The sequence below is a fragment of the Psychromonas aquimarina ATCC BAA-1526 genome (assembly GCF_000428725.1).
GTDB lineage: Bacteria > Pseudomonadota > Gammaproteobacteria > Enterobacterales > Psychromonadaceae > Psychromonas > Psychromonas aquimarina.
In genome coordinates, this window is record NZ_AUAM01000032.1 from 1 (window position 1) to 52438 (window position 52438).

General features: G+C 43.7%; 40 protein-coding genes. 11 read left to right on the top strand and 29 right to left on the bottom strand.

From position 1 onward, the window contains the following. On the bottom strand, window positions 1-255 hold a 255-nt coding region (locus tag G337_RS28895), incomplete at its 3' end, for a transposase-like zinc-binding domain-containing protein (RefSeq protein ID WP_425414433.1). 406 nt (window positions 256-661) lie between these two features. On the opposite strand from G337_RS28895, the gene degS reads away from it, so the two are divergent. After that, entirely contained in the window at window positions 662-1777 is a 1116-nt protein-coding gene (degS, locus tag G337_RS26200; protein WP_051303232.1) for an outer membrane-stress sensor serine endopeptidase DegS, read from the top strand. Between the two features lie 50 nt (window positions 1778-1827). Here degS and murA read toward each other — a convergent pair whose 3' ends face one another. The 7 genes from murA to G337_RS0112830 are packed head-to-tail and all read right to left on the bottom strand — an operon-like array spanning window position 1828 to window position 6318. Continuing rightward, window positions 1828-3087, bottom strand: coding sequence for a UDP-N-acetylglucosamine 1-carboxyvinyltransferase (gene murA / locus G337_RS0112800; RefSeq protein WP_028864242.1), 1260 nt, complete (start codon window positions 3085-3087; stop codon window positions 1828-1830). A gap of 20 nt (window positions 3088-3107) precedes the next feature. Next, window positions 3108-3356, bottom strand: coding sequence for a BolA family protein (locus G337_RS0112805; protein WP_028864243.1), 249 nt, complete (start codon window positions 3354-3356; stop codon window positions 3108-3110). A gap of 11 nt (window positions 3357-3367) precedes the next feature. Continuing rightward, window positions 3368-3598, bottom strand: coding sequence for an STAS domain-containing protein (locus tag G337_RS28900; RefSeq protein WP_028864244.1), 231 nt, complete (start codon window positions 3596-3598; stop codon window positions 3368-3370). Between the two features lie 23 nt (window positions 3599-3621). Next, window positions 3622-4236, bottom strand: a complete 615-nt coding sequence (locus G337_RS0112815; protein WP_028864245.1) for an MlaC/ttg2D family ABC transporter substrate-binding protein — start codon at window positions 4234-4236, stop codon at window positions 3622-3624. Further along, window positions 4236-4706 carry an outer membrane lipid asymmetry maintenance protein MlaD gene (gene mlaD, locus G337_RS0112820; protein WP_028864246.1) on the bottom strand — a complete coding sequence of 157 codons (471 nt, stop codon included), beginning with the start codon at window positions 4704-4706 and terminating at the stop codon, window positions 4236-4238. Before mlaD ends, G337_RS0112815 begins: the two co-directional genes overlap by 1 nt. Before the next feature lie 26 nt (window positions 4707-4732). After that, on the bottom strand, window positions 4733-5512 hold the full coding sequence (mlaE, locus tag G337_RS0112825) for a lipid asymmetry maintenance ABC transporter permease subunit MlaE (RefSeq protein WP_028864247.1): 780 nt from the start codon (window positions 5510-5512) through the stop codon (window positions 4733-4735). Beyond that, a complete protein-coding gene (locus tag G337_RS0112830; protein WP_028864248.1) occupies window positions 5509-6318 on the bottom strand; it encodes an ATP-binding cassette domain-containing protein in 810 nt (269 codons plus the stop codon). Before G337_RS0112830 ends, mlaE begins: the two co-directional genes overlap by 4 nt. A 402-nt stretch (window positions 6319-6720) precedes the next feature. Between G337_RS0112830 and kdsC the strand changes: the two genes are divergently transcribed. The 9 genes from kdsC to mgtE all read left to right on the top strand — a co-directional run bounded on the left by kdsC (window position 6721) and on the right by mgtE (window position 13836). Beyond that, entirely contained in the window at window positions 6721-7269 is a 549-nt protein-coding gene (gene kdsC, locus G337_RS0112835) for a 3-deoxy-manno-octulosonate-8-phosphatase KdsC (protein ID WP_028864249.1), read from the top strand. Further along, on the top strand, window positions 7270-7833 hold the full coding sequence (lptC, locus tag G337_RS0112840) for an LPS export ABC transporter periplasmic protein LptC (RefSeq protein WP_028864250.1): 564 nt from the start codon (window positions 7270-7272) through the stop codon (window positions 7831-7833). Beyond that, window positions 7820-8485 carry a lipopolysaccharide transport periplasmic protein LptA gene (gene lptA / locus G337_RS0112845; protein WP_028864251.1) on the top strand — a complete coding sequence of 222 codons (666 nt, stop codon included), beginning with the start codon at window positions 7820-7822 and terminating at the stop codon, window positions 8483-8485. Before lptC ends, lptA begins: the two co-directional genes overlap by 14 nt. Before the next feature lie 5 nt (window positions 8486-8490). Continuing rightward, entirely contained in the window at window positions 8491-9216 is a 726-nt protein-coding gene (gene lptB, locus G337_RS0112850; RefSeq protein WP_028864252.1) for an LPS export ABC transporter ATP-binding protein, read from the top strand. A gap of 49 nt (window positions 9217-9265) precedes the next feature. After that, complete coding sequence (locus G337_RS0112855) at window positions 9266-10711, top strand: RNA polymerase factor sigma-54 (RefSeq protein WP_028864253.1); 1446 nt, start codon at window positions 9266-9268, stop codon at window positions 10709-10711. Window positions 10712-10861: 150 nt separating this feature from the next. After that, window positions 10862-11308 carry a PTS IIA-like nitrogen regulatory protein PtsN gene (gene ptsN, locus G337_RS0112860; RefSeq protein ID WP_028864254.1) on the top strand — a complete coding sequence of 149 codons (447 nt, stop codon included), beginning with the start codon at window positions 10862-10864 and terminating at the stop codon, window positions 11306-11308. 21 nt (window positions 11309-11329) lie between these two features. Continuing rightward, a complete protein-coding gene (gene rapZ, locus G337_RS0112865; protein WP_028864255.1) occupies window positions 11330-12175 on the top strand; it encodes an RNase adapter RapZ in 846 nt (281 codons plus the stop codon). 5 nt (window positions 12176-12180) lie between these two features. Further along, window positions 12181-12456: an HPr family phosphocarrier protein gene (locus G337_RS0112870; protein WP_028864256.1), complete on the top strand. Its 276-nt coding sequence runs from the start codon at window positions 12181-12183 to the stop codon at window positions 12454-12456. An 18-nt stretch (window positions 12457-12474) separates the two neighbouring features. Then, window positions 12475-13836, top strand: coding sequence for a magnesium transporter (gene mgtE, locus G337_RS0112875; protein ID WP_028864257.1), 1362 nt, complete (start codon window positions 12475-12477; stop codon window positions 13834-13836). A gap of 44 nt (window positions 13837-13880) precedes the next feature. Here mgtE and G337_RS0112880 read toward each other — a convergent pair whose 3' ends face one another. From G337_RS0112880 to G337_RS0112975, 20 genes are all read right to left on the bottom strand, one after another. Continuing rightward, the gene (locus G337_RS0112880) at window positions 13881-14249 is read right to left on the bottom strand and encodes a YacL family protein (RefSeq protein WP_028864258.1); all 369 of its coding nucleotides are present in this window, start codon (window positions 14247-14249) and stop codon (window positions 13881-13883) included. A 156-nt stretch (window positions 14250-14405) separates the two neighbouring features. Next, window positions 14406-15239 carry a winged helix-turn-helix domain-containing protein gene (locus tag G337_RS0112885; RefSeq protein ID WP_037027445.1) on the bottom strand — a complete coding sequence of 278 codons (834 nt, stop codon included), beginning with the start codon at window positions 15237-15239 and terminating at the stop codon, window positions 14406-14408. Between the two features lie 262 nt (window positions 15240-15501). Further along, on the bottom strand, window positions 15502-18099 hold the full coding sequence (gene acnB / locus G337_RS0112890) for a bifunctional aconitate hydratase 2/2-methylisocitrate dehydratase (RefSeq protein ID WP_028864260.1): 2598 nt from the start codon (window positions 18097-18099) through the stop codon (window positions 15502-15504). A gap of 245 nt (window positions 18100-18344) precedes the next feature. Then, on the bottom strand, window positions 18345-19772 hold the full coding sequence (gene lpdA, locus G337_RS0112895; protein ID WP_028864261.1) for a dihydrolipoyl dehydrogenase: 1428 nt from the start codon (window positions 19770-19772) through the stop codon (window positions 18345-18347). Window positions 19773-19887: 115 nt separating this feature from the next. Then, a complete protein-coding gene (gene aceF / locus G337_RS26205) occupies window positions 19888-21501 on the bottom strand; it encodes a pyruvate dehydrogenase complex dihydrolipoyllysine-residue acetyltransferase (RefSeq protein ID WP_051303234.1) in 1614 nt (537 codons plus the stop codon). A gap of 68 nt (window positions 21502-21569) precedes the next feature. Then, entirely contained in the window at window positions 21570-24233 is a 2664-nt protein-coding gene (gene aceE, locus G337_RS0112905; RefSeq protein ID WP_028864262.1) for a pyruvate dehydrogenase (acetyl-transferring), homodimeric type, read from the bottom strand. Between the two features lie 151 nt (window positions 24234-24384). Continuing rightward, entirely contained in the window at window positions 24385-25134 is a 750-nt protein-coding gene (gene pdhR / locus G337_RS0112910; RefSeq protein WP_028864263.1) for a pyruvate dehydrogenase complex transcriptional repressor PdhR, read from the bottom strand. A 375-nt stretch (window positions 25135-25509) separates the two neighbouring features. Beyond that, window positions 25510-27729, bottom strand: coding sequence for a two-component system response regulator (locus tag G337_RS26210; protein ID WP_084605371.1), 2220 nt, complete (start codon window positions 27727-27729; stop codon window positions 25510-25512). 17 nt (window positions 27730-27746) lie between these two features. Then, the gene (locus G337_RS26215; protein WP_051303241.1) at window positions 27747-30146 is read right to left on the bottom strand and encodes an ATP-binding protein; all 2400 of its coding nucleotides are present in this window, start codon (window positions 30144-30146) and stop codon (window positions 27747-27749) included. Between the two features lie 5 nt (window positions 30147-30151). Continuing rightward, the gene (locus G337_RS0112925) at window positions 30152-30703 is read right to left on the bottom strand and encodes a YfiR family protein (protein WP_028864264.1); all 552 of its coding nucleotides are present in this window, start codon (window positions 30701-30703) and stop codon (window positions 30152-30154) included. Between the two features lie 19 nt (window positions 30704-30722). After that, window positions 30723-32747: a TonB-dependent receptor plug domain-containing protein gene (locus G337_RS26220; RefSeq protein WP_051303243.1), complete on the bottom strand. Its 2025-nt coding sequence runs from the start codon at window positions 32745-32747 to the stop codon at window positions 30723-30725. Between the two features lie 398 nt (window positions 32748-33145). Then, the gene (locus G337_RS0112935; RefSeq protein WP_028864265.1) at window positions 33146-34558 is read right to left on the bottom strand and encodes a phosphoglucomutase/phosphomannomutase family protein; all 1413 of its coding nucleotides are present in this window, start codon (window positions 34556-34558) and stop codon (window positions 33146-33148) included. Between the two features lie 69 nt (window positions 34559-34627). Continuing rightward, a complete protein-coding gene (locus tag G337_RS0112940) occupies window positions 34628-37033 on the bottom strand; it encodes a glycoside hydrolase family 94 protein (RefSeq protein WP_028864266.1) in 2406 nt (801 codons plus the stop codon). Between the two features lie 58 nt (window positions 37034-37091). After that, window positions 37092-39005 (bottom strand): beta-N-acetylhexosaminidase, encoded by a 1914-nt coding sequence (locus G337_RS0112945; RefSeq protein ID WP_028864267.1) that lies wholly within the window; start codon window positions 39003-39005, stop codon window positions 37092-37094. A gap of 36 nt (window positions 39006-39041) precedes the next feature. Next, window positions 39042-40751 (bottom strand): glycoside hydrolase family 9 protein, encoded by a 1710-nt coding sequence (locus G337_RS0112950; RefSeq protein ID WP_028864268.1) that lies wholly within the window; start codon window positions 40749-40751, stop codon window positions 39042-39044. 161 nt (window positions 40752-40912) lie between these two features. Further along, window positions 40913-41905, bottom strand: a complete 993-nt coding sequence (locus G337_RS0112955; RefSeq protein WP_028864269.1) for an ABC transporter ATP-binding protein — start codon at window positions 41903-41905, stop codon at window positions 40913-40915. 33 nt (window positions 41906-41938) lie between these two features. After that, a complete protein-coding gene (locus tag G337_RS0112960; protein ID WP_028864270.1) occupies window positions 41939-42955 on the bottom strand; it encodes an ABC transporter ATP-binding protein in 1017 nt (338 codons plus the stop codon). Then, a complete protein-coding gene (locus G337_RS0112965; protein ID WP_028864271.1) occupies window positions 42955-43995 on the bottom strand; it encodes an ABC transporter permease in 1041 nt (346 codons plus the stop codon). The genes G337_RS0112960 and G337_RS0112965 overlap by 1 nt, the downstream gene beginning before the upstream one ends. 5 nt (window positions 43996-44000) lie before the next feature. Then, window positions 44001-44984, bottom strand: a complete 984-nt coding sequence (locus G337_RS0112970) for an ABC transporter permease (RefSeq protein ID WP_028864272.1) — start codon at window positions 44982-44984, stop codon at window positions 44001-44003. 188 nt (window positions 44985-45172) lie between these two features. Beyond that, a complete protein-coding gene (locus G337_RS0112975) occupies window positions 45173-46855 on the bottom strand; it encodes an ABC transporter substrate-binding protein (RefSeq protein WP_028864273.1) in 1683 nt (560 codons plus the stop codon). Between the two features lie 742 nt (window positions 46856-47597). Between G337_RS0112975 and G337_RS0112980 the strand changes: the two genes are divergently transcribed. After that, on the top strand, window positions 47598-50963 hold the full coding sequence (locus G337_RS0112980) for an ATP-binding protein (RefSeq protein WP_028864274.1): 3366 nt from the start codon (window positions 47598-47600) through the stop codon (window positions 50961-50963). Here G337_RS0112980 and ampD read toward each other — a convergent pair. Then, complete coding sequence (ampD, locus tag G337_RS0112985) at window positions 50952-51497, bottom strand: 1,6-anhydro-N-acetylmuramyl-L-alanine amidase AmpD (RefSeq protein WP_028864275.1); 546 nt, start codon at window positions 51495-51497, stop codon at window positions 50952-50954. The genes G337_RS0112980 and ampD overlap by 12 nt on opposite strands. Window positions 51498-52438: the final 941 nt, after the last annotated feature.

Consider the following 52438-nt stretch of genomic DNA (forward strand, 5'->3'; position numbering starts at 1 on the left):
GAGAGGGGATTTAGTGAGAGGATTGCATGTCTTTAGGCAGCAAGCACATCGATATCTTGGTAGGCCATGACTTGATCCCCAAGGTCTTAAACTAGTTGACTCACAATGTGGGCACTTGCGTAAAGTCGCCTTAATAGTTAACACTTCTTCAGTGGAGGTCTCACAATCATCAAGGGTATGATGAAGACGCTGTCGCTGACTGGGGGATAACTGTTTAAGCTGTTGTAAGAAAGGGATAAATTGTTGTTCATTCATGAGTGTAACCCGGTATCGTTATTCACACATGTATTAAGTATGGTAGATCTACAACAGCTAACTAAGACATAGCCTTTTTTTTGCCTGGATTCCGGGTATTAACCTGCTGCTTCAGGCAGTACAAACACTTCTTCTGTACACGTTACTGCTTAATAACTAAATACAGAAAAATAGAAGCACTGCATTATGCGGTGCTTTTTTTGCCTTATTTTCGGGTATTAACTGCTTGTTTCAGATACAAGGCTCTCTTATTTGGCTAGCTTACAGTTTAAAAACAAGATAATAAATCACTGGTGACGTTTATTTTTTAACCTCATGCTGCAGAATATACAATAAAATCCCACCCTGCTTTCATTTTGTATATAATCTCCATCCTCTTTTCCCATTTATACTTGGCCTTAAACAGATGAATTTGAAAGCGCGTTTGCTGTATTTTGTAAAACCTATTTTCTGGGGCATTATTATTGCCTTGTTAGTTACTAACGGCGCACAATTCATAACAGTAGTCTCCTCTTTTTTAGATAATAATAAAGTTTCCGGCTATAGTGATGCAGTTAAAAAAGCGGCACCAGCAGTAGTAAATATTTATTCACAGCAGTACCTGGACTCAAGCCTTGATAATCAGCAGCACCTGCAGCCTTCTGAATTAGGCTCCGGTATTATTGTTGATAAAAAGGGTTATATCCTGACTAACTTTCATGTGGTATCACAAGCCGATCAGATTCTTATTGCTCTGCAGGACGGCCGTTTATTTACCGCATCTATTGTCGGCAGTGATCTGATCACAGACCTTGCCGTCCTGCAGATAAAAGGTAATAACCTGCCGGTCATTCCCCAGAATATGCAGTACAAACCTCAGGTGGGAGATATTGTGCTTGCTATCGGCAACCCCTATAACTTAGGGCAGACCACCACCCAGGGAATCATCAGTGCAACCGGTCGAAACGGCATGAGCTCTTCGGGACGTCAGGATTTTCTGCAGACCGATGCGGCAATTAATGAAGGCAACTCCGGAGGCGCCCTGATCAACAGCAGAGGAGAGCTGGTAGGCATTAACACTTCTGAGTTCTCCAGTAATAATACAGGCTTCAGCAGCGGTATCAGTTTTGCAGTTCCCTATAAGCTGTCACGCCGTATTATGCAGAGTCTGATTTCACAGGGGCGTGTTATTCGCGGTTCATTAGGTATAACTGCAGAGAACCTGGATCCGCTTCTAGCTAGACTGTGGGGATTAAAAGCACAGAACAGTATTATTATCAAAAATATACACCCGGGCGGGCCGGCTTCAACAGCTGGTGTACAGGTTAATGATATTCTCCTGAAAATCGACGGTGTCGAGGTTGAAAATTTAATTATTGCGATGGATAAGGTAGCCGAAATAAAACCCGGTACTAAAGCTGTATTGACCCTGCTGCGCAAAGGTAATGAAATTGAGCTTGAGGTAGAAATTGGCGAGCTGAATAATATTCAGGCGCTGTCCAGAAAAGAGCAGGCTCAAACGCAGGAGCAGAATATAGAATAAAAAAAGGGGAGCTCAATGCTCCCCTCTATATTTAACAGCCAAAATAAAAACTAATCTTCGATACGTCTAATTTCCGCGCCAAGCGGAATCAGTTTATTTTCGATAGCTTCATAACCGCGATCAATATGGTAAATCTCATCAACAATAGTTTCGCCGTGAGCAATTAAACCAGCTATTACCAGGCTTGCTGACGCACGTAAATCAGTTGCCATCACCTTCGCACCGCTTAACTGATCATGATCACCGCAAATAGCCAGGTTGCCGTCTAATTCAATATTAGCGCCCATACGCTGCAGCTCAGGAACATGCATAAAGCGGTTTTCAAAAATATTTTCTTTAATAAGTCCGGTACCCGGTGCAACAGTATTTAATACTGTGAACTGCGCCTGCATATCGGTTGGGAAGGCAGGATGAGGTGCAGTGGTAATATTTACCGATTTTAATTCACGGTCCCTCATATCCACTTCAATCCAGTCATCACCAGTTGTCACTAAAGCTCCAGCTTCTTCAAGCTTCGACAGTACAGCAGTTAACAGGTGAGGATCTGTTTTTATACATTTTACCTTGCCGCCGCTGACTACGCCGGCAACCAGAAATGTGCCCGTCTCAATACGGTCCGGCTGGATCTGATAAGCGCAGTCACCTAACGATTCAACACCTTCAATCGTTAATGTATCAGTACCAGCACCCGATATTTTACCGCCCATGCCGTTAATAAAATTAGCCAGATCCACAATTTCCGGTTCTTTAGCTGCATTCTCAATAGTCGTAACACCTTCAGCAAGCGCGGCAGCCATCATTAGATTTCCGGTACCAGTAACACTGACCAGATCCATATATAGATGTGCACCTTTCAGACGGCCGTCAACACGCGCTTTAATAAAGCCGTCTTCAACTTTAATAGTTGCGCCCATCTGCTCTAAACCATGAATATGCAGATTCACCGGACGAGCACCAATTGCACAGCCGCCGGGAAGTGAAATATCCGCTTCTCCAAACCGTGCAACCAAAGGTCCTAACGCCAGGATAGAAGCCCGCATGCTGCGTACTAGTTCATAGGATGCGGTGTAGTTTTTTACACCTGATGCATTGATATGCACTTTATGACCATCTTGTGATGCATCTGCACCTAACTCTTTTAAAAGCTCAAGTGTTGTCGAAATATCCTTGAGTAAAGGAACATTGCTTAAGTTGACATCACCTTTTGATAATAAGCTGGCAAAAAGAATTGGTAATGCTGCATTTTTGGCACCGGAGATTGTAACTTCACCATTTAACCGGCAGCCGCCTTGAATTAAAAACTGACCCATCTAACTATCCTTTCCGCTTACTAAATAAAATGTTTTTGTTTTTGCCACTCATCTGGCGTTAATGCTTTAATCGTTAAAGCATGAATTGCGTTACTTGCTATCTCTTCAGTTAAAGGCCCGTAAACAATCTGCTGCTTTTTAACCCGGCTTAAATCACAAAAGATCTCACCAACAGCTATCACTTGAAATGTACCATTTTCACCTTTAACGATGCATTCATCGAGTACTAATGCCTGCTCTAATTTTTCTTTAATTGCTTCAATATTCATTGAATGCTCCACTATTTGAAGAGGAAACTTACCCCATATAAATCGGCTAAGATGGTTATTTTTTCAGGTACCCCGATAAAGGATAAGCCGGGATTATTCGTTTTTATCTGTACTAAATATGCAAGACCTGCGGAGTCTATGTTTATTAACTGTTGTAAATCAATTGTTTTTACATCTTGATAAACCGCAGATAACTTGCCGGCAGCTAATTCACTGAGTATCAGGCTCCCAGTTAATCGCATTGTCCCGTTATTTATTGTGTTAGTCACGAGGAAAACTCACTGTTTTTTTTCTCTAACAGCTGAATAACGTGGTTAATACCTTTTTTCTTAATTAAGTCATTAATTTCAGACTGTTTAGTATTAAGCATACTGATCCCTTCTGCTATCACGTCAAAAACTTTCCACTCACCGGTTTTCTTGTTTTTGCGTAATTTAAACGCCAGCTGAGTCAGCTGTTCATTCTTATCTCGGATTCTAACAGGAATGCTCACTATTTTCTTATCAGTAAAATGAGTATTGTCTAATATTTCAATCTGCTGCTGATCATATTTAAACAAGATATTCCCGTAAGCATTCACCAGATAAGTACGAAATGCATTAACAAAATCATTTCTCTGTACCTTAGAGGTCTCTTTTAAATGACTGCCCATCACTTTATAAGCGGCATATTTATAATCAAAATAGGGGAGTAATTCTTCTTCAATAACAACCTGTATATAATCCGGCTCTTCCTGCAGATGCTCCTTTTCAGCATTAATTCGAGCAAAGGTATTAATCGAAACAGAATGGATAACCTGATTAGGGTTACTCATATCAACTTCATTTGCAGCTGCAAAAGTACTGCACAGTATTAATAAAACAATAGATAAAATTCGCATTAATTATCCTTATTCATTGAATAAATAAACTGACCGATTAAGTCCTCAAGCACCAAAGCTGATTTTGTATCTTCAATACTGTCGCCGTCTGCTAACATTTCAATATCGTCATCAATAAATCCAGGCTGAATACCGATATACTGCTCACCTAATAAACCAGAGGTCAAAATAGCCAGAGAGGATGTTTCCGGATAAAAGCCCGTATTTTCAAACATAGCTAAACGCACCACAGGTGTATAAGTTTTTTGATCCAGGTGAATCTCTTCCACCCTCCCGACAACAACACCGCCGAGTTTAACCGGCGCACGTACCTTTAATCCGCCGACATTTGAAAAATTTGCATAAAGAGTATAGCTGCGGCCCTCTCCTTTTAATGAAACACCAGCAACGCTAAAAGCTAATAACGCTAACGCAACCACAGATGCGATAACAAAAGCACCAACCCATAACTCTAATCTTTTCTGTAACATATTAATTCCAATTCTTCCGTAGCCGGTTACATGCCGAACATAAATACAGTTAAAACAAAATCCATTGCTAATACTAGTAATGATGAAACAACAACAGTCTGCGTTGTTGCTTTACTGATCCCCTGCGCTGTAGGTATAACGTGATAACCGTTATAAAGTGCAACCCAGGTGATCATAACCGCAAAAATAACACTTTTAATAATACCGTTGCCTACATCAGGCAGATACTCCACACTGCCCTGCATAACAGACCAGTAAGCACCGCCGTCAATGCCCATCCAGCTAACGCCGATTAAATAACCTCCCCAGATGGCAATGACATTAAACAGCAGTGTCAGCATGGGCAGGGTTACAATACCGGCATAAAAACGCGGCGCAATTACCCGTTTCAACGGAGAAACAGCCATCATTTCCATACTGGCAAGCTGCTCGGTGCTCTGCATTAAACCTATTTCAGCCGTTAAAGCCGATCCGGCCCGGCCGGCAAAAAGTAATGCTGCAACAACTGGACCTAATTCACGCAGCAGCGATAAAGCCACCATGCTGCCTAAACTCTGTTCAGCGGCATAATCGACTAAAACATAATAGCCCTGCAGGCCTAAAACCATACCGATAAACAGGCCGGATGTTAAAATAATCGGCAAAGATAAAATACCAAGCTGAAATATCTGCCCTGTAAACAGCGAAAACAGTTTAGGGTGAGGTGCTCCCCAGACGGTGCGCAGCAGCAGCAGAGCTGATTTTCCAGCCGTACGCGTCAGCTCTAAACTAATACGCCCGACGGATCTTACATAAGTGCTTATCATTTATTCACCCTGTGCAGCTCGGAACGAAAATCATCACTTTTAAAGTGAAAAGGTACCGGGCCGTCACTTCTGCCGTGCAGAAACTGCTGTAATAACGGGTTATCCGTCTGCTGTAATATTGAATCAGCCGGCCCCTGAGCTATAATTTTCTGCTCCGCTAACACATAAACATTATCAGCAATCGCCAGTACTTCATTAACATCATGAGAAACAATAATGGAGGTCAGGCCCAGTATATCATTAAGCTGCTTAACCAGTTTTAATAATACATTCATAGAAATCGGATCCTGCCCGGTAAAAGGTTCATCATATAATATCAGCTCAGGATCCAGTGCTATTGCACGGGCAAGCGCAACACGTCTTGCCATGCCTCCGGAAAGCTCAGAAGGCTTTAAATCTTTTGCACCGCGCAGTCCAACCGCTTCTAACTTCATTAAGACCAAAGTAGATATTAATGACTCTTCAAGTTGAAAATGTTCGCGCAGCGGAAAAGCGACATTCTCAAATACACTCAGCTCATTAAATAAAGCACCGCTTTGAAATAACATGCCCATTTTCTTACGGGCTTCATACAACAGCTGGTCAGAGCAGTTATGAATAGGGATATCATTAAAAATGATCTCACCACTATCCACAGGCAGCTGTCCGCCGATAAGCTTAAGCAGAGTCGTTTTTCCGATACCGCTGGGCCCGAGAATAGCCGTTATTTTGCCGCGCTCAAATTCGAAACATAAATTATCAAATAATAATCGTTCATTTCGTGAGAAGCAGAGATTGTTTATAAAAAGATGGCGTGCCTGTTTCATTGCTAGCTGTTATCTATATATCTAAAATTAATCAATATTGTAAGGTTATGCTCATACATATACAAATAATTAAATTCTAAAGCGCTAAACAGCTGTACAGCCCCTTTACTTAAGATAACAACCCGCTTTTACGTTGTAAGTTTATTTTTCATTTAATAAAATGCACCAGTAAACTTTTGTAAAGCTTTAACAAAAGAACATTTATTATAAAAACCATGGAAGGATATATGCACATTTCTGATCTGAAGGAAGCAGATATTCACTGCCATTATACCTTTTATCACGATTTTACTTATACCTCTGTTGCTAAACGGTAAATCATTACTCGCGTTGCCGACGGCATTTTGTTATTTTATTCAATTGCCCTCACTTGCGGCATAATAAGAATTAATCGAGAATAAAATGATCACAACGCCTTACGGACAAGTCAGCACTGAAAATTATCAAAGGGCTGAAAAAATTAAACTGCTTATATGCGATGTTGACGGGGTATTCTCTGATGGACGCATCTATTTAGGCAACCAGGGGGAAGAGTTAAAAGCTTTTCATACTAAGGACGGCTTCGGGATTAAAGCCATATTAAATATCGGCATCAGTGTCGCCATTATAACAGGCCGCCAGTCAAATATTGTTGAAAACAGAATGAAAGCGCTGGGTGTACCTTATATATTCCAAGGTCAGGAAGACAAATTAACAGTTTACCAGTCTTTATTAACTACACTTAATTTAACACCGCAGCAGGTAGGTTATATTGGAGACGACATGGTTGATCTTCCGGTTATCCGGGACTGCGGCTTAGGTATCGCAGTACGGGACGCTCACCCGCAGGTATTACAAGGTGCAGACTTAATTACCCATATTAACGGCGGCTTCGGCGCGGTACGAGAAGTGTGTGATCTATTTTTACAGTGCGCAGATAAACTTGATATCACACAGGGCAAAAGTGAATAGATGAACAAACGCCAGAGTATCCCATTTGTTTTATTATTAGCAGCCTTTTTATTATGGTTATATTTCAAACCAGAAACCGTGCTGCCGGAATTACCCGAACATCACCCTAGCTATATAGCCAATAATGTTAACAGCACGCATTTTGATGAGACAGGTCTGATCAGTCACAAAATTTTTGCAGATAAAGCGACCAGTTTCACTGAAAAAAATATTACAGTCTTTGAGAAGCCGAAAGTCATTGTTTATATTCATAATGAAGAAACAGATAATACAACTGTCTGGCAGGTAACCAGTGAGGACGCAGTACTTCACGAGCAGAACCGCTTAGAACTAACAAATAATGTATGGTTAAAAAATCTCAGTTTAGATCAGCTGGTACAGTCTATGGCAACTGAAAAGTTAACAGTTCTACTCGATGAAAACGAGGTCAGCAGTGACCTGTTTGTAACCTGGTTAGGACCGCAGATGAAGCAGCAGGGGGTTGGGATGTGGGCCTCTTTAGTGACAGAAGAATTAATTGTTAAAGACCAAATCAAAACGGTATACCTAAATGAAAAAAAATAACCTAAGTATCATGTTCAGCATATTATTCTTTTCATGCTCCAGCTTTGCGCTGCAGTCTGACTTTGATCAGCCGATTAATGTCAGTTCAGTCAGTCAGCATGCGAAAATGAAAAGCAATACAGTTGTCTTTCAAAAAGATGTACTGCTGACCCAGGGCACGATCAAAATAACCGGTGATAAGCTGACCGTTATCCGCGGTAAAAAGCCGAACCATGAAGTGATGACCGCTGAAGGAAAAGTTGCTACTTTTTACCAGACGCAGGATGACGGCAAACCTTTTGATGCGGAAGCAGACAGCATTCGTTATGAGGTTGCCAAGGGTAAAATAACCCTCACTGGTAATGCACAGGTGAAGCAGCTTGACAGCCAGATTAACGGCGCAAAAATAATTTACTTTCTGGAAACTGAAGAGTTGATAGTTAATACCGCTGAAGGTAAAGGTGAACGTGTTAAAACTGTATTTTTACCGGCTCAGTTTGAAAAAAATAAAACTGCACAGCCGTCCGAAAAGAGCAGTGACAATGCCCCTTCTGAGCAAGTAGAAGGCAAGACTGAAAAAACAAGCTCTGATAAATCAGAAATTAATACTGAAAATTCAGTCTCAGATAAATCAGCAGTCGACACAGAAACCACTACAGAAAAAGAAGAATAAGCATAATGGCTGAATTAATAGCGAAAGGTTTAGTAAAAAGCTACAAAGGCCGCACGGTCGTAAACGGTGTCGCTTTAACGGTAAAAACAGGTGAAATTGTCGGTTTACTTGGCCCAAACGGTGCGGGAAAAACAACATCATTTTATATGGTAGTCGGTTTAGTTAAACAAGATGAAGGCTCTATCATCATTGATAATGAAGATATTTCTCATCAGCCGATGCATATTCGTGCACAAAAGGGTATCGGTTACCTGCCCCAGGAAGCTTCAATATTTCGACGCTTAACAGTAACTGAAAATATTATGGGTATTCTGCAGACACGTAAAGAACTAACCAACCAGCAGCGCGAAGATAAACTAAACACCCTGCTGGAAGAGTTCCATATTACTCATATTCGCGACAATAAGGGCATGAGCCTTTCCGGTGGTGAACGCCGCCGAGTTGAAATAGCACGGGCACTGGCGACTGAGCCTAAATTTATTCTCCTGGATGAACCTTTTGCCGGTGTTGACCCAATATCTGTTATTGATATCAAAAATATTATCCAGCAGCTGCGTGACCGCGGATTAGGTGTATTAATCACCGATCACAACGTACGCGAAACATTAGATGTATGTCAGCACTCCTATATAGTGAGCCATGGTGAAATTATTGCAGTCGGCACACAAGAAGAAATATTAGCTAACGATCATGTAAAACAAGTATATCTTGGCGAAGAATTTAAACTATAGTTTATAATAACTTACACTCTTTATTTCCCGGATTAGGAAAAATATTTTGATGAAACAAGGTTTACAATTGAAAATGGGTCAGCAGCTTGCAATGACCCCTCAATTACAACAGGCAATCAAACTATTACAGCTGTCCACACTGGATCTGCAGCAGGAGATCCAGAATGCACTCGATGAGAACCCGCTTCTTGAACAGGATGACGACAGCGGCATCGAACAGGTAAATAAAGAACAGGACAGCAGCCAGGTTGATACCGCAGAAGCCCTGACCAAACAGGAGTTCTCCGATGATCTGCCGGCTGATAATAACTGGGAAGAGTCATATGCCCCGGTACAGCCAGCCTCACCGGCTTCAGGTTCGGCAAATTTCGAGGGTGAAAATTCTGTTTATCAGGGAGAATCATCCGCCTCGCTGCAGGACCATCTAATCTGGCAGATGCAGCTGACCCCTTTTTCTGACAGCGATTTAATGATTGCAACAGCAATTATCGACTCTATCGATGATTCTGGTTATTTAACCACAAGCTGCGAAGCTATTTTTGACAGCCTGGCGCCTGAGATAGACGAGCTTGAGTTAGAAGAAGTTCAAGTAGTATTAAAACGTATCCAGCATTTTGACCCTATCGGCGTGGCGGCCCGTTCAACACAGGAATGCCTGCAGATACAGCTTCGGCATCTGCCTGAACAGACTCCATGGCGTAGTGAAGCACTAATGGTGCTGGATTTATATATGGATCTGCTCGGCAACCGCGATTACCGTACGCTGGCAAGAAAAAGTAAATTAAAGGAAGCACAGTTAGCAGAAGTGATGCGCCTGATTCAGACTTTAGAACCTAGACCAGGTAATCAGATTGAAGACAGTCAGGCGCAGTATATTGTGCCTGACGTTTACGTAAAAAAAATTGCCGGGCAATGGCGGGTATCCCTAAACCCGGACTGCAACCCTAACCTGTCGGTAAACCAGCAGTATGCAGATTTATGTAAAGGTAATATCAGCAAAACAGATTCTCAGTTTATCAAGGGCCACCTGCAGGAAGCTAAGTGGTTTATAAAAAGCCTGGAAAGCCGTAATGAAACCCTGTTAAAAGTATCGAACTGTATCGTACAGCAGCAGCAGGCCTTTTTTGAATACGGCCATGAAGCTATGAAACCTATGGTTTTAAATGATGTTGCATTTGAGGTTGAAATGCATGAATCCACCATTTCCCGGGTCACCACACAGAAATTTATGCATACACCAACGGGAATTTACGAACTGAAATTTTTCTTCTCCAGTCATGTAGCAACGGAAAACGGCGGAGAATGCTCTTCTACTGCGATCCGCGCATTGATCAAAAAGCTGGTTAGTGCAGAAATAAGCACTAAACCTTTAAGTGATAATAAAATAACCCAGCTACTTGAAGAGCAGGGAATAAAAGTAGCGCGCCGCACCATAGCAAAATACCGGGAGTCACTGGGAATTCCACCGTCAAACCAGCGAAAACAGCTCCTATAAGCCTTAGTATCCGAGCTGCTGAGCGCTAAATAGATTATGACTAAAATCATTATTATTGTTGATTAATGTTAAGAAACTGCAATTTCTACGTAGAAATTCATCAACAAACTGCTAAACTGGCGCGTTCAGTTACAGCAAATTAAATATAATATGAAAATTTCTAGTTTATTAAATCAAGAATCCGTTTTTAGCCAGACGACCTGCACCAGCAAAAAATGTGCGTTAGAAAAAATCAGCCATATTGCCGGTGAAAAATTAAATATCGACCCGCAGATATTATTTAATAATTTAATCGCCCGCGAAAAAATCGGTTCAACTGGCGTAGGATCAGGAATAGCCATCCCCCATGTAAAGATTGACAGCTCGCTGCCGGCCACGGCCGTATTTATACAATGCGATTCAGGCATAGATTACGATTCATACGATGGTAATAAGGTAGATATCCTTTTTGCTATTTTTGTGCCGGAAGACCGCTGTAAAGAATACCTGGCGGCACTTGCTGAAATCAGTAAAAAACTGCTAGATAAACCTTTTTTACGACAATTACGTAACGCTGAAAGTAATGAGGCTTTATTCGAGTTACTGCAGGCAAACTAATATGCTCAAGTTGGAATAAAAATGAAATTAATAATCATTAGCGGACGCTCCGGATCAGGAAAAACCATCGCACTTCATGTACTTGAAGATTTAGGTTACAACTGTATCGACGGTGTCCCGTTCCAACTGCTTGAACAGCTGATCGACACAGTTGATGCTAAAAATAATAAAGTAGCGATTAGTCTAGATGTACGTAATTTACCGGCAGAAGCATCTGCAATAGAAGAACTGCTTGCTTCATTGAAAAGTAAAATTGCTATCGAAATAATTTATATTGATGCAATAACCACCGAGTTAATCCGCCGTTACAGTGAAACAAGGCGGCTTCACCCGCTGTCTAAACAAAAATTATCCCTGTCTCAAGCGCTTGAACTTGAAAATGAACTGCTCCAGCCTATTCGAGCCTGCGCGGCCCTGTCAATCGATACAACAACACTGTCTATCCATAATTTAAGCGAGCGTATTAAAATCCATCTACAGGGCTCAGCCAAAAGCAAACTGCTGATTATTTTTCAGTCTTTCGGCTTTAAATATATGCACCCTGAAGATGCTGATTATATTTTTGATGTGCGGTTTTTACCAAACCCGCACTGGGAACCTGAATTACAGAAATTCAGCGGGCTGGATCAGCCGATCAAAGATTATCTTGCTTCATTTGCTCTGGTAAAACAGACGGAGAACCAGATTGAAAACCTTTTTCACTCCTGGCTTCCGCATCTTGAAACCAATAACCGCAACTACGTCACCATTGCAGTCGGCTGTACAGGCGGAAAACACCGCTCCGTTTACCTGACCGAGCAAATTGCTGCGCGCTTCAAACAGAAATACCAGGTACAAATTGAGCATAAGTGTTTAAAGGGGCAATAAAATAAGTGGATATCATCAAGCAAACTATTACAATACAGAACAAACTAGGTTTACATACTCGTGCAACTATTAAACTTGTTGAATTAGTTAATTCTTTTGATGCAACCATTATAATCAAGCATCAGGATAAACAAGCAGATGCCGACAGCGTGCTTGGTTTACTGGTTTTAGAAACATGTTACGGCCAGGAAATTGAAATATTAGCCAAAGGAACAGAGGCAAAGCAGGCGATGCTTGCGGTCACTAAGCTGATAGAAGATAAGTTTTTAGAAGAAGAATAATAATACAGGAGCTACGTAATGCTGGAAAATACCGACTCACAAAATGCCCAGCAACGCCTCCAAGAAGTTAATAAAGCCCTCGAAAGCGGCATGTTTGTATTAGCCCGCAGCATTCTTGAAAAAATGCCTGCCTGTGACGTTGCCCTGCTCCTTGAATCCTCTCCGCCTGCCAATCGTAAAGTCTTATGGAATTTAACCGATCACGACCAGCAGGGTGAAATACTGGAAGAATTAAACGAAGATGCTAAAGACGGCATTATCAGTTTAATGGGGGCTGCTAACTTAGTAGCAGCCACAGAAGGTATGGATACGGATGACCTTGCTTATATCCTGCGGGGCATCCCGGACAGTCTTTATCAGGCAGTGCTGCAGCAGATGGATGCCCAGGACAGACACCGCGTAGAGCAGGCACTTGCTTACCCGGAAGATACTGCCGGCTCGATAATGAATACCGACACAATCACCCTGCGTCCGGATGTTTCCATTGATGTGGTATTACGTTATCTGCGCCTAAAAGGCGAACTACCGGAAGCGACCGATACCCTTTACGTGGTTGATCAAGATGACCAGTTAATCGGTGATGTGCCTCTTTCTACTCTGCTGACCGTAGATCCCTCTCTTTCTGTCGCACAAGTGATGGACAATAAAACCGAAACTTTACTTGCAGAGATGGATGAAACAGAAATAGCCAAACTGTTCGAACGCCATGACTGGATATCAGCCCCAGTTGTTGACGCTCAAAACCACCTTCTGGGCCGAATTACCATTGATGATGTGGTTGATATTATCCGCGAAAATGCCGAACACTCTATGATGGGTATGGCGGGTATGGATGACGATGAAGATACTTTTGCTCCCATTCTGCCAAGTACAAAACGCCGCACCGTCTGGCTGTCAATTAATTTAATTGCCGCATTTATCGCCGCATCTGTCACTAATATGTTTGAAGCAACATTAGAGCAGATGGCAACGCTGGCTATATTAATGACCATAGTACCCAGCATGGGCGGTATTGCCGGTAATCAGACACTTGCTTTAGTTATCCGCGGGATTGCTGTCGGCCATATAGGCAGCGGCAATACACGCTGGTTAATCGGCAAAGAAGCGGCTGTCGGCATTCTTAATGGTTTGATCTGGGCGTTCTTAGTCGCGACAGCTGTAACCCTGTGGAAAGGTGATATTGCTGTTGGTTTAATCATTGCCGGCGCTATGTTTATCAATCTGTCTGCTGCAGGAATAGCGGGAGTCACTATTCCGCTGATTATGCATAAATACAAAATAGATCCTGCACTGGCCGGCGGCATGGCTTTAACAACGGTAACCGATGTTATCGGTCTGTTTTCTTTCCTAGGCATGGCAACGCTGGTATTAAGCCATTGACCTTAAAGGTCAAACTGCAGTGATACTCACTGCAGTTCAGGAGCTTAACCCTGTATAAACTCTAACCAGGACTCAAGCAGATTTAAAAAGTCTTCCAGACCGCAGCATGCTTCAATCTCCAGGTCATAAAACCCCCAGTCATCCTGCAGCTCACTGTCATCATCATTATTTAACAAACTGTGATTAATGACTTGTGCTTCTTCCTGATTAAGTAAAAGTGAAAACTCACTGCCGACTAACTTAACCTCAGTAATGACTCGCTCCTGCAGCTGCATGACCTGAGCAAGCAGATCTTCTGCCCACTCCTTTGCCTGCCCTTCTTGTTCCAGCCAGGTCGCAAATGCTTCATGTCCCATCGATAACTTAACCGTAGCCGAACCGGTAATAAAATCTTTTCTAAATTCAAATTCCATACTTTCTCTTATACATTAGGATCTATTTATCTTTGCTTTCTGCCCCTGTTGAGTCTAAAACTTTCTCAATCAAGGCGCTAAGTATAATAAACAGCCCTTCAACAAAAAAGGCTCTAACGTTTCCGCTAGAGCCTTTTTTACAGAATAAATAAAACTTTATTCGTTAACAGCTTTTGCCTGTGCAAGAACTTCTAATACGTCCGTTGGTACAAGTTCATAAGCAGCTTGAGGTTTTAAAACAACATTTGATTTGTTGGCAACCATTAACATCTGTTTTAGACGGTTAGCTTCAAATGGTTTCAGTAATAATCCCTGAACGTCTAATAGACTGTTCAGACCAAGCAGCTCGCGCTGCACATCAAAGTGTGAGCTTAAGATGCTGATATCAGCTGACGCAGAGGTCTGACCCGTACGGATACGTTTGATCAGTTCAACACCAGCACTATTTTCAAGTAAAGTATCAACAATAACCAGATCAAAGTCCTGCAGTGCCACAGAACGTTCTGCTTCAATAGTTGTTGCTACGCCTTCAACATAAGCAACTTCTAAGCTTTCAAGCTGCTCAATTAACTCAATACGTTCAGCAGCCAGACCTTCAACCACTAAAACCTTCATACAGTTAATAGCATTCGCAGAAACTTCAGACTGTACCATTGGTGATACTTGATTTTCAGAAATTCCAACACCTTCCATGCGCGCAATGTAACCACGTTTAGGAATTGTAGAAATATTTAAACCATGCAGACTCAGCGTACCGATGCTTTTACGCAGCTGAGAAATATGCTGGTTAATAGTATGGTCAGTAACTAAGCGGCCCCACACATGTTGAGCAAGATCTTCACGAGTTACAACCGTGTTAACATTTTTACATAGGAAATGTAATAGTGATGTACGTAAAGGACCCAGGTAAACCTTACGGCTTCCGTGGATTAAGCTGTTTTGACTTGTATCTATGTGGTATTCACCCACGACTAAACTTTTCTCTAACATAATAGTACCCATTCTATAGATTTACGTTAATAGTAATTTATTATTGCGGGCTGTTTAGACAGCCTCTGTTTTTTATCATCATTAATAATTTTATCAAAATTTGGTGAAAAAACAAACTAAATTGCATTTGTTAATGTTTCTGTCACACTTTTTTGCTTTACAAACTAAATTTATTAACTACCTTCACACAAAAAAACCCCATTCTAAAATAAGAATAGGGTTTTAATTGAAAGACTTACAATCAATTTAAGAAGATAAAGAATTATCCCTCTTTTATTGAAATAATTGTCTCTGCTTTATCAGTATAACTCTTAATTTGATCAAAATTAAGATACCTGTAAGTTTCAGCAGCAACTGCATCTAACGATTTTGCATATTTCATGTATTCGTCTACTGATGGTAATTTACCTTCAATGGCGGCCACAGCGGCTAATTCAGCAGAGCTTAAATATACATTAGCACTGTTGCCTAAGCGGTTCGGGAAATTACGAGTAGAAGTAGAAACGACCGTTGTATTATCACCTACACGTGCCTGGTTACCCATACATAAAGAACAGCCCGGCATTTCGGTACGCGCACCAACTTTACCAAAAATGCTGTAATAACCTTCGTCAGAAAGCTGCGCCGCATCCATTTTAGTCGGCGGAGCTACCCACAAGCGAGTAGGGAGTTGACCTTTGTATTTTTCAAGTAAATTACCCGCAGCTCGGAAGTGGCCGATATTTGTCATACACGAGCCGATAAATACTTCATCTATCTGCTGTCCTGCAACTTCTGACAACAGTTTTACATCGTCGGGATCATTCGGACATGCGACGATCGGCTCTTTTATATCATTTAAGTTTATGTCAATAACCGCAGCATATTCAGCATCTTTATCTGCTTCCATCAGCTGCGGATCAGCAAGCCAGGCTTCCATCTCTTCAATACGGCGGGTAATAGTACGAACATCACCGTACCCTTCCGCGATCATCCATTTAAGCATAACGATATTAGAGTTTAAGTATTCAATAATCGGTTCTTTATCCAGCTTAATAGAACAGCCGGCAGCACTGCGCTCTGCAGATGAATCTGAAAGTTCAAAAGCCTGCTCAACTTTTAGTGTTGAAAGCCCTTCTATCTCCAGTACTCGACCGGAGAAAACATTAATCTTACCCGCTTTCTCAACGGTTAGATGACCGTCTTTTATTGCCTGGTGCGGAATAGCATTAACCAGATCACGCAGTGTAATGCCCGGCTGGATTTCACCTTTAAAGCGAACCAGTACCGATTCCGGCATATCCAGAGGCATAACCCCGGTAGCGGCTGCAAATGCCACTAAACCAGAACCAGCAGGGAAAGAGATACCAATAGGGAAACGCGTATGAGAATCACCGCCGGTACCCACTGTATCAGGCATCAGCATGCGGTTTAACCAGGAGTGGATGACACCGTCACCAGGGCGCAGTGAAACACCGCCGCGGTTCATTATAAAGTCCGGCAGCGTGTGATGCGTGATCACATCAATAGGTTTAGGATAAGCCCCCGTATGACAGAAAGACTGCATAACCAGATCAGCAGAGAAACCTAGGCAGGCTAAATCTTTAAGTTCGTCACGCGTCATTGGACCCGTAGTGTCCTGTGAACCAACAGTAGTCATTTTAGGCTCACAGTACTGACCTGCACGAACCCCGTCCGTAGCGCATGCTTTACCGACCATTTTCTGCGCCAGCGTATAACCTTTTGTTGAGACCTCTGTTTCAACAGGCTGCTCAAATACACTAGAAGCTTCAAGCCCTAGAGATTTACGTGCCCGCTCAGTCAAACCGCGGCCGATAATTAATGGAATACGGCCGCCGGCACGTACTTCATCAAGAATAATATTTGTTTTTAATACAAACTCAGAAACTACCTCACCCGTGGCATTGTTTTTTACCACGCCGTGATGCGGATAGATATCAATAACGTCCCCCGTATTTAACGAGCTGACATCCATTTCGATCGGCAGTGCACCGGAATCTTCCATAGTATTAAAGAAAATAGGTGCGATTTTGTTACCGATACAGACACCGCCGGCACGTTTATTTGGTACAAACGGGATATCATTACCCATAAACCATAAAACAGAGTTGGTTGCTGACTTACGCGATGAACCAGTACCAACAACATCACCAACATAAACTAAAGGATGTCCCTGTGCTTTTAATGCTTCAAGCTGCTTAACCGGACCAACAACACCTTCCTGGTCTGCGTTAATCCCGTCACGAGAAATTTTCAACATTGCCAGTGCGTGCAGCGGAATATCAGGACGGGACCAGGCATCAGGAGCCGGTGACAGGTCATCGGTATTAGTTTCGCCTGTTACTTTAAACACCGTCATAGTTATTTTTTCGGCTACGGCTGGTTTTTCAGTAAACCACTGCGCATCAGCCCATGACTGAATAATCTGCTGTGCAAAAACATTACCTGCTTTAGCTTTTTCTTCAACATCATAAAAAGAATCAAACATTAACAGGGTGTGCGACAGTGCAGTAACGGCCAGCGGTGCAAGCGTTTCATTATCAAGCTGGGTTATCAAAGCTTCGATATTATAACCGCCCTGCATGGTGCCTAACAACTTAACGGCATGCTCTGGATGAACGATTGGTGAGACTACCTCACCGGATGCAACTGCAGATAAAAAACCGGCTTTTACGTAAGCGGCTTCATCAACACCGGGAGGAATACGGTTTTCTAAGAGATCAATCAGGAAGACTTCTTCACCTAATGGTGGATTTTTCAACAGTTCAACGAGTGCGGCAGTCTGCTCTGCATTCAAAGGTTGTGGAACAATGCCCTGTTCGGCACGTTCAGCGACATGTTTACGATAAGCTTCTAGCACAATAGTAACCTCTTGTTTTAGCGAAATTCTTCGCTTTTATTGGAATCGTTATTTTACTTTACTGTTATTTGGCGCAAAGTATATCGCATCATCTGCACAAATAAAACGCATGCCCCGTCAGCCCCTTTATTAAGTTACAAAAATGTTAACACCGTCTGCGCAGCAATAAACAAGCTATGCACTCAATTTCAGATAAAAAAAAAGCAGCTCAATGAGCTGCCTGATAATAGCTGTTAAACCTTATACTACTTACGTTTTACCGCTTTGGCATTAGGCAGGTCAGTAATTGAACCTTCATAAATTTCAGCGGCCAGACCCACAGACTCATGCAGTGTCGGATGCGCATGGATTGTTAATGCAATATCTTCCGCATCACAGCCCATTTCGATCGCCAGACCGATTTCACCTAATAATTCACCTGCATTTGAACCAACTACAGCACCACCGATTACGCGGTCTGTTTCTTTATCAAAGATAAGCTTAGTTAAACCGTCTGAGCAGTCTGAAGCGATTGCACGACCAGAAGCGGCCCAGGGGAACACAGCTTTCTCATAATTAATGCCCTGTTCTTTTGCTTCTTTTTCAGTTAAACCAACCCAGGCCATTTCTGGTTCAGTGTAAGCAATTGAAGGAATCGTTTTCGGATCAAAGTAATGTTTTTTACCGGAAATAACTTCAGCGGCAACATGCCCTTCATGCACACCTTTATGCGCAAGCATAGGCTGACCAACGATATCGCCGATTGCATGAATATGTTCAACGTTAGTATGCATCTGCTTATCAACTTCAATAAAGCCGCGCTCAGTCACAGTAATGCCCGCTTTTTCGGCATCCAGAGAAAGACCGTTTGGTACTCGGCCGACTGCAACTAATACTGCATCGTAAGCTTTTTCTTCTGCAGGCGCATTTTTACCTTCAAATGAAACATAAAGTGCATCTTCTCTAGCATCAACAGCGGTCACTTTTGTTTCCAGCATGATGTTGAATTTGTTCTTCACTTTTTTAGTGTAAATCTGCACGATATCTTTATCGGCAGCCGGCACCAGCTGGTCTGCAAACTCAACAACATCAACATCTGAACCAAGAGATTTATATACAGTCCCCATTTCCAGACCGATAATACCGCCGCCTAAAATAAGCAGACGTTTCGGTACGCAGCGCAGCTCTAGTGCATCAGTTGAATCCCATACGCGGTGATCATCATGAGGAATAAACGGCAGTTTAACCGGACGAGAACCGGCAGCGATAATGGCATTATCAAAGTTTACCGTGGTTTTTTCATCTTCGCCCTGCACAACAATGGTATTAGCGCCGGTAAATTTACCGAAACCGTTTACCACAGTCACTTTACGCATTTTAGCCATGCCTTTCAGGCCGCCGGTCAGCTGCGAAACAACTTTGTCTTTCCAGATACGGATTTTATCAACGTCGGTTGAAGGCTCACCGAATAATACGCCGTGTTCAGAAAGTGCTTTGGCTTCTTCAATCACCTTTGAAACATGCAGCAGTGCTTTTGACGGGATACAGCCGACATTTAAACAAACACCGCCAAGTGTGCTGTACTTTTCGATTAATACTGTTTCCAAACCTAGATCAGCTGCACGGAATGCTGCTGAGTAACCAGCAGGGCCAGAGCCTAATACCACAACTTGTGCTTTAATTTCTTTACTCATTTTGACCTCTATTATTAGCGTTTACGCTAGAAAAACGATTGAAGTTTTTCGAGTCTATTTAATTGTTAAATAAATGCAAAATAAAAGGTCGACAAATGCCGACCTGTTAACATTATTATAAAATTAGTGTACGTAAATCAGATAGGTAGTTATTCACTGCGGTGATGAAACGCGCACCGTCAGCACCATCAATCACACGATGATCGTATGAAAGAGCCAGAGGAACCATTAAGCGTGGTTCGAACTCTTTACCATTCCATAATGGTTTCATTGCTGATTTAGAAACACCTAAAATTGCAACTTCCGGTGCATTTACGATAGGTGTAAACTGCGTGCCGCCGATACCGCCAAGGCTGGAAATCGTCATGCTTCCGCCCTGCATATCTTTAGTTGTTAATTTACCTGCACGGGCTTTCTTAGATATTTCACCGATTTCACGACAGATATCATAAATGCCTTTGTTTAATACGTCTTTAACAACCGGAACAACAAGGCCGTTTGGTGTATCTACCGCAATACCGATATTAAAGTATTTTTTCAGAATTAAACTTTCACCGTCTTCAGATAATGAAGAGTTAAAGTTAGGGTACTGCTGCAGTGCTTTAGCAACAGCTTTCATCATAAATACCAGCGGGCTGATTTTAACACCTAAATCCTGCTTGGCTGCAAGCGCATTCTGCTCTTTACGGAATGCTTCTAAATCCGTGATATCTGCTTCATCAAACTGTGTAACATGCGGAATAGTTACCCAGTTACGGTGCAGAGTCGGACCGGATATTTTCTGAATGCGTGATAGCGGCTTAACTTCGATTTCACCAAATTTAGAGAAATCAACTGCAGGTGAAGCGATTACCTGCAGACCGTTGCCGCCGCCGGTTACCGTAGATGCCGTTGCTTTAGGACGAGATAATTCGTATTTAACAAATGCCTGAACGTCTTCTTTTAAGATACGTTTCTTACGACCGGTACCTGTTACTTTTAACAAATCAACACCAAACTCACGAGATAAACGGCGCACAGAAGGAGAAGCATGAATTGCACCGCCTTTTGTCTGTTCGTTTGATGCAGGATGGTGCGATACAGGCGGTGCTTTCACTGGAGCCGGTGCGGCGGCAGGTGCCGCTTTTGGTGCTTCAACCGGAGCAGCAGGTGCCGGCGCTGAACCTTCACTTACAGTTTCAACGATTAAGATTAATGTGCCTTCAGATACTTTATCACCGGCAGCAACTTTAACTTCTTTAACAATACCCGCAAACGGAGCCGGTACGTCCATTGAAGCTTTATCACCTTCAACGCTGAGAATATCCTGCTCAGCTTCGATGCTGTCACCAACAGAGACTAATACTTCTGTTACTTCAACTTCATCACCGCCGATATCCGGTACGCTGACTTCTTTTAATTCACTAACCGATGCAGCCGCGGCCGGTGCTTCAGCTTTAACTTCAACGGCGACAGCCGCTTCTGCAGCAGGAGCATCAGCTGAGCTTTCGCCGCCTGCTTCAACAATCAGTACAACATTGCCTTCAGAAATGCTGTCACCAACGTTTACTTTGATCTCTTTAACAACACCGGCAACAGATGACGGTACATCCATTGCCGCTTTATCACCTTCAACCGACAGGATATCCTGATCCAGGGCGATAGTATCACCAACAGAAACTAAAATCTCAGTGATATCAGCTGCATCAGCGCCAATATCAGGCAGTAAAAATTCTTTTAATTCAGACATAATAATTTTTCCTAATCAATAAAAACAGTTAAGCCATGTTCAAGGACATGGCTAATACTTTGTTTTATTTACGCTAATAACGGGTTGATTTTGTTCACATCGATATCAAATTTAGCAATTGCTTGTGTTACCACAGAACGCTCAACTTCACCTGATTTAGCCAGTTCATGCAGTGTTGCAACAACAACATAACCTGCATTAACTTCAAAGTGACGACGTAAGTTTTCACGGCTGTCACTGCGCCCGAAACCGTCAGTACCTAATACACGGAATGCACCCGGTACATAAGCACGTACCTGTTCAGCGTATGACTTCATATAATCCGTACACGCAACCGTTAATACATTCTCTTCAAGCTGCTCTGTGATGTAGGCTTTTACCTCTTTCGCTTCCGGGTTAAGCATATTGATACGATCAACAGCCTGGCCGTCACGTGCTAATTCATTGAATGAAGTTGCACTGAATACCGTTGAATCAATACCGTAATCATCGCTAAGAATCTGCGCTGCTTTACGTACTTCAAGCATAATAGTACCCGAGCTAAGCAGCTGTACTTTTGCTTTTCCAGACCCTTTAACTTCGTCCAGTTTGTAGATACCTTTACGGATCCCTTCTTCAACACCTTCCGGCATTTCCGGCTGCACGTAGTTTTCATTCATAACAGTCAGGTAGTAGAAGATATCTTCCTGATCATCATACATACGTTTCATACCGTCCTGCACGATAACTGCTACTTCATAACCGTAAGTAGGATCATAAGTAATACAGTTAGGAATAACACCCGCCTGAATGTGACTGTGGCCGTCTTCATGCTGCAGACCTTCACCGTTCAGTGTTGTACGACCGGCAGTTCCGCCGATCATGAAACCACGTGCACGCTGGTCACCGGCAGCCCAGGCCATATCACCTACACGCTGGAAACCAAACATTGAGTAGTAGATGTAGAAAGGAATCATCGGCATATCATTAGTACTGTATGACGTTGCTGCAGCAACCCAGTCACACATAGCACCCAGCTCATTGATACCTTCCTGCAAAACCTGACCTTTAGTATCTTCACGGTAGTAAGCAACCTGCTCCCTGTCCTGCGGCGTGTATTTCTGACCTTCACGCGAGTAGATACCCACTTGACGGAACAGACCTTCCATACCGAATGTACGTGCTTCATCAGGGATGATAGGTACGATATGTTTACCAATTGCTTTATCTTTAAGCAGTGCAGTTAATACACGAACAAAAGCCATGGTTGTTGAAATTTCACGGCCGTTTGAACCCGCTAGTAATGCTTTAAAAAGGTTTAGTTTTGGAATTTCTAACTCAACAGTCGTCTGCATACGACGTTTCGGCAGAAAACCGCCTAACGCTTCACGACGAGCAGTCATATACTTAACTTCTTCAGACTCAGGTCCCGGATGGTAATAAGGCAGAGACTCAAGATCTTCATCTTTTACCGGAATATTAAAACGGTCGCGGTAATGTTTAATTGAATCTAACGGCATTTTCTTAACACCGTGGGCGATGTTTTTACCTTCACCCGCGTCACCCATGCCGTAACCTTTAACAGTTTTAACAAGAAGTACGCTTGGACGGCCTTTAGTTTCAGCCGCTTTTTTGTAAGCTGCATAAACTTTAAACGGATCATGACCGCCGCGGTTTAAACGGTAAATGTCATCATCTGACATGTTCGCAACCATAGCGGCTGTTTCAGGGTATTTACCAAAGAAATGCTTACGCGTGTAGGCACCGCCTTTCGCTTTAAAGTTCTGGTAATCACCATCAACAGTTTCTTCCATCAGCTGCAGCAGTTTACCTGTTGTATCCTGTGCTAACAGTGCATCCCAGTAACGCCCCCAGACAACTTTAATAACCTCCCAGCCGGCGCCGCGGAATGTACCTTCAAGTTCCTGGATGATTTTACCGTTACCGCGAACAGGGCCGTCAAGACGCTGCAGGTTACAGTTAACAACAAAGACTAAGTTATCCAGTTTTTCACGGGATGCCATACCGATCGCACCTAACGCTTCCGGCTCATCAATCTCACCGTCACCCAGATATGCATAAACTTTCTGCTGTGAACAGTCCTTAATACCACGATCCGTTAAGTACTTAAGGAAGCGTGCCTGATAAAGCGCAGAGATTGGACCCAGGCCCATAGATACTGTCGGGAACTGCCAGTATTCAGGTAATAATTTAGGATGCGGGTATGAAGGGATGCCTTTACCGTCAACCTCCTGACGGAAGTTATTTAACTGCTCTTCACTAATACGCCCTTCAAGGAACGAACGTGAGTAGATACCCGGTGCAATGTGCCCCTGGAAGTAAACTAAATCACCGCCGTCAACATCACTTGGACCACGGAAGAAATGGTTAAATGCAACATCATAAACAGTCGCAGAAGATGCGAAACTTGAGATATGACCACCCAGTTCTAAATCTTTCTTAGAAGCCCGTAATACTGTAACCAGTGCATTCCAGCGGATAATCGAACGGATACGCTGCTCTAATGGCAGATCACCAGGGAAGTGAGGTTCCTGACCCGGAGTAATAGTATTGATGTAAGCCGTTGTTGAGTTAAACGGCAAATGGCCGCCGCTGCGGCGTGTTTTGTCAATTAATTTCTCAAGTAAAAAATGAGCACGATCTGTGCCCTCTTCTTCAATTATCGCTTCAAGCGCTTCAAGCCACTCAGAAGTTTCCTGCGAATCAATATCACTGTTTAAGATGTCAGTCATGACACTTTCCTTATATAGCACTAGGTAATCTCAGCCGTTAAGCTGAGCGTTAAATTTCATAACTATTTAGATTGACCCACTACCTGTGGTTTATGCCGCCCCGGCAATAAGTAATCTAAATAGCTACGCGTTGCAGTTATTTTTTTAAAAGCTAAAAACGCCCTAATTCGCGCTTAAATGAACTCTCTTCACGTAACATAACCAGACGTGTTTCTTCGATATAAATCAGATGTTTTGCCGACGCTTCCTGGGCTTTTCTCGGCTGTTTAGAAAGGATCGCTTCAAGCAGCTGCTGACGATGCTGCTGAATCTTTGCCGCAACTTCCGGATATAAATACAACTGCTTTACATTGTCGGAAATATTTTTTTCCAGCAGAGGTTTAATACCTCGAGCCAAATGTACAAACACCACATTATGCGATGCTTCGATAACAGACTGATAAAACAGTGCAACATTATGAATTTCCAGTTCTAAATCACCGCCCTGTCGGGCTTTTTCAATAGCAGTAAAACTGTTTTTTATGGCGTTTAAATCTTCAGCACTGCCGCGCAGCGCTGCGTAATACGCCGATACACCTTCCAGAGCATGACGAAATTCAAGCAGGTCATATTGAGATTCAGGATGTGTATTTAATAATTCAAACAGGGGAGCTGTTAACTGCTCACGCAGCTCTTCTTTAACATAAGTACCGCCGCCCTGACGACGGGTCAGTAAACCCTTTGATTCTAAACGCTGAATAGCCTCCCGCAGGGAAGGTCGAGAGACATCAAACTGTTTAGCCAGCTCCCGCTCCGGCGGCAGTTTTTCACCTAACTCTAAGGTGCCTTCTAAAATCATGCTTTCAAGACGGTTTTCGATCACATCAGCAAGTTTAGGTTGTTTGATTTTTGCGTAAGACATGATGCCCTTAATAAACAGAAATTCAGCCAAGTAACAAATGGTATTACCAATTTACTTTTCAACATAAAAATTAACAATTAATTTAACGGGTGTCCAGCATTTATTGATCTATATCAACAAATAAGTGAGCGATAGATTTTATTTGCCGTCATCTTATACTTAAATATTTAAAAGGTATGACCAATTTAAAAGAATGTTAATGAAATGTGACTAAGCCGGTATTTTTGAGGAGGTTAACAAACGAAGTTAATTACATAAAAACAGATGGGGTAAAGGCAATGTAGTTAAGCAGTAAACAGCAAAAGGAGTGATAATCAGGTTATGAGAGTATCAGTCTTTATACAGTGCAGATAAACAGAACCTTGCTCTCGGGCTTTAATTTAATTTTCCTATAGATTCAGATATTACACTTTTTTGCCCGCTCTCTTCCTGACTCTCCGCTAAGGGCTTAATATAGTTAGTTCTATCAAGTCTGGTTGAGTCTTCTGCACTATCGGTTTCAGTACAAGGCTTTAACCATTTACGCTCGCCAGACTCAAGCAGCAGTGCTATCTGCTCTACCGGGACAGGTTTGGAATAAAAATACCCCTGAATCAGATCACAGCCGTAACCATGTAGGCAGGCAAGCTGCTGTGCATTTTCTACCCCTTCAGCTACAACCTCTAACCCGAGGTTTTTTGCCAGACTAAGAATAGATTTAACGATGGCAACATCCTGCGCATCCTCTGGAATATGATCTACAAATGACTTATCAATTTTTAATGTGGAAATAGGCAGGTTTTTCAACTGTGATAAAGAGGAGTAACCCGTACCGAAATCATCAATAGACATTTTAATACCCAGTTCAGATAATTTTCTTAATGTTTCCTGACAGTCACCGTCCCGTTTATTCGGCACAAGATGATCTTCGGTGATCTCTATTTCCAGAAGCGCAGCGCTAACCCCCTCTTTATCGAGTACGGCGCAGAGATAATCGGTGAACTCATCACTGTACAGCTGCCTGCCGGAGACATTAACCGCAATAGTCAGCTCTGCACACTGGGTCTGCTGCCAGACGCGCAGCTGACTGACCGCCTGCTGAATCACCCATCTGCCTAGCGGAATAAGCAGGCCGGTTTCTTCTGCAACAGGAATGAACTCACTGGGCAGTATTGCCGGCTTATCACCTCTATCCCAGCGGATCAAAGCCTCAACACCTGTCATATGACCGCTTCCGGGCTCTACTTTGGGCTGATATAAAAGATAAAAGTCTTTATCTTCTAATGCCTTACGCAGGCCGTTTTCTAATGACCAGCGTCTGATAGTACTCTCGGTAAGATCTGCAGAATAAAATGAAAAGTGATGCAGCTCAGCACGTTTGGCCTGATACATAGCCATGTCGGCATTGCGCAGCAGCTCCTCGCCGCTGTCCCCGTTATCCGGATAAAGACTGATGCCGATACTAGCTTCGACATAAAGCATCTTATTTTTCAAGTAAAAAGGCAGTTCAAACAGAGCAACAATACGGCGAATAAAACACAGCGCTTCCTGCACATTTTCAACTGCATCCAGGATAATGGCAAACTCATCACCACCGAGCCGGGCCACCATATCGTAATTGCGAATTTCACGGCGAAATCTGGCGGCCACTTCACGCAGCAGGCAGTCACCTATTTCATGCCCTAATGAATCATTAATATTCTTAAAACGATCCAGATCAATAAATAACAGCGCCACTTTACGTCTTCGCCGTTTAGCGCGCTCCATCGCCCGCTCCAGCTGCTGATGAAACAAAATACGATTAGGCAGATCGGTGAGGGCGTCATGGTGGGCAATATGGATCAGCCGATGCTGCGATCTCTTAAGTTCAGTAACATCTTGTATTACCCCGGAAAGAACGGGGCTGACACTATTACGGCTTTCCAGGCGCCGCCCCTGAAGCTGTACATATATTAGGCTCTTATTAGAAAGCTTTAATCTTACATCAAGATTGAATGCCTCTCCGCTAGTGAATGCCTTAAGAAATATATTCCTTGCAAATAATCGATCCTCCGGATGCATCAGAGCAATCAGATAATCCAGGCCATGCCCGAACAAGGTACCGGGTAAAGAACACATTTCAGCTATCTGCCGGGATAAAAGCAGGCATCCTTCCGTTCCATCCAGTTCCCAATGCCCTAACCGGGCAATATGCTGAGCATGCTCCAGGCGCTTTTCACTTTTCTTTAAAGATTCCAGATAATAACTGGCACGCAGAATATAACGAACATGATGTTCAATTAACGACCAGTTAATCGGTTTAACAATAAAATCTGTCGCACCTAAACGATAAGCTCTATCAATTGATTCTGTGTCATCTGTCCCGGTGATCATGACTACAGGTACATCTTTTCCGTGAAGCGACTCTCTGATCCTTCTACACACCTCAAACCCGTTTAATTCCGGCAGCTGTACATCTAAGAGCACGATATCCGGTAACTGTTCATTAAACAAAGACAGTCCCTGAGAGCCATTTTCTGCTTCAATAATATTATACAGATTATCTGATAATGACCGGCGGATCAGCAGCCGGGTCATTTCATCATCATCCACCACCAAGATCGACTTTCTATTCATAGGGCCTCAATATTATGTTAACACATCGTTTTTTCACGAAAATAACGTTTTACTATATAGGATTCCTTTTCAATCTCGCTGATCAGCCCCGGTATCACCGCAAGCATTTCCGTTACAGCAGCCTTTTCTAACTGACGGCACAAATTCGACAGATGATGCGCCCCGACATTAGCACTGCTGGATTTTAGAGTATGGGCTAATAAGCGCAGACTTGCGACCTGTTGAGGTTTTTCAGCCAGCTCTTTTAAACTTTTTTCCAGCGTATCTAGAAACAGCTCCGTAACTTTAACAGTTAATTCCTGCGGCGCCTCAGGACTAAGCGCGGCAATATTCTGCAGAGCTTTAGGATCCACACATGGATCTGAATGTGAAACATCTTTATCTATATTTTTCGAGCCCTCTAAACTCTGCCGCTCAGAGGTTCTTTCTATCTTATTTAATTTTAACTGCCCAGCTGTACTCAGCCACGGCGTTAAAACTTCAAAAAGCTCTGCAGCAGAAAACGGCTTACTCAGATAATCATTCATTCCGGCCCGCAGGTAATACTCCCTGTCTCCGTCCATGGCATTAGCCGTTAATGCAATAATCGGCAGTTCAGAAGAAAGTGCGCCGCTTAACTCCATTTTCCGGATTTTTGCAGCCGCTTCCAGCCCGTCCATCTGCGGCATCTGCATATCCATCAAAATAAGATCATAGGACTGCCGCTGCAGTGCTTCAACAGCAGCCTGTCCATTATCAGCCAGATCAACCTGCAGGCCGAAGGCCTGCAGCATTACGACCGCGACCTCCTGATTGACTTTATTATCCTCAGCCAGCAGCAGGCGGTAAGGGTGATCAAAACGAAAGTCTGCTAAGGATTCATAAGCGCTTTCAGCAGCAGTCTCCTGCACAGATAAGTCCTCATAGGCAGCTGAAGCGGCATCCGGCACAGACGGCAGCGGCAGCGTAAAAACAAAACAGCTGCCTTTAGCAGTTTCTGATTTTACCTTTAGCTCTCCCCCCATTATCTCCACCAGGTTACGGGTAATCGCCAAACCTAACCCCGTACCTCCATATTTCCTGGTAGTTGAACTATCTGCTTGAGAAAATGATCTGAAAATATGTTCAATTTTGTTTTCTTTAATACCGATCCCTGTATCTTCAACTTCAAACTGCAGTCCCCCCGTTTCCAGCTCAGCAACACGCAGCCTCACTTGTCCGTGATCGGTAAATTTAACAGCGTTGCTAAGCAGATTACTAAGCACCTGCCTGAGCCGTATCGGATCACCAAGATAGGTACAGTGAAAATCAGCAGGGATAGAAAGCATCAGCTCTATGCCTTTTTGAGATGCGCCTTCAGTATACAAAAGAGCGGATCCTTCAATAAGCTCACGCAGATTAAACTCAATCGATTCCAGCTCCATTTTCCCCGCTTCAATTTTAGAAAAGTCTAAAATATCATTGATAATATCGAGCAGATCTTTCCCTGACTGATAAACAATTTCAGTAAAACGTTTCTGCTGCTGATCCAGCGGACTGCTGAGCAGCAGTTCAGTCATGCCCAGCACACCGTTCATAGGTGTACGAATTTCATGACTCATGGTTGCTAAAAATTCACTTTTTGCTTTACTGGCGGCTTCGGCATTCTCTTTGGCTAATAATAACTCCTGAGTCCGCAGTGTTACTTTCTCTTCTAAAGTATCGCGGTGTTCAGCCAGTACCCGGTCACGAGTCTCAACCTGCTCTAACATCATATTAAAACCGCGGATCAGCGAACCAATTTCATCATTACGCTGCCCGGGAATACGAATATGATAATTTTTCTGCGCTGAAACCTGCTGCATCACCTCGGTCATCTGCAGTAAAGGCTGAGAAATAAGGAGCTGCATACGAGCCGCAAGTATAAAAGCCAGTAAAGTTCCAAGTATAATAATAAAAGGAGCAAAAAATGCCTGCCGCCATAAACGGGCGCGCAGCTGACTTTGATCGTTAATAAGAATGACATGTCCGAGGACTTTATCCTCTAAGCGGATCACCTCAATATGGTAGATAACATCATCAGGTCCGCTGCTGTGCAGAGTGTTTAAATCCATCTGCAGCAGTTTTTTATTCGCTTCAGGATCAAAAGAGGTTTTGATATATTCAGCCATTAACAGGTTATCGCTGTCATAAATCCTAGCCAGTACAATTTCAGGTTTTGCCTCGAGACTAGCCAGACTCTCTTCTGCCGCTTCTTTATCCTGAAAAGTCAGAGAGGCGGTACTCTGTGAGGCCATTAACCTGGCCAGTGCTTTAAGTTGATTTTCGGCATCAGTATAGCTGTAGTGGTACTGCATCATTCCGATCAGCAGCACAATAATTAAAGCAACCAGAGTCCCGGAAAACAACCCGATTGAGGTTAACTGACTTCGTAATGAAAAACGGCTGAGTCTGATCATTAACATTACCTCGGTTTATCAACTAAGATCGCAATTTTAAGCAGTTTAGAACTTAATTTAAGCTCCGTCTGCGAGAGTCGGCGCATATTCACTTCAAAGCGCAGACGCTGATCTTTTTCAACTAAATTTATTAACCCGCCATGACGTAAAAAACGCGTGTCATCACTGATAGTTAATACCGCACTACGATTGATTAATGAAAGAATATAACGGTAACGTCGATGTTCAGAGGGGTCGATATACAGCGCATGGCATTGTCTGAAATCAGCCTCATTCAGCGGTTTCTGCACAACAACTGAATGACCGGCAATCTTTTTATTATGCAGTGTCTGCAGCTCGTCAGCCACCCGCCCTGAACCATACACACAAAACTGAAAGACCCCGTCGGGGCTGTCCCAGGTCGAAGCCGGCCAGCGGGTAAATTTGGCCATATTATACATATATGCGGCCTTTAACGTTTCTAAGGCATGCACAGCCGGCGCTGAATTCACTTCAGCGGCCGTTATCAGAAGACAGAAAAAAGCAAGCCGTAAACGCAAAGCACCACCTCTGAGCATTAACACCTCCTAAGATAACTCACCAGGTCAATACACCTTGAAGAAAAACGCTGCGTTCAATCATTGACGGCACAGACCAGGGTTCAGCAATAAACTCCTGCTTGGCAGAGTCCAGCAGATTACGACCGCTGACAGATAATTCAAGTGATGACAGCGGGCGCCAGGCAAGGCGCAGATCACCGTCAATATAACTGCTGACGGTACTGTCCGGCCAGGAACGCTCTCCGGCATAATAAAGGCGCAGATCCAGTTCGAGACTGCTGCTTAAATCAAAACTGCCCCATAAAGAGGCCAGCTGCTCAGATGTTCTGCCGGCTACTGTAGAGATAGGATTAACAGCAGACGCACTGGGTGCATCATCCTGCAGATTGATATCTATAATGCTGTACACCAGACGAAAACGGCTGCCGGGTGCCGCCTGCCAGGTAGTTAACAGTTCAAGGCCCTGACTGTAGCCGTGAATATTATTATCCAGCTCCAGCGGAATCACTAAAAATGTCTCCCCCTTGATAACCTGCGTGGATGCACTGCCCATATTATAACTGCGCAGATCTGAATAATTATTATAAAAAGCGGCCAGATCCACTGCAACAACAGGCTGCGGCTGCCAGCGGATACCTAGTTCATAAGCGTCCAGCCACTCGGACTGAAAACCTTTATTGCCGACAATCTGCAGCATAGTCGGCAGCGGATCACTAGGATCCAATGTAAAAGGAGGCGCAGAGCCGACATTGAGAATAAATTCACTCTCTCCTCGAGAGGGAGTGCGCACCGCGCGTGAAACCGCCCCCCACACAGTAAGCTGTTGATCAGGCACCCAGCTCAAGCGTATATTAGGCTGCAGCTCGGTGCCGCTGTAGCTGCTTCTTTCCAGCTTGGTACCTAAAGTCAGGGAGAGTTTCTGCTCAGGAAAACGAATGGTATCCTGAATAAAAGCATTCCATATATCACTGTGCTCCACAGGATCTGCAATAGAAATTATCGATGAGGAAGCCGCATCACTACGGCTCCAGCGGTAACCTGCTCCCCAGACCAGTTCATGATCGTTAAAAGGAACAAACTGATGCTGCAGCTCAAAATTCACAGTATCGCGGCGCTCACTGTACTTAAGGTCCTGATGATCATAGAAATCATAGTTAAACTTTACACTGAGCTCTGAATCCAGGCCCCGCAGCTGCCCCCAGCTGATACCTAAGTTACCGCCCAGCGCGTCGATATCACCATTAACCACCCGGTTCGTATAGGGAGATTCAAAGCCTGGTACAGTATGCTGCTGTCTTAAATCATCGCGATAAAGATCTCCTTGAAAAGTCAGCCACTGATCTTCTTTATGCTGTATATCAAGGCGCATTCCGGTCTGCAGGTAGTCACCGCCGTTATCCTGATCCGTTTCAGACAGATCCAGCGACTCATCCAGACTGCGCCCTTTAGCATAAACACGCATTTGCGCATTTTCAGCTGGTTCAAAACCCTGACGTATTTCAGCCATCCCCCGCAGCTCATTACCGGCAGCAAGTGATAAACGGCCGCCCTGGGTATCAGCAGCTTCTTTGGTAATAATATTGATAACACCATTAACCGCATTCATGCCCCAAAGAGTAGCCCCCGGGCCGCGGATCACCTCAATGCGTTCAATATCAGCCATCAGGTAATCAAGGTATTCCCAGTAAACACCAGAATAGGTCGGGGTATAAACACTGCGCCCGTCAACCAGTACCAGGAGTTTATTAGCCAGACGACCGTTAAAACCACGAATACTAACGGCCCACTTGTTAGGATCAATCTGTGCAACATCAACCCCGGGTACTAACTTTAACGCTTCAGGAATAGAGGTCGCACCGGAACGGCGGATCTCATGTTCAGTCACTACATAAACAGCGGCGGCCGCCTCGGAGAGTTTTTCACTTTTTTTACTAACGGAGGTGATCTCAATCTGCATTAATTCATCAAAATCAAGATCCGCCAGATCACTTGTTTCATTGTCTGCCAGCACCAGGCAGGAAAATAAACTAAGCAGTGCAGTTAGATAGTTGATATTTCTCATCTATATCAAATCCTTTTGCTATGGAATCTTATCTGCTGATATTAACCTAGGGCTGTTAACTAACTGCAGTCGGTATTGCCTGCGGCTATTACAGCGGATTAGAACTGTTGAATTATAACTAAGCGCTGTTAGCAGATGATGAAGATCTTAAAAGCCGCAACGCATCAACTCATGATCAAGTTATAGTATTTAAAGTAGCAGCTGCAGGCCTGTTTTTGTAGAGAAAAGTTGAAATAAACTGGATGATTACCTAAAAAATTTCCTTCTTTGCTCTTCTATCAGCAGTAAAAACAGCAACAAAAAAACATATACATAGAAACAGTTAAACCTCAGCTTAATAATTAAGCTGAGGTTTGCGGGTACTGTTCTCTCAATTCTAGCCCTATGCGGGACAGTGATTAAAGTGCTAAGAAAGACTTCACCTGATTAACAATACCCTCGGCAATAGTCTGGCTCTGCATTTCCGAGAAAATCCGCAGTAACGGTTCGGTCCCGGAGAAACGGGCAATCACCCAGCCGCCGTTTTTAAAGTAAACTTTAAGACCGTCCGCATAACTGACTCTTTCAATTTCATATTGAAATTCAGGCAGCTGCTTTTCAACATACACTTTATTGTAAATAACCTCTTTCTGCTCAGCTTTAAAAGTACAGTCGCCTTCTGCAGTATAGGAATATCCGTAAACATCATAGATTTCCGCAAGCAGTTCAGAGATCTTTTTACCGGTTACTGCAATCATTTCCACCAGCAGACTGGCGGCAAAAACACTGTCTTTACCCTTGATATGACCGCGAATTGTTAAACCGCCGGAGCTCTCGCCGCCGATTAATGAATCATCCGCTTCCATTTGTGAACTGATATGTTTAAAACCAACGGGTACTTCAAAGGATTTCTGACCGTGATCAGCCGCTATTTTATCGAGAATATGGGTTGTAGCGATATTACGCACCACCGAACCGCTCTGTTTTTTGTATTTAATCAGATAGTAATAAAGCAGAATCAATACTTCATTGGGATGAACAAAGTTACCCTTTTCATCAATAATACCGATACGATCCGCATCACCGTCTGTTCCTACACCGATATCATAACCTTTTGCAACAACCAGGTGCTTAAGCTGATATAAGGTAGCGGCGCTTGGCGACGGCATCAGCCCGCCGAAGGCCGGGTTTTCACCGTCATTAATAACATCAACATCACAACGTCCGGTGATTAATACCGTCTGCAGTGCATTTTTAGCCACACCAAACATAGGATCAATTAAAACCCGTAAATTAGCCTGTTTAATCGCCTGCACATCAAGCAGATCCAGCACCGAATCAACAAACTCATTCATCGGATTTATAACAACAATCATGCCGTCTTCTACTGCTTTATCAAAATCAAGCACTTTAATATCAGCAGAATTTATTCCCTCAATTTGTGCTTCAATTTTTTCGGTAATGATTTCATCGGCATCGCGCCCGCCTTCAATAAACACCTTGATACCGTTGTAATCAGAAGGGTTATGCGATGCGGTAATACATGCCGAATAAATCGTGCCCATTGTTTTAGCTTTGTGCATAACAATCGGAGTAGGCACGAATTTATCAATAAAACTTACCTTAATACCGTTACCCGCTAACACTTCCGCAAACCATTTCGAAGCCTTGTCGGAAAGAAAGCGACGGTCATAACCAATCACAAAACCTTTATTAACGACATCTTCAATCATCATAATATTTGCCAGCGCCTGTGCCACTAAGCAGACATTTGCTCTAGTGAATTCATCACCAATAATCGCGCGCCAGCCGCCCGTGCCGAACTTAACCATATTTATCTCCATCTATTTTCTGTGTGCTGATTCTTTAGCAGAAAAAGAGACCGAAGCCCCTTTACTGAATCAACCCATTACCACGATAACCTCGTTAACACTTGCTGCTGTTTGTACCGGGACAGCACCTTGGATAAGCTTTCCATTTAAAGTGATTGATTTAACACCTTTGCTGACATTATTCGGATTTTCAACTTTGATATTAAACTGTGCACCGCGCCATTCACGGCTTACTGTGAAACCAGGCCAGTCCGTCGGGATACAAGGATCAACAATAAGGCCGTCAAAACCTAAGCGCACACCAAGAATAAAATTAGTTACCGCAAAGTATGCCCAGCCGGACGTCCCCGTTAACCACGGATGGTTGGCTCTACCGTGATCCTGATGATCCCGGCCCATAATAAACTGCACATATGAATAGGGCTCTGCAATACGTGTTTCAATCATCTCATTCTGATTGTAAGGATTAAGTGCATCGTAGAATTTCATCGCCCGGTCACCGCGGCCTAGTTTAGCTTCAGCTACCCAGGCCCACGGATTAGGATGCGAGAATATTGCGCCGTTTTCTTTTACACCCTGATATACACGGGTAACAAAACCAATATCATCATTCGGTGTTGAAAATGACGGAGAATTAAGGTGTAAACCAAACTCAGAATAGAGATGCTCATCAACCGAGTTCATGGCAGTCTCACCACGCTCCTGTGATACCGCACCTGACAATACCGCCAGTGTATTTGACTCAAGATGAATGCGGCCTTCGGTCTGCTGCGCGGTACCTATTTTTTCACCGTTTTTAGTTAAACCGCGGATATACCAGCCGCCTTCTTCATCCCAAAGGTGTTTTTCACAGGCGGCACGAACGCCTTCAGCCATTGCCGAGTATTTTTCAATATCGGAGACTTTATCAAGATATTTAGCCAGGTCGATAAACTCCTGCAGTGCCCAGTAATGCAGGAAAGACACCATAGATGACTCGCCGCCGCCGAGATTCAGACAGTCATTCCAGTCAGCCCGCAGACCTTTACAAATCCCGGTTTGACCAACATATTGTGCAGAGAAGTCTAATGCGGCTTTCATATGCTCGTAAACAGTTGCATCACCACCGTTCGCATAGGGGATCACTTCATCAAAGAAGCTCTCTTCACCGGTTTCCATTACATATTTACAAATCGTCGGCACGATCCACAGGTGATCATCGCTGCAGGTATCATCAATACCGTGAATTTTGTCATCATCCGAAGGTGTCGGTACAACAGTTGGTGATTTAGACGGCTTTACATCGGCTTTTTCCGGATCAAACCAGTCAGGATCAAACAGATGCAGACCGTAACCTTCTTTAACCTGACCACGAAGCAGATCCACAATACGTTTACGGGTCATTTTCGGATTTGAATGCGGTACTGAAATCGCATCCTGAGCGGTATCACGGTAACCAAGGCCGGTACGGCCGCCGACTTCGATAAATGATGCAAAACGCGACCAGACAACACAGGTTTCCGCCTGGTACAAGGTCCAGGTATTGATCATGGCATCAAGACCTGCGTTTGGCGATTTAACCTGGAATTTACTGCAGCGGCTTTCCCAGTGATCTTTAATCTCCTGGAAAGCACTATCAACCTTGGTTAGATCCTGGTACTTAGCACGTAATTCAGCACCGTTACCTTTACCGATACCTAAAATGTAAACAAAACGCACCTCTTCACCCGGCTGAATCACAAACTGCTTGTGCAGAGAGCCGCAGTGATTATTACAGGTTTGTGCAGAGTTAGAACAACTGCCGTTTTCAAGCGCAATCGGATTTGCTTCATCACGGTAAGCACCTAAAAAAGCATCGCGCTGACCGTCATATGAATCCGGATCAAAACTAGATGCCAGGTAATAATAACCGTCAAGTTCATTAGTATTATAATAAAGATCGTATTCAATCACTCCGTTATTGTATGAGGTACCGGCTGAGTACAAAGACATCTGATGATTCTGATTATCTGACTGAATATGGCTGAATGAGAATTCAACAAATGAGAACGCTGAAATGGTGCGTGCTTCAGTGCCGTCATTTTTAATAACCACATCCCAGATCTCTGCATCTTCGCCTTTTGGTACAAATAACGTTTTAGTCGCAGTAATACCGTTATAAACGCATTTAAATTTCGAATAAGAAAGGCCGTGACGAACTTCATAGTCCGCTTCATCCAGGCTTTTCGCCACCGGCTGCCATGAGATAGACCAGTAGTCTCCGCTCTGATCATCACGTAAATAAACATAATGGCCGGGGCGGTCAAATGACGCATTCGGGCGGAATTTAGTAACACGGTTATACTCTGGTGAATTGTAAAAAGAGTAACCACCAGCATTCTGCGAGATAACGGTGCAGAACTTTTCTGTTCCTAAGTAGTTAGTCCATGGCACCGGCGTGTCCGGGCGTGTGATGACGTATTCTCTATTGTCATTATCAAAAAAACCGTATTTCATTTTTCTTCCTTACTCTGTAGTAGAATTAGTTGTAAATAATTAAATATTAAGTCTGCTGTTAAAACTCTCTGAAATTAATGCCCTGCGCGGCTAACAGTTTTCGCTGTCCCTGCAGGCGGCTTTGGAAATCCTGCCAGCAGCGTTTCTGCGGCTGTGACCAGCTGACTTCAGCATTAGCCAGAAGCCGCGGGAACAGCATATGGTCGATCCTGTCCTGATTAAGCACCACTTCACTCCACAGTGCACACTGCACACCTAATATGCGCTGTCTTAGCGGATCATCCTGCTCTAGTATCTGCAGAGGTTCATAGCGGTAAGCCTGCTCTAAAGGCAGCACCCCGGCCCAGTCAACACCCGGCTCCTGCGGCGCATAATCCTGAACCAGATCGAAATAGGTATACCTGTTCGGCTGCATAACCACATCAAAACCGTTCTGTATACATTCCAGTCCAGCCTGCTCATCTATCCAGGAATAAACAACTGTCTCTTTGCTGACCTTGTCACCATGCTTAACTTCCTCCCAGCCAAGCATTCTCTTACCTCGTTTCTGCAGTCTGTTTTCTACATAACGAAGCAGAAAACCCTGCAGCTCTTTTGTATCCCTGTAACCCTGCTCTGCCATTAATAAACGGCATTTTTCACAGTTACTCCAGACGCCTTGCGGCACTTCATCTGCACCGACATGTATATAAGGTGAAGGGAACAGATCACAAACCTCATCCAGTACTTTATCGAGGAACTGATAAGTACCCGGTAGTGCAGGAGACAGAACGTTATCTGTATAAGCTTGAATACTTAAATAGTCCGACTTGTCTTGTGGATCCGCCAGCAGATGCGGCAGGGATTTAACAGCTGCCCGGCAGTGCCCGGGGATATCTATTTCAGGGATCACAGTAATGGCAAACTGCTCGGCATAGCTGATCACCTCACGGATCTCCTGCTGCGTGTAATAACCGCCGTATTTTTCAGTTAAATGCGAAAACTGCGGCTCTAATGCTGTGCCAGGCCCCCGCCATGCGCCGATTTCTGTTAACTCAGGAAATGCTTTTATCTCAATCCGCCAGCCCTCATCATCGGTGAGGTGCCAGTGAAAATAGTTGTATTTGTATAAGGCTAACTGCTTAATCAACCGCTTCACGGTAGCTATAGAATGAAAATGACGAGCACAGTCCAGCATCAGACCGCGGTACTGATAGCGAGGCAGATCATCTATTTTCAGACAGGGTAATAAACACACATTGTCCTGCTGCTCTGCTCCGGCAATTAACTGTATTAAAGTGGCGCAGGCATGCACAAATCCCTGCTGTGAGTTTGCTTTGATCAGTACACTGTTTGGATTAACAGAAAGGGAGTAGGCACAGTCCGGCATCTGTTCATCGAGCACCATGGAGATCCTGCCACAGACACTTCTGTCTAGTGTAAAACCTGCTGACTCTGTTATTTCGGCACTCAGCCAGTCAGCGGCCGCCGCCGCCTGCTCATACTGAGAGTTAATCTGTGTATCAGCCGATAATTCAAAAACACCTAAGACACTAACCTGTGAAGCTGGCTGAGGAATAACTGCGCCGGCAGCCGCTTTCGCAGTAATTTTACCTACAGCTTTCTGTACCGGCAGTTTTAAGCTGATCGGGTTAATCCGGACTGCTGTAGTTTTCTGATAATTATCAGAAGCATCACAAATAAATGCCTCTCTGATACCGCACTCATAATTACTAAGCGGCGCGGATTTTATTTTAAACTCAACCTGATAACTGCTGTTCGGGGCAATAACCTCAGCAGCCGGCGGCCTTAATCTGCTGAAGGTTCCAATCTGATTTATCGCGCCTTTACTCAGTGACTCAGGGAAAATATAACGCGCAAAATCCATGGTTAACAGCCAGCCAGAAAGCACGGTATCCGATAGATTATGCAGGGTTAAAGACAGGCGCATCTCTTGTGCATCAACAACAGCAAGATCTATTTTAAAGCTCATCGCTTATTCCTTTTGTAATTAATACTAAATACTTCATCAGGCCTCCTGACGATCTGCATACTGCGCCATCACAGCCAGCAGATACCAGCCGGCATGCGGGATCCACTGCTCCCCCCAGCGCCAGTTCTGAAGCATATCTTTACCCTGCGGCAGCGGGTTAAAAGCAATATCATTTTCATTTTCAAAACCGCCGGTAATGCCGTTACAAACTCCGCCTTTAGCATTAAAAAAACCTAACTCCGGCAGGTAATCCGGATTGTTAAAACCAGCCCCGTCCAGCATGCACATATCAAAGGGATTTAACCCCAGGATCCAGTTCAGCGATCCCTGCGCAAAGCGCTCTAATTCAGTAATAACCTCTGCATCGTTAACCCAGGGTTTAGCAAAATAAGCCATGCAGGCTAATGAAGCTAAGCGTGCATTTTCGCCCTGCCACCAGTAACCGCTCTCATTATCATGGGCAATAAAGAAAGCGCTGCGCTTCTCACCATTAACAGATTTAACGTACTGACGCGGATAAGAAAAAGGATTAAATACTTCACGGCTGATGGACAGCTCAAAATTCAGCGCATTAATTAATACCTGCAGATACAACTCTCTCTGCCGGCGATCTGTTTCAATCTCCAGGTACAAACAAAGTGCAATCACCGGCAGACCGGCTTCCGCGCCGTGAAAATAGGGACGTGAGCCGTCGGCATTAGCAGACCAGTAATTGCAGTGATTGGCATCACTTTGCTGACGTCTGCTTAATTGTGCGGCCCAGTAACGCGCTTCCTGCAGGTATTTATCCTGCTTTGTAGAGCGGTAAAGTTCCACCGATGCCGTTAATGCACAATATTCATCAATAATATTTTCAACGGCATCATCACAGTAATTACAGTTAAAGGTTTTCAGGTGCCAGTAAGCTTTTTCTGCACAGTTCAAATACTGCTGTGCATCATACTCACCGCCTTCAGGGCTTAAATAAGCCCGGGCAAGCGCGGCAATAGCCATGCCCGCTCCCTGACGAAAAGCCGCCTGATAATCATCCGTTTTATCACCGCTCTGTTTTTCGTAGGCGCAGATATCGCGCTGTTTTGGATCTTTGCTCCATTTATCAAAAACTGTCAGGTAGAAATAACCCTCTTCACTAAACATGCGCAGTAGAAAATCGGCACCGAATACGGCTTCTTCCTGCAGACGAATTTTTGAATGGGCCGCAAAATCCGGGTTGTCTTTTAATAAATCTAAACCTTTAAACATATTCCACACGATCATCGGGATCTGCTGCGGATTCATATAATTAGCATAGGAAAGGTGACTGAAATATTTACTCATATCCCCCGATGCGTCATACCAGCCGCCGTGCACATCAGCTTTTTTATCACTGCCGAAAACAGACGCCTGCTTATCGTGCTGATCAAAAATTCCCGTACAGCGCTGTGATTTAAAATAATGCAGCACATCAGAAAAACTACTGTGCATCAGAAGGCCCTCTGCAATTAAGAAGGAGTGTGATGTACATTCGCCGCAGCGCAGAAAATATGAGCCTGACTGCTTAAAATCGGAAAAGTCTATAGAGTAAAAGTATCTGCTGATCCACTGGTCAACAGAGCCACAGGATAAAATCGGCAGGTGTTTAATCACTTCTCCGTTTTCTGCGGATACTAATTGTACAGCCGGTAATTCTAAAAACGTTTCAGTCTGCAGGACGGCCTGCTTAGCGCCAAAACGTTCGTAACCTATATGATTGCTAAGCAGTTCCACTTAACCTCCAGATATTCGTAAAGATAACAAGCTGGTCTATTCCAAGCGCTTAATTATCTGATCTACTATAAATAAGATTCCCCGAGCCGGACGGCCCGGGGAAGACCACTTTAGAACGAAGCCCCGCGATTCAAAGGAGAGTTAAATCGCGGCATTTACCATTACTCATGCAAATGACAACGAACAAAGTGGTTTTCAGCAAGTTGTTTTGCCGCCGGCATCTCGTCTTTACAACGAGGTACAGCATGCAGACAACGGCCGGCAAAAGGACAGCCGACTGAGTCAGGCGTCCACAAAGGAATCTCACCCTTGTTACCTGCCAGTCTGGTATGAATCGATTTGCCCGGATCGGGTACAGCAGAAACTAACAGCTGTGTATAGGGATGCTGCGGATCATGAATAATCTGATCGGTATCTCCCCATTCAACCATATGGCCGACATACATTACCGCGAGATCTTCAGCAATATAACGTGCGGTGGCAATATCATGGGTGATGTACAGCAGTGACATTTCACGGTCAAACTTCATCTCCTGCATCAGGTTAAGTACCCCGGCACGGATAGAAACATCAAGCATGGAGGTTGGCTCATCGGCGAGCACTACTTCAGCCCCCACCGCAATATTACGCGCTAAGTTAACCCGCTGACGCTGACCGCCGGAAAGCTGATGCGGAAACTTAGCAGCCGTTTCTTTAGCCGGAATAAGACCAACCTGCTCAAGAAGCTCATAAACACGCTCTTCCAGCTCTTTTTTATTACCCTTGCTGACCTTATTGTGAATCTTCAAAGGACGGGCAATATGATGAAAGATATTATGGGTTGGATTTAAAGAACCAAAGGGGTCCTGCCAGACCATCTGCACACCTTCCCGGTAGGTCATCAGCTCCTTACGATGTGTAATGGTCTGAATATCACGCCCTTTATATAAAATCCTGCCCGCTGTCGGGGCGTACATTTTAGCAATCATTTTTGCAATGGTAGATTTGCCGGATCCGGATTCACCTACAACGGCCATGCCGCGGCTTTTGTACATTTTAAAAGACACATCATTAGATGCGCGCATCAGCGGCTGTTTTAATGCATTACTGCTGACTTTGAAGTCTTTGACAATATTCTGCCCTTCAACCAAAAGTTCACCGTACTTATTACTCATAACTATTTCCTTAAATAATCTAATCTGCAGGTCCTAAACCGCGGCAGCCTCAGTTTCAACAACCGCAATCGACTGGCCGCCGACAGCAAGATGACAATTAGACAGATGTCCGTCCTGGACATCACGCAGCTGTGTTGCTTTCCTGCGGCAGATATCTGTAACACGTTCACAGCGTGCCTGAAAACGGCAGCCCTGCGGCAGCTCCAGCAGATTAAGCGGATTTCCCGGAATACCTTTTAACTCGGCTTTCGGCCCGGTTAACGACGGGAAAGAACTTCCTAAGCCGTGCGTATAGGGATGGTAAGGTCTTTCTAAGATATCTTTAGCGGCGGCAACTTCAATTAACTCACCTGAATACATGATGCCGATGCGGTCGGAAAACTCGACCATTAACGACAGATCATGAGTGATGAATAAAATTGAAAAACCAAACTCTTCTTTTAAGGCATAGATTTTCTGCAATATTTCACGCTGCACCACCACATCAAGTGCGGTAGTCGGCTCATCCATAATGATTAATTTCGGATTAAGCGCTAATGCAATAGCAATCACTAAACGCTGACGCATACCGCCGGAAAACTGATGCGGATAGTCTGATAAACGGTTAGGGTGAATATCAACAATCTGCAGCAGCTGTTCAGCTCGTTTTACTGCTTCATATTTGTTTTTATCCGTGTGACGCATAATCACATCGGTGAACTGATCAACAATCGGGATAACGGGATTCAAAGCGTTCATCGCACTTTGAAATACCATGGACATTTCACTCCAGCGGAAGATGCCCATCTCGCCGTCACTGTACTTCATGATGTCTTTTGCACCGTTACCGTCATCAAAGAGAACTTCCCCGCCGCTGATATAAGCCGGTGGCTTATGCAGGCGCATTAATGAGAAAGCAACCGTTGACTTACCGCAGCCGGACTCACCGGCCAGGCCGAATACTTCACCTTTGCCGATATCAAAACTAACATTATTTACCGCACGTACATCGCCGTCAGCAGTGATGTAGTCAACACATAGATTACGGATAGATATTTGAGGTATAGTCATTATTTTTCTCCGCCCGCTAAGTCTTCTGCACCGACAAAGCTTGGAACAGCGACATGCGGGGCACGTGATTCTTTATCTTTTTTAGCCATTTTTTCCCAGCGCTTCATACCTTTATTGGCACGTAACTGCGGGTTGGCAATTTCATCAACAGCAAAGTTAAGCATGGAAAGACCGATGGCCAGCGTTGACAGTGCTAAACACGGTGCTAACAGCTCCCACCATGCGCCGATCAGAATCGCCGATGATGTCTGCACGTTGTAGAGCATGATTCCCCAGCTGATAGTGCCCGGATCACCAAGACCTAAGAATGAGATAGTTGCTTCAGTCACGATTGCGTAACTCACCGAACCGATAAAGCTTGCTCCGACAATTGAGATCAGATTAGGCAGAATCTCAATAAAGATAATGCGTATACGCGACTCACCTAATACTTCGGCGGCTTTGACAAACTCTTTTTCCCTTAATGACATGGTCTGTGCGCGTATTACCCGCGCCCCCCATGCCCAGGAGGTCATACCTATTATCAGTGCAATGGTTAACGGCCCCGCCTCCCCGATAAAGGCGGCTAATACAAACAGCAGCGGATACTGTGGAATCACCAGCATAATATTCATCGCGGCACTTAAGATATCGTCAACACGACCGCCGAAATAACCTGCGGAGATACCAACCACAGTGGCTAAGAAACACACAACGATACCCGCGCCGAAACCAACCGCCAGTGAGACACGTGCACCGTAGGCAACCTGCGCCCAGACATCACGCCCCATACGGGTTGTACCTAAAACATGCTCTGCTTTTTTAGACATCAGCATTTTACGCTTATCATCGGCTAAGTTCTGCGCCACCCAGCCGTCCGGTGAAGCCTGCGCCATTTTCACAACAGCCGCCGGGTATTCATGCGGTTTACCGGTACGTTTATTGGGTACATGTCCGGTAATTAACGGTGCAAATACCGCCATAAAGATAAATATAAACAGGATGCTGCAGCCGAATAATGCTTTCGGATTATTTGACAGTAATTTAATCAAACCTTTCATAATTCTTAAGCTCCCTTACGAAGGCGAGGATCCAGCACAACATAAAGCATGTCGGCTAATAAATTGAAGAACAGCATAAACAGTGTCATTACCAGTAACTGTCCCTGCAGCACCTGGTAGTCACGCGCATTGATTGCATTTAATAAAACCGTACCAAGTCCCGGGTAGTTAAAGATAATTTCCACAATCATCTGACCGCCGATAGCCATACCCAGCGCCATAGACAGCGCCGTTACACTCGGCAGCATGGCGTTACGCGCGGCATAATTAAATACCACTCGATTTTCACTAAGGCCCTTGCCTTTAGCCATGGTGATGTAATCTTCAGCTAACAAGTTGATCATGTTATTACGCATGTTGATCAGGAAACCGCCGACCTGCACAATCGAAGCTGCAATTAACGGTAATACTGCGTGGTAAGCGACATCCTTTATAAATGTCCAGCTTGTCCAGTCAGGAGTGAGTCCCGGCGTGTAGGCATTACCGGTAGGGAACCAACCTAAACCGATAGCAAAAGTAAACATCAGAAGCATCGCAATAACCACTTGCGGTACAGACTGAACAGCCAGCATGCCGGGAGAAAAAATAGTATCGAACTTACTGCCGCGGCGCCAGGCGGCAAAAATTCCGAGTACAGAGCCTAAAGTAAATGATAATAATACTGCGCTGCCGGCCAGGAACAGTGACCAGCCGAATGCGTTGCCCAGCACAGAGTTTACCGATAACGGGTAGAACTGTACTGAAGTACCTAATTCCCATGTAAGAACACTTTTGATGTAGATAAAAAACTGTTCGTAAAGAGGGCCGTCAACAAAACCTAATAACTCTTTCATGGCTGCGATACGCTCAGGTGTTACTTGACTAGTTGCATTTGCAAACATCATGGTCACCGGGTCACCCGGCATTGCCCGTGGAATAATAAAGTTCAAGGTTGCCGCAAAGAGCAGCGCAATAAAGTAAAACGATAAACGTCTTAAGAAAAATCCCATAACTTACACCTTAAGAATCCATTACTTGTCCGCGTAAGCGGAATGGAAAAATCATCATGGTAAAACAGTCACCACAATAAAAAATTGCGAGGAAAAAAGGCGCACATTTCATGCGCCAAAACTTACTTCTTATATTTAACAAATAACGGTTTAATTAAAAAAGGCACACAAGGTGCCTTTCATTCACGCTATTTAATCGGTTTTAAGTCTAATACCTGTAGAACACGCTCAGGGATACCAGCATAGATACCTGGACGGCCTTTAGCGTTGTCTGCATTCCACCAGCCGCTGAAACGACTTGTGTTGTACTGGAAGCTGTTTAAACCGGACATGACCGGAATGGTAACCTGCTCTGCCGCAATGATTGCCTGGATCTGGTTAGCCATCTTGATCTGCTCAGCTTTGTCTGCAGTTTTGTAGAAGCTTGCTAATAAAGCGTCAACTTTAGCGTTTTTCCAGTGGTGCATAGCAAAACGCGGATCAGTTGATTTCTGGTACTTAGACGCATACGCGCTGTCCCAGTATTTGTGCGGGTCACTGCCGTGGAAGTAGTTAGTGTAAGCTACATCATAAGTCGCATCCTGCATCGCTTTGTTGTATACCGCAAAATCAGGAGTACGTGCTTTAGCTTTAATACCTACTTCTTCTAAGTTTTCAACAGCAAGCTGTACAGTATTGTTGAAGTCAGTCCAGCCGTTTGGAGACTGAATAATCAGCTCAAATGACTTACCAGACGGAGTTTCTACATAACCGTCATCATTTAAATCTTTAAAGCCGGCTTTCGTTAATAGCGCTTTTGCACCGTCAACATTGTAGGTATTAAATTTTTTGTATTTATTATGAACAGCTTCATCAGACCATGCTTCAAACGCATAACCTAAACCAGAAGCAAAATCATTAACCACACCGTTACCATAGAATGCGATATCGATAATAGTTTCACGGTCTATCGCCATTGAAAATGCACGACGGAAATCAACATTAGTCAGTGCTTCATTTTTAGCTGCATCAGGGTTTTTGAAGTTAACAACAAATGCCTGAGTGCCCGCCGGCGTTAACCAGTATTTATGATTCGGATTTTTAGATGCGTATGTTTTGTCGATATCAGGAATAAATGAAGCAGACCAGTCCAGCTCAGAATTGATAACCTTGCCTAATAACTGATCGTTATTGGCGATCTGCGGCATACGGATACAGTCAACATCTAGATTATCTGCATCCCAGTATGTCGCTGCAGTACACTGAGTGTATAAAGTCGGAGTAAACACTTCCACTTCAGTAAACGGACCTGTACCGACAGGATTTTCATTGGTAAATGTATCCGGCTTATCAACTTTGCTCCATACGTGCTGCGCAACAACCGGGACACGAACTATTTCGTAAGGTGCATTGGAATTTGCTTCAGCTAGTGTGAATTCAACTTTATATTCATTTATTTTCTTAACCGAGGTGACAATTTTATTAACGCCGGTCTGATCTAGAGAAGTTGTTTTGTTCACCAGGTTAAATGTGAATACAACATCGTCAGCTGTGAATTTTTCACCGTCAGACCACTTAACACCTTTGCGGATATCAAAGGTTACTGATTTAAGGTCTTCAGCCATTTCAAAACCAGTGGCTAAACGGAACTCAGGTTTGTTAGCGTGCATCTCGTTAAAGATAACCAGCGGCTCGTATACAAAACCGAGTGTTGTACGTAAAGCAGTACCCAGGAACGGGTTAAAGTTACGAATACTTGTAGGGTATAGGTGAGAAACAATTGTTAATTCGCTTTTATCTGAAGCTTGAGCAATTTGCGGAGTAATCAAGCCCGCAGCGGCTGCTGAAAGAACAAGTGCAGTAATTTTCGTTTTTTTAAAATTGGCAAACATTTGTATTCCTTACTCTATATTTTTCAATAATATTTATACGTATAAACATTTTTCAATAAGTTTCCTGTCTCATACCTGAGTGATTAACTGCTCATTCTTAAGTCTCGTATTCACTCTTACCTGAGCGCCAGCCTATTGAAAAAATCCATTCAAACCATGGCCACTTAAACTGTAAAATATTCTCATGCCCGGCTTTCGCAACTAAGAAAACTACAGCGGCTCAAAAGAGTCAATTATCCCCTACGTTAAAAACGTCAAAAGCTTTTAAAACTCCGTTAAAAACGTTACTTTCGGCATTTAAGCGCTGCTTTTACAAACAATTTTATCTGCACCAGATCACCTTTATTTACAACACAAAGAAAGATCATGTTAGCACTCACTTACAACATTAACCTTGCGATACTAGAGAAAAAAACAGACAAAGGTGGTTAGAGTTCAATTTATTGCAGTTAATGATTTTTTCTTCCTGTATTTTGCCGGTTCGTTGTGACTTCTCTCGCATTTTACTCAACAATTCGCTTTAAAAACCTAAAGTAATAAGAAATAGTGCTGCTCTGTGATAACTTTAATGAGAATATTTCGCCTAACAAATTAAGATAAAACTATTGAATTGATGTTATAGATTTGATCTGTTTACTGTGACTAAAAAATATATTTAACTAAATAAATTATTTACTGAGTTCCTCTCTCCTGAGAGAGATGCAGGATTTAGAGAACCGGGGTTATCACTTAAAAAGCTTCTATGATTAAAATTAAATACTTTAAAAAACTTAAAAACACCTTAATGGTCGCTTTTCTAGTGCTCAGTATTACGCCGTTAACACTGAGTTCGTTATTTTATCTATACACACAAAGTCAGGACTTAAGTGAACAGATTAAAACCCATCTGATTACTCAACGTGATAATCAGCAGCAGCAGATAGAAAGTTATTTCAAAGCCCTGGAGTCTGAAGTCCGCAGCTTTGCCCGCTCAGAATTAGGTATCTCCAGCGGCGGACGTTTTTACGGACTGGTAAAGGCTTTCCAGCATTTAGGTAATACTCCCCAGGAAGCGCAGACTCATGCACAAAGACGTTATGAGCCGGGTTCCGGAGATATTATTAACAGCAAAATCAAGCGAGATTCACCAGAATACCTTGGCAGTGAACGCTACCGCCTGATCCATAAACGCTACCACTATCTCTATTCTGACCTGCTGGCACGATCTGATTTCAGCGACATTCTTCTGGTTAATTTAAAAGGCACCATTGTCTATTCCACCCGGAAATTCGATTATTACGGTACTAACCTGCTTAAGGGGAAATATAAGGACAGTCCGCTGGCAGATACCTTTAAAACGGTTTCGCAGCACGTTAAAACCAAGCCGAACGAAAAAATAACACCGGTAATTTTTTCTGACTTTAAGAAACAGGGAACAGAAGAGCCGGCCTGGTTTGCCGCCCCGATAAAAGAGCAGGGTTACCTGCACAGCTTTGTTATTTTTAAACTTGATAACAGCCGCTTAAGCAGTCTTCTTGCTAAGTCCAGCGGACACCAGCTGCGCACATTATTAACTGACGATAATTCCCGCTCACGGATCAACCTGCCGCAGGAGCAGGCTGCATCTCTCCAGACAGACAGTATCCAACAGGCAATTAACGGCTTCACTTCAGTTGACAGCTTCAGCAATAGCCAGGGGGAGCAGGTACTGGCGGCCTTTACGCCGATATCTGTGCTGGGAAAAAGCTGGGCATTAGCGATTGAACTACCGGAAAAATTAGCCTACGCACGGGTAGAGCAGCTCGAGCAGGTGTTTATTATCACTCTGCTGCTTGCTATTGCGCTGGTTGTTATTGCTTCACATTATCTGTCCAACTCAATAACCGCCCCTATTCTTAATTTAGCCTGGATTGCAGAGCGCCTGGCCGCCGGTGATCTTGAGCAGAAAATGACTGGAACTGAGCGTCAGGATGAAATCGGCAGGCTGGCAGTCAGCTTTGCACGAATGAAACACTCAGTAAGTGAAAAACTGCAGCTGATTCATAAACAGAATAAAGAGTTAGAAACGAATCTTGCGCTTATTCAGCAGCAGAATAACGAGCTGCAGCTTAGCGACAAGTTAAAAGATGAATTTTTAGCCACAACCTCCCATGAACTGCGCACTCCATTACACGGCATGCTTGGTATCACTGAGATGTTATCTTCCGGTGCCTACGGCCCTCTTAATAAAGATCAGCAGTATCAGCTCGATATAATCAATAACAGCGGCATGCGCCTGTCTCACCTGGTTGATGATCTGCTCGACTACCATAAAATGCGCTACGGCAATTTATACATTAATAAACACGCCCTTGATTTATCATCTGCTGTACATCTGGTCTTGGAGCTGTCCAGCCACCTGCTGGATAACAAGCCGCTGAGAATTATTAATCAAATACCCGAACACCTTCCGCAGATCGTTGCGGATGAACAGCGTTTAGAGCAGGTATTATACAACCTGATCGGCAATGCAATAAAATATACCAGTGAAGGTAAAATAATTATCTGCGCGAATGTTATTGAAGATAATCTGCAGGTACAGGTCATAGATACCGGCAGCGGTATTGAAGCAGCCCAGCTTGAGCATATCTTTGAGCCGCTCACTCAGGCTAATGTAGACAGCCCCTATTACCGTCAGGGAGCAGGACTTGGCCTGTCAATCAGCCGGCGCTTAATCGAATTAATGGGCGGCAGTTTATATGTCAGCAGCCAGCCGCAGATAGGCACCACATTCAGTTTTACCCTGCCCCTGGCATCTGCAGCAGAAGTCTCTGAAACTAACTTGTCCGGCCCGGTTAAACATTTTAATATTCCGGCCCCCAGTGAACAGATCTCGGTTACAACAGATTCGCTGCCTGATAACCCGAATGCACCGTTATTAATTGTTGCCGATGATGAAGCCGTCAATCTGCAGGTCTTAACCAGTTTTTTAAGGCTCGAAGGTTACCGGATAAAAACGGCATTAAACGGTGCTGAAACACTTGAGCTTATAGAACAGGAAATACCGGCTTTATTGTTATTAGATGTCATGATGCCGGGAATGAGCGGTTATGAGGTCTGCCAGGCATTACGTAAAGAGTTTGATGCCGGCAGTCTGCCGATTATTATGCTGACCGCATTAAGCCAGAGTAAAGACCGCATTAGAGGTTTTGAAGCCGGGGCGAATGATTATGTCTGCAAACCTTTTAATCAGAAAGAGCTGGCGGCTAGGATCAATGCTCACCTGCAGGCAAGTCAGACACAACGATTAAACAACAGTAATATACAGCTGCGTCAGAGCCTCAAAAATCAGGAGCAGATAGAAGCAGGCTTATTAGAAACGCAGGGTAATCTGCTCACCCTGCTTGAGCACAGCCCAGATGCAGTCCTGTGCATCCGCAATGACGAAAGAATCCACTTCGCCAACCGCAACGCCGGTAAATTATTTAAGCGCAGCCTGCAGCAGCTGCAGCACTATCAGCTTGATGAGCTGGTGGTGAAGCGCAGCTTAGAAAATAATAACAAGCATAATCATGAAATCGATATTTATATCGAAGGTAAAATTCAGCGCTTAACAGCTTCTGTTATCCCTCTGCCTGAACAGTCAGGCCTGCACAGCCTGATTATCATCTGCATTGATAATAATTATGATGCGCAGCGTGTTACTAATTTAGAAAATGCAGTTGAGACCCTTTCTAATTATGCCTTTGACGGCGACAGCAGGCAGCTGCAGTCATTAAAAGAATTAGGCGGTGAGTTCACCCGCCTGGTTGATAAAGTTGAAGGCAAAGGAGCAGATAAGAATCAGCTTAAACGTGAGGTTTTAGTCGATGTAATGAACCGGACACTGGAGTACTGGGAACTGGAAAACAGTCAAACTAAGTTTGAATTAGCCGAGCAAAGCCGCTTATGGCGTGTTTATCTGGACCGCAGCACCCTGCAGACCCGTACTCTTGACAAATATCTGCATTTAGAAACTTTGCCTAAAGCACCACGCTGGCGGACAGTATTAAGCACTATCGAGTATGTGCTTGCTAATTGTGATGTGCACAATCAGCAGCGCCTGAAAATAGAACAGCTTCGCTCTCAGCTACAGAAATTAATCAGCTAACAGACGAAAATAATAAGCCCAGTCAAACTGTCTACCGGGATCCGTTTTGCGTCCCGGTGCAATATCACTGTGTCCCGTTATCCGCTCTGTTGTTATCGCCGGATAACGCAGCTGAATCTGCGTGGTTAATGCGCTAAGCGCCAGATACTGCTCGTTTGTATATGTACTATGGTCTGTGCCTTCCAGCTCGATACCGATGGAATAATCATTGCAGCCTTCAATACCTGCAAAACAGGAGACTCCTGCATGCCAGGCACGTTTTACAAAAGGAACATACTGCTCTATCTGACCATCGCGGCGGATCACACAGTGTGCCGAAACTTCTAATCCCTGCAGATCCGCAAAGCCGGAATCTTCACTACAGTCTAAACAGCCGCTAAACAGCTGTTCAACAGCCCTGCCGCCATAAACCCCTTCAGGCAGACTGATGCAGTGGATCACCAGCAAACTGATCTGAGTATCTGCAGGACGCTCATTATAAAAAGGACTGCGGATCTGTTTTGCTGCCGGGTAAATGCCGAATTTGTCGATCACAATAATTTTCCAGTATCTGTAATTTTCACTGGCTCCATCATAGTCTTTCTTTCAAATAAAAAAAATCCCTGTATAAACGAGGATTTCTAATCTAGACCTTAAAGCTCCATTTAAATTCTATTTGCTGGCTGCCCGTAGTTAACAAAGAGGAGCAGCACGGTCAGAACGGCTTAAAGCTCTTCACCTGCCAAACCGCAGACAAAAAAAAACCACCGGAGTGAGGATTTAAAATCTTAAAATTTAAAAATCAGTGATTACTGACCTTTTCTTTAAGACTGAAGTAAATGCTGGTATTTAGCACCTGTAAATTTTCTTTAGGCATAAAAAAACACTCCCGGAGGAGCGCTTTAAAAGTATTAAGTTAATAATTCGTTTGAATTACTGACCTTTTCTTTAAGGCTGAGGTGCTTTTGAACCTAGAGCTTATTAGCTACGTAGAAGCTGGTTGCCCGTAGTTAACAAAAAGTTGCAACACGGGCTAAGCGACTTGCTACTTCACTTTTCTCTGGACAAAAAAATCCTCACCTAAGTGAGGATTTAAAATCTTAAGATTTAAAAATCAGTGATTACTGACCTTTTCTTTAAGACTGAAGTAAATGATGGTGTTTTGCACCTATATTTATAAACCGCAGACATAAAAAAACGCTTCCGAAGAAGCGTTTCAAATCTTATCGTTTAAAACTCAGTAATATTACTGACCTTTTCTTTAAGGCAGAGGTGCTTTTGAACCTAGAGCTTCTTAGCTACGTAGAAGCTGGTTGCCCGTAGTGAACAAAGAGTTGCAACACGGGCTAAGCAGCTTTCTGCTTCATCTTTTATCTGGGCAAAAAAAATGGCTATGTCTTAGTTAGCTGTTGTAGATCTACCATACTTAATACATGTGTGAATAACGATACCGGGTTACACTCATGAATGAACAACAATTTATCCCTTTCTTACAA

Coding starts and splice junctions, on each gene's coding strand:
- degS (WP_051303232.1), top strand. CDS start 662: ATGAATTTGAAAGCGCGTTTGCTGTATTTTGTAAAACCTATTTTCTGG.
- murA (WP_028864242.1), bottom strand. CDS start 3,087: ATGGGTCAGTTTTTAATTCAAGGCGGCTGCCGGTTAAATGGTGAAGTT.
- G337_RS0112805 (WP_028864243.1), bottom strand. CDS start 3,356: ATGAATATTGAAGCAATTAAAGAAAAATTAGAGCAGGCATTAGTACTC.
- G337_RS28900 (WP_028864244.1), bottom strand. CDS start 3,598: ATGCGATTAACTGGGAGCCTGATACTCAGTGAATTAGCTGCCGGCAAG.
- G337_RS0112815 (WP_028864245.1), bottom strand. CDS start 4,236: ATGCGAATTTTATCTATTGTTTTATTAATACTGTGCAGTACTTTTGCA.
- mlaD (WP_028864246.1), bottom strand. CDS start 4,706: ATGTTACAGAAAAGATTAGAGTTATGGGTTGGTGCTTTTGTTATCGCA.
- mlaE (WP_028864247.1), bottom strand. CDS start 5,512: ATGATAAGCACTTATGTAAGATCCGTCGGGCGTATTAGTTTAGAGCTG.
- G337_RS0112830 (WP_028864248.1), bottom strand. CDS start 6,318: ATGAAACAGGCACGCCATCTTTTTATAAACAATCTCTGCTTCTCACGA.
- kdsC (WP_028864249.1), top strand. CDS start 6,721: ATGATCACAACGCCTTACGGACAAGTCAGCACTGAAAATTATCAAAGG.
- lptC (WP_028864250.1), top strand. CDS start 7,270: ATGAACAAACGCCAGAGTATCCCATTTGTTTTATTATTAGCAGCCTTT.
- lptA (WP_028864251.1), top strand. CDS start 7,820: ATGAAAAAAAATAACCTAAGTATCATGTTCAGCATATTATTCTTTTCA.
- lptB (WP_028864252.1), top strand. CDS start 8,491: ATGGCTGAATTAATAGCGAAAGGTTTAGTAAAAAGCTACAAAGGCCGC.
- G337_RS0112855 (WP_028864253.1), top strand. CDS start 9,266: ATGAAACAAGGTTTACAATTGAAAATGGGTCAGCAGCTTGCAATGACC.
- ptsN (WP_028864254.1), top strand. CDS start 10,862: ATGAAAATTTCTAGTTTATTAAATCAAGAATCCGTTTTTAGCCAGACG.
- rapZ (WP_028864255.1), top strand. CDS start 11,330: ATGAAATTAATAATCATTAGCGGACGCTCCGGATCAGGAAAAACCATC.
- mgtE (WP_028864257.1), top strand. CDS start 12,475: ATGCTGGAAAATACCGACTCACAAAATGCCCAGCAACGCCTCCAAGAA.
- G337_RS0112880 (WP_028864258.1), bottom strand. CDS start 14,249: ATGGAATTTGAATTTAGAAAAGATTTTATTACCGGTTCGGCTACGGTT.
- G337_RS0112885 (WP_037027445.1), bottom strand. CDS start 15,239: ATGTTAGAGAAAAGTTTAGTCGTGGGTGAATACCACATAGATACAAGT.
- lpdA (WP_028864261.1), bottom strand. CDS start 19,772: ATGAGTAAAGAAATTAAAGCACAAGTTGTGGTATTAGGCTCTGGCCCT.
- aceF (WP_051303234.1), bottom strand. CDS start 21,501: ATGTCTGAATTAAAAGAATTTTTACTGCCTGATATTGGCGCTGATGCA.
- aceE (WP_028864262.1), bottom strand. CDS start 24,233: ATGACTGACATCTTAAACAGTGATATTGATTCGCAGGAAACTTCTGAG.
- pdhR (WP_028864263.1), bottom strand. CDS start 25,134: ATGTCTTACGCAAAAATCAAACAACCTAAACTTGCTGATGTGATCGAA.
- G337_RS26210 (WP_084605371.1), bottom strand. CDS start 27,729: ATGAATAGAAAGTCGATCTTGGTGGTGGATGATGATGAAATGACCCGG.
- G337_RS26215 (WP_051303241.1), bottom strand. CDS start 30,146: ATGATCAGACTCAGCCGTTTTTCATTACGAAGTCAGTTAACCTCAATC.
- G337_RS0112925 (WP_028864264.1), bottom strand. CDS start 30,703: ATGCTCAGAGGTGGTGCTTTGCGTTTACGGCTTGCTTTTTTCTGTCTT.
- G337_RS26220 (WP_051303243.1), bottom strand. CDS start 32,747: ATGAGAAATATCAACTATCTAACTGCACTGCTTAGTTTATTTTCCTGC.
- G337_RS0112935 (WP_028864265.1), bottom strand. CDS start 34,558: ATGGTTAAGTTCGGCACGGGCGGCTGGCGCGCGATTATTGGTGATGAA.
- G337_RS0112940 (WP_028864266.1), bottom strand. CDS start 37,033: ATGAAATACGGTTTTTTTGATAATGACAATAGAGAATACGTCATCACA.
- G337_RS0112945 (WP_028864267.1), bottom strand. CDS start 39,005: ATGAGCTTTAAAATAGATCTTGCTGTTGTTGATGCACAAGAGATGCGC.
- G337_RS0112955 (WP_028864269.1), bottom strand. CDS start 41,905: ATGAGTAATAAGTACGGTGAACTTTTGGTTGAAGGGCAGAATATTGTC.
- G337_RS0112960 (WP_028864270.1), bottom strand. CDS start 42,955: ATGACTATACCTCAAATATCTATCCGTAATCTATGTGTTGACTACATC.
- G337_RS0112965 (WP_028864271.1), bottom strand. CDS start 43,995: ATGAAAGGTTTGATTAAATTACTGTCAAATAATCCGAAAGCATTATTC.
- G337_RS0112970 (WP_028864272.1), bottom strand. CDS start 44,984: ATGGGATTTTTCTTAAGACGTTTATCGTTTTACTTTATTGCGCTGCTC.
- G337_RS0112975 (WP_028864273.1), bottom strand. CDS start 46,855: ATGTTTGCCAATTTTAAAAAAACGAAAATTACTGCACTTGTTCTTTCA.
- G337_RS0112980 (WP_028864274.1), top strand. CDS start 47,598: ATGATTAAAATTAAATACTTTAAAAAACTTAAAAACACCTTAATGGTC.